General features: G+C 42.6%; 52 protein-coding genes, 2 riboswitches and 5 other annotated features (1 of these 59 cut by a window edge). Of the genes, 28 read left to right on the top strand and 24 right to left on the bottom strand.

Going from position 1 to position 57,671, the window contains the following annotated elements; genetic code table 11:
* Window positions 1–5 precede the first annotated feature (5 nt).
* Together AAGU76_RS12920 and iadA are read left to right on the top strand one after the other, a co-directional pair.
* Complete coding sequence (locus AAGU76_RS12920) at window positions 6–830, top strand: carbon-nitrogen hydrolase family protein (protein WP_342485922.1); 825 nt, start codon at window positions 6–8, stop codon at window positions 828–830.
* Window positions 831–854: 24 nt separating this feature from the next.
* On the top strand, window positions 855–2,039 hold the full coding sequence (gene iadA, locus AAGU76_RS12925; RefSeq protein WP_342486305.1) for a beta-aspartyl-peptidase: 1,185 nt from the start codon (window positions 855–857) through the stop codon (window positions 2,037–2,039).
* A 151-nt stretch (window positions 2,040–2,190) separates the two neighbouring features.
* On the opposite strand, the gene AAGU76_RS12930 is transcribed toward iadA, so the two are convergent.
* Window positions 2,191–4,155: an amidohydrolase family protein gene (locus AAGU76_RS12930; RefSeq protein ID WP_342485923.1), complete on the bottom strand. Its 1,965-nt coding sequence runs from the start codon at window positions 4,153–4,155 to the stop codon at window positions 2,191–2,193.
* 194 nt (window positions 4,156–4,349) lie between these two features.
* Between AAGU76_RS12930 and AAGU76_RS12935 the strand changes: the two genes are divergently transcribed.
* The 6 genes from AAGU76_RS12935 to AAGU76_RS12960 all read left to right on the top strand — a co-directional run bounded on the left by AAGU76_RS12935 (window position 4,350) and on the right by AAGU76_RS12960 (window position 10,484).
* Window positions 4,350–4,811 (top strand): DUF188 domain-containing protein, encoded by a 462-nt coding sequence (locus AAGU76_RS12935; RefSeq protein ID WP_342485924.1) that lies wholly within the window; start codon window positions 4,350–4,352, stop codon window positions 4,809–4,811.
* Between the two features lie 101 nt (window positions 4,812–4,912).
* Window positions 4,913–5,677 carry an IclR family transcriptional regulator gene (locus tag AAGU76_RS12940; RefSeq protein WP_342485925.1) on the top strand — a complete coding sequence of 255 codons (765 nt, stop codon included), beginning with the start codon at window positions 4,913–4,915 and terminating at the stop codon, window positions 5,675–5,677.
* Window positions 5,678–5,793: 116 nt separating this feature from the next.
* On the top strand, window positions 5,794–6,669 hold the full coding sequence (locus AAGU76_RS12945) for an acetaldehyde dehydrogenase (acetylating) (protein WP_342485926.1): 876 nt from the start codon (window positions 5,794–5,796) through the stop codon (window positions 6,667–6,669).
* Window positions 6,669–7,682 (top strand): 4-hydroxy-2-oxovalerate aldolase, encoded by a 1,014-nt coding sequence (dmpG, locus tag AAGU76_RS12950; RefSeq protein WP_342485927.1) that lies wholly within the window; start codon window positions 6,669–6,671, stop codon window positions 7,680–7,682. Before AAGU76_RS12945 ends, dmpG begins: the two co-directional genes overlap by 1 nt.
* Before the next feature lie 90 nt (window positions 7,683–7,772).
* Complete coding sequence (locus AAGU76_RS12955; RefSeq protein WP_342485928.1) at window positions 7,773–8,981, top strand: PLP-dependent aminotransferase family protein; 1,209 nt, start codon at window positions 7,773–7,775, stop codon at window positions 8,979–8,981.
* 117 nt (window positions 8,982–9,098) lie between these two features.
* A complete protein-coding gene (locus AAGU76_RS12960) occupies window positions 9,099–10,484 on the top strand; it encodes a sodium:solute symporter family protein (RefSeq protein ID WP_342485929.1) in 1,386 nt (461 codons plus the stop codon).
* A gap of 63 nt (window positions 10,485–10,547) precedes the next feature.
* Here AAGU76_RS12960 and AAGU76_RS12965 read toward each other — a convergent pair whose 3' ends face one another.
* The 3 genes from AAGU76_RS12965 to AAGU76_RS12975 are packed head-to-tail and all read right to left on the bottom strand — an operon-like array spanning window position 10,548 to window position 15,874.
* The gene (locus AAGU76_RS12965) at window positions 10,548–13,577 is read right to left on the bottom strand and encodes an efflux RND transporter permease subunit (protein ID WP_342485930.1); all 3,030 of its coding nucleotides are present in this window, start codon (window positions 13,575–13,577) and stop codon (window positions 10,548–10,550) included.
* 5 nt (window positions 13,578–13,582) lie between these two features.
* Entirely contained in the window at window positions 13,583–14,770 is a 1,188-nt protein-coding gene (locus tag AAGU76_RS12970) for an HlyD family efflux transporter periplasmic adaptor subunit (RefSeq protein WP_342485931.1), read from the bottom strand.
* Window positions 14,771–14,779: 9 nt separating this feature from the next.
* Window positions 14,780–15,874, bottom strand: coding sequence for a glycosyltransferase (locus tag AAGU76_RS12975; RefSeq protein WP_342485932.1), 1,095 nt, complete (start codon window positions 15,872–15,874; stop codon window positions 14,780–14,782).
* A 112-nt stretch (window positions 15,875–15,986) separates the two neighbouring features.
* Between AAGU76_RS12975 and AAGU76_RS12980 the strand changes: the two genes are divergently transcribed.
* On the top strand, window positions 15,987–16,535 hold the full coding sequence (locus AAGU76_RS12980) for a TMEM165/GDT1 family protein (RefSeq protein ID WP_342485933.1): 549 nt from the start codon (window positions 15,987–15,989) through the stop codon (window positions 16,533–16,535).
* Window positions 16,535–17,161 carry a CoA pyrophosphatase gene (locus AAGU76_RS12985; protein ID WP_342485934.1) on the top strand — a complete coding sequence of 209 codons (627 nt, stop codon included), beginning with the start codon at window positions 16,535–16,537 and terminating at the stop codon, window positions 17,159–17,161. Before AAGU76_RS12980 ends, AAGU76_RS12985 begins: the two co-directional genes overlap by 1 nt.
* 49 nt (window positions 17,162–17,210) lie before the next feature.
* Here AAGU76_RS12985 and AAGU76_RS12990 read toward each other — a convergent pair whose 3' ends face one another.
* Window positions 17,211–18,767, bottom strand: a complete 1,557-nt coding sequence (locus AAGU76_RS12990; RefSeq protein WP_342485935.1) for a sensor domain-containing diguanylate cyclase — start codon at window positions 18,765–18,767, stop codon at window positions 17,211–17,213.
* A gap of 361 nt (window positions 18,768–19,128) precedes the next feature.
* Window positions 19,129–19,365: a binding site (T-box leader), on the top strand.
* A gap of 128 nt (window positions 19,366–19,493) precedes the next feature.
* Between AAGU76_RS12990 and cysK the strand changes: the two genes are divergently transcribed.
* Entirely contained in the window at window positions 19,494–20,387 is an 894-nt protein-coding gene (gene cysK, locus AAGU76_RS12995; protein ID WP_342485936.1) for a cysteine synthase A, read from the top strand.
* A gap of 13 nt (window positions 20,388–20,400) precedes the next feature.
* Window positions 20,401–20,958, top strand: coding sequence for a serine O-acetyltransferase EpsC (epsC, locus tag AAGU76_RS13000; protein ID WP_342485937.1), 558 nt, complete (start codon window positions 20,401–20,403; stop codon window positions 20,956–20,958).
* 67 nt (window positions 20,959–21,025) lie between these two features.
* Here the strand turns inward: epsC and AAGU76_RS13005 are convergent, their stop codons facing one another.
* Genes AAGU76_RS13005 through AAGU76_RS13015 form a run of 3 tightly spaced genes read right to left on the bottom strand, consistent with a single transcriptional unit; the run spans window position 21,026 to window position 22,857 of the window.
* Complete coding sequence (locus tag AAGU76_RS13005) at window positions 21,026–21,271, bottom strand: hypothetical protein (RefSeq protein ID WP_342485938.1); 246 nt, start codon at window positions 21,269–21,271, stop codon at window positions 21,026–21,028.
* A 27-nt stretch (window positions 21,272–21,298) separates the two neighbouring features.
* Entirely contained in the window at window positions 21,299–22,450 is a 1,152-nt protein-coding gene (locus tag AAGU76_RS13010) for a M56 family metallopeptidase (RefSeq protein WP_342485939.1), read from the bottom strand.
* Window positions 22,447–22,857 carry a BlaI/MecI/CopY family transcriptional regulator gene (locus AAGU76_RS13015; RefSeq protein WP_342485940.1) on the bottom strand — a complete coding sequence of 137 codons (411 nt, stop codon included), beginning with the start codon at window positions 22,855–22,857 and terminating at the stop codon, window positions 22,447–22,449. The genes AAGU76_RS13010 and AAGU76_RS13015 overlap by 4 nt, the downstream gene beginning before the upstream one ends.
* 557 nt (window positions 22,858–23,414) lie before the next feature.
* On the opposite strand from AAGU76_RS13015, the gene AAGU76_RS13020 reads away from it, so the two are divergent.
* Window positions 23,415–23,861: a hypothetical protein gene (locus tag AAGU76_RS13020; RefSeq protein WP_342485941.1), complete on the top strand. Its 447-nt coding sequence runs from the start codon at window positions 23,415–23,417 to the stop codon at window positions 23,859–23,861.
* A 33-nt stretch (window positions 23,862–23,894) separates the two neighbouring features.
* On the opposite strand, the gene AAGU76_RS13025 is transcribed toward AAGU76_RS13020, so the two are convergent.
* Window positions 23,895–24,929, bottom strand: coding sequence for a GerMN domain-containing protein (locus tag AAGU76_RS13025; RefSeq protein WP_342485942.1), 1,035 nt, complete (start codon window positions 24,927–24,929; stop codon window positions 23,895–23,897).
* A 128-nt stretch (window positions 24,930–25,057) separates the two neighbouring features.
* Window positions 25,058–25,260, top strand: a binding site (T-box leader).
* Between the two features lie 42 nt (window positions 25,261–25,302).
* Window positions 25,303–25,499: a binding site (T-box leader), on the top strand.
* 36 nt (window positions 25,500–25,535) lie between these two features.
* On the opposite strand from AAGU76_RS13025, the gene AAGU76_RS13030 reads away from it, so the two are divergent.
* Window positions 25,536–26,372 carry an NAD(P)-binding domain-containing protein gene (locus tag AAGU76_RS13030; RefSeq protein WP_342485943.1) on the top strand — a complete coding sequence of 279 codons (837 nt, stop codon included), beginning with the start codon at window positions 25,536–25,538 and terminating at the stop codon, window positions 26,370–26,372.
* Window positions 26,373–26,431: 59 nt separating this feature from the next.
* Here the strand turns inward: AAGU76_RS13030 and AAGU76_RS13035 are convergent, their stop codons facing one another.
* The 3 genes from AAGU76_RS13035 to AAGU76_RS13045 are packed head-to-tail and all read right to left on the bottom strand — an operon-like array spanning window position 26,432 to window position 29,226.
* Window positions 26,432–27,235: an ABC transporter ATP-binding protein gene (locus AAGU76_RS13035; protein WP_342485944.1), complete on the bottom strand. Its 804-nt coding sequence runs from the start codon at window positions 27,233–27,235 to the stop codon at window positions 26,432–26,434.
* A complete protein-coding gene (locus AAGU76_RS13040) occupies window positions 27,236–28,258 on the bottom strand; it encodes an iron ABC transporter permease (RefSeq protein ID WP_342485945.1) in 1,023 nt (340 codons plus the stop codon).
* Complete coding sequence (locus AAGU76_RS13045) at window positions 28,255–29,226, bottom strand: ABC transporter substrate-binding protein (protein WP_342485946.1); 972 nt, start codon at window positions 29,224–29,226, stop codon at window positions 28,255–28,257. The genes AAGU76_RS13040 and AAGU76_RS13045 overlap by 4 nt, the downstream gene beginning before the upstream one ends.
* 172 nt (window positions 29,227–29,398) lie before the next feature.
* Window positions 29,399–29,584: riboswitch (cobalamin riboswitch) on the bottom strand.
* A gap of 121 nt (window positions 29,585–29,705) precedes the next feature.
* Window positions 29,706–29,910 (top strand) — a binding site (T-box leader).
* Between the two features lie 167 nt (window positions 29,911–30,077).
* On the opposite strand from AAGU76_RS13045, the gene AAGU76_RS13050 reads away from it, so the two are divergent.
* From AAGU76_RS13050 to AAGU76_RS13070, 5 genes are all read left to right on the top strand, one after another.
* Complete coding sequence (locus tag AAGU76_RS13050; protein WP_342485947.1) at window positions 30,078–32,732, top strand: valine--tRNA ligase; 2,655 nt, start codon at window positions 30,078–30,080, stop codon at window positions 32,730–32,732.
* A 70-nt stretch (window positions 32,733–32,802) separates the two neighbouring features.
* A complete protein-coding gene (locus AAGU76_RS13055; protein ID WP_342485948.1) occupies window positions 32,803–33,819 on the top strand; it encodes an alpha-hydroxy-acid oxidizing protein in 1,017 nt (338 codons plus the stop codon).
* 127 nt (window positions 33,820–33,946) lie between these two features.
* The gene (locus AAGU76_RS13060; RefSeq protein WP_342485949.1) at window positions 33,947–34,498 is read left to right on the top strand and encodes a sigma-70 family RNA polymerase sigma factor; all 552 of its coding nucleotides are present in this window, start codon (window positions 33,947–33,949) and stop codon (window positions 34,496–34,498) included.
* 13 nt (window positions 34,499–34,511) lie between these two features.
* Window positions 34,512–35,945, top strand: a complete 1,434-nt coding sequence (locus AAGU76_RS13065; protein ID WP_342485950.1) for a DUF4179 domain-containing protein — start codon at window positions 34,512–34,514, stop codon at window positions 35,943–35,945.
* A 133-nt stretch (window positions 35,946–36,078) separates the two neighbouring features.
* On the top strand, window positions 36,079–37,725 hold the full coding sequence (locus AAGU76_RS13070) for a SulP family inorganic anion transporter (RefSeq protein ID WP_342485951.1): 1,647 nt from the start codon (window positions 36,079–36,081) through the stop codon (window positions 37,723–37,725).
* A 147-nt stretch (window positions 37,726–37,872) separates the two neighbouring features.
* Here AAGU76_RS13070 and AAGU76_RS13075 read toward each other — a convergent pair whose 3' ends face one another.
* Both AAGU76_RS13075 and AAGU76_RS13080 read right to left on the bottom strand, forming a co-directional pair.
* Window positions 37,873–38,025: a hypothetical protein gene (locus AAGU76_RS13075; protein ID WP_342485952.1), complete on the bottom strand. Its 153-nt coding sequence runs from the start codon at window positions 38,023–38,025 to the stop codon at window positions 37,873–37,875.
* A 416-nt stretch (window positions 38,026–38,441) separates the two neighbouring features.
* Window positions 38,442–39,902: an NCS2 family permease gene (locus tag AAGU76_RS13080; protein WP_342485953.1), complete on the bottom strand. Its 1,461-nt coding sequence runs from the start codon at window positions 39,900–39,902 to the stop codon at window positions 38,442–38,444.
* Between the two features lie 119 nt (window positions 39,903–40,021).
* Window positions 40,022–40,123: riboswitch (purine riboswitch) on the bottom strand.
* A gap of 145 nt (window positions 40,124–40,268) precedes the next feature.
* Window positions 40,269–40,487, top strand: a binding site (T-box leader).
* Window positions 40,488–40,627: 140 nt separating this feature from the next.
* Between AAGU76_RS13080 and ilvD the strand changes: the two genes are divergently transcribed.
* The 5 genes from ilvD to AAGU76_RS13105 all read left to right on the top strand — a co-directional run bounded on the left by ilvD (window position 40,628) and on the right by AAGU76_RS13105 (window position 47,117).
* Window positions 40,628–42,301 (top strand): dihydroxy-acid dehydratase, encoded by a 1,674-nt coding sequence (gene ilvD, locus AAGU76_RS13085; protein ID WP_342485954.1) that lies wholly within the window; start codon window positions 40,628–40,630, stop codon window positions 42,299–42,301.
* Between the two features lie 268 nt (window positions 42,302–42,569).
* The gene (locus tag AAGU76_RS13090; protein ID WP_342485955.1) at window positions 42,570–43,241 is read left to right on the top strand and encodes a response regulator transcription factor; all 672 of its coding nucleotides are present in this window, start codon (window positions 42,570–42,572) and stop codon (window positions 43,239–43,241) included.
* Window positions 43,238–44,251: a sensor histidine kinase gene (locus tag AAGU76_RS13095; RefSeq protein WP_342485956.1), complete on the top strand. Its 1,014-nt coding sequence runs from the start codon at window positions 43,238–43,240 to the stop codon at window positions 44,249–44,251. Before AAGU76_RS13090 ends, AAGU76_RS13095 begins: the two co-directional genes overlap by 4 nt.
* Window positions 44,252–44,371: 120 nt before the next feature.
* Window positions 44,372–45,139 (top strand): ABC transporter ATP-binding protein, encoded by a 768-nt coding sequence (locus AAGU76_RS13100; protein ID WP_342485957.1) that lies wholly within the window; start codon window positions 44,372–44,374, stop codon window positions 45,137–45,139.
* Entirely contained in the window at window positions 45,132–47,117 is a 1,986-nt protein-coding gene (locus AAGU76_RS13105) for an ABC transporter permease (RefSeq protein WP_342485958.1), read from the top strand. Before AAGU76_RS13100 ends, AAGU76_RS13105 begins: the two co-directional genes overlap by 8 nt.
* A gap of 74 nt (window positions 47,118–47,191) precedes the next feature.
* Here AAGU76_RS13105 and AAGU76_RS13110 read toward each other — a convergent pair whose 3' ends face one another.
* Complete coding sequence (locus AAGU76_RS13110; RefSeq protein WP_342485959.1) at window positions 47,192–48,106, bottom strand: CAP domain-containing protein; 915 nt, start codon at window positions 48,104–48,106, stop codon at window positions 47,192–47,194.
* A 624-nt stretch (window positions 48,107–48,730) separates the two neighbouring features.
* Between AAGU76_RS13110 and tyrS the strand changes: the two genes are divergently transcribed.
* From tyrS to AAGU76_RS13125, 3 genes are all read left to right on the top strand, one after another.
* Window positions 48,731–49,963, top strand: coding sequence for a tyrosine--tRNA ligase (gene tyrS, locus AAGU76_RS13115; RefSeq protein ID WP_342485960.1), 1,233 nt, complete (start codon window positions 48,731–48,733; stop codon window positions 49,961–49,963).
* A gap of 267 nt (window positions 49,964–50,230) precedes the next feature.
* Complete coding sequence (locus AAGU76_RS13120) at window positions 50,231–51,622, top strand: TldD/PmbA family protein (RefSeq protein ID WP_342485961.1); 1,392 nt, start codon at window positions 50,231–50,233, stop codon at window positions 51,620–51,622.
* Window positions 51,622–52,974 carry a TldD/PmbA family protein gene (locus AAGU76_RS13125; RefSeq protein WP_342485962.1) on the top strand — a complete coding sequence of 451 codons (1,353 nt, stop codon included), beginning with the start codon at window positions 51,622–51,624 and terminating at the stop codon, window positions 52,972–52,974. Before AAGU76_RS13120 ends, AAGU76_RS13125 begins: the two co-directional genes overlap by 1 nt.
* A gap of 74 nt (window positions 52,975–53,048) precedes the next feature.
* Here AAGU76_RS13125 and AAGU76_RS13130 read toward each other — a convergent pair whose 3' ends face one another.
* The gene (locus AAGU76_RS13130) at window positions 53,049–53,246 is read right to left on the bottom strand and encodes a DUF378 domain-containing protein (protein WP_342485963.1); all 198 of its coding nucleotides are present in this window, start codon (window positions 53,244–53,246) and stop codon (window positions 53,049–53,051) included.
* Between the two features lie 152 nt (window positions 53,247–53,398).
* Here AAGU76_RS13130 and AAGU76_RS13135 point away from each other — a divergent pair, with 152 nt between their 5' ends.
* Window positions 53,399–53,656: a hypothetical protein gene (locus AAGU76_RS13135; protein WP_342485964.1), complete on the top strand. Its 258-nt coding sequence runs from the start codon at window positions 53,399–53,401 to the stop codon at window positions 53,654–53,656.
* A gap of 62 nt (window positions 53,657–53,718) precedes the next feature.
* On the opposite strand, the gene AAGU76_RS13140 is transcribed toward AAGU76_RS13135, so the two are convergent.
* The 8 genes from AAGU76_RS13140 to AAGU76_RS13175 form a co-directional block, all read right to left on the bottom strand.
* A complete protein-coding gene (locus AAGU76_RS13140; protein WP_342485965.1) occupies window positions 53,719–54,000 on the bottom strand; it encodes a hypothetical protein in 282 nt (93 codons plus the stop codon).
* A 22-nt stretch (window positions 54,001–54,022) separates the two neighbouring features.
* Window positions 54,023–54,172, bottom strand: coding sequence for a hypothetical protein (locus AAGU76_RS13145; RefSeq protein ID WP_342485966.1), 150 nt, complete (start codon window positions 54,170–54,172; stop codon window positions 54,023–54,025).
* Window positions 54,173–54,304: 132 nt separating this feature from the next.
* On the bottom strand, window positions 54,305–54,427 hold the full coding sequence (locus tag AAGU76_RS13150; RefSeq protein ID WP_342485967.1) for a hypothetical protein: 123 nt from the start codon (window positions 54,425–54,427) through the stop codon (window positions 54,305–54,307).
* A 328-nt stretch (window positions 54,428–54,755) separates the two neighbouring features.
* Window positions 54,756–55,433, bottom strand: coding sequence for an ABC transporter ATP-binding protein (locus AAGU76_RS13155; protein WP_342485968.1), 678 nt, complete (start codon window positions 55,431–55,433; stop codon window positions 54,756–54,758).
* On the bottom strand, window positions 55,423–56,175 hold the full coding sequence (locus AAGU76_RS13160; protein ID WP_342485969.1) for an ABC transporter permease subunit: 753 nt from the start codon (window positions 56,173–56,175) through the stop codon (window positions 55,423–55,425). Before AAGU76_RS13160 ends, AAGU76_RS13155 begins: the two co-directional genes overlap by 11 nt.
* Window positions 56,150–57,181 carry an MqnA/MqnD/SBP family protein gene (locus AAGU76_RS13165; protein WP_342485970.1) on the bottom strand — a complete coding sequence of 344 codons (1,032 nt, stop codon included), beginning with the start codon at window positions 57,179–57,181 and terminating at the stop codon, window positions 56,150–56,152. Before AAGU76_RS13165 ends, AAGU76_RS13160 begins: the two co-directional genes overlap by 26 nt.
* A 12-nt stretch (window positions 57,182–57,193) precedes the next feature.
* A complete protein-coding gene (locus AAGU76_RS13170) occupies window positions 57,194–57,439 on the bottom strand; it encodes a TM1266 family iron-only hydrogenase system putative regulator (protein ID WP_342485971.1) in 246 nt (81 codons plus the stop codon).
* Between the two features lie 160 nt (window positions 57,440–57,599).
* Window positions 57,600–57,671: the 3' end of a helix-turn-helix transcriptional regulator gene (locus AAGU76_RS13175; RefSeq protein WP_342485972.1), read on the bottom strand. Its footprint extends 135 nt past the window's final position; only the last 72 of its 207 coding nucleotides appear in the window; the start codon falls outside the window, past its right edge — the gene reads right to left on this strand; the stop codon is at window positions 57,600–57,602.

Below are 57,671 nucleotides of genomic sequence, written 5' to 3' on the forward strand. Positions count from 1 at the left end.
TTATTATGGCAAAATTTATGGCAGCTTTGCTGCAGACTTCGGTTTATGACAACAAGGAAAAGAATGTGAAAAACGCTGTTGGCCTGATAGAAAAGGTTGCAGCGGAAGGAGCCGACATAGCGGTGTTTCCCGAAATGTTCTGCTGCCCTTACGACAACTCCTTCTTCAGAAAATTCGCTGAAGAGGAAGGTGGCTTCATTTACACAGAGATGAAGAACGCAGCCAAAAAATTCGGCATCTACGTGGTTGCAGGCACAATGCCGGAGCTTTTTGAAGGAAGGGTTTACAACACAGCCTATGTTTTCGACCGGGAAGGCAGACAAAATGCCAGGCACAGAAAGATGCACCTGTTTGACATAGATGTAAAGGGAGGGCAGTACTTCAAGGAGTCAGACACCTTCACACCAGGTAAGGACGTCACTGTTTTTGATACACAGTTTTGCAGAATGGGTATTGCCGTGTGCTATGACATAAGGTTTCCTGAACTTTCAAGGCTAATGGCCAAGGATGGAGCGGAAGTCATAATCGTTCCGGGAGCCTTCAACATGACTACTGGCCCGGCTCACTGGGAGCTGCACTTCAGGGCAAGGGCTCTGGACAATCAGGTTTATGCCATTGGAGTTGCACCGGCCAGGGACATGGAAGCATCATATCACTCCTATGGAAATTCAATTGTCGCTTCACCATGGGGCAGCGTTGCATGCCGGCTCGATGAAAAAGAAGGATACATACTGCAGGAAATAGACCTTGATTATGTGAAGAAGATAAGAACAGAGCTTCCGCTTCTGCAGCATGTGAGGGATGATGTGTACCAACTGAAAAAAATTTAATGAAATTTAAAGGAGGAACATATGATAACACTGATTAAAAATGCTGAAGTATACAAGCCGGAATATGCAGGCACAAAGGATGTGCTGATTCTGGGAGGCAAAATAGCGGCGGTTGATGACAACATACATGTTGAGATGAACGGATTCACTGATGTTATGGAAATTGACGGCAGAGGCAAAAAGCTGGTACCGGGCTTCATTGATTCCCATGTACATATTCTCGGCGGAGGCGGAGAAGGGGGATTTTCCACCAGAACTCCCGAAGCAACACTTACAGGACTTACCACGGCAGGCGTGACCACTGTGGTTGGCTGCCTGGGTACGGACGGTGTTGCCAGGGACATGGTGTCTTTGCTGGCAAAGGCAAGGGGACTTGAAGAAGAAGGAATCACATCGTTCATATATACAGGCTCCTACAGGCTGCCGGCCAGAACCATAACAGGCGAAATCATGAAGGACATAATGGTGGTGGATAAGATAATCGGAATCGGAGAGATAGCAGTTTCTGATCACAGGTCTTCCCAGCCAACCTTTGAAGAATTTGTAAGGGCTGTGTCGGATGCCAGAGTGGGAGGAATGCTTTCAGGAAAATCTGGAATAATCAATATCCATCTGGGCGATGGGAAAAGGAAAATAGACCTGATTAAAAGGGCATTGGCGGAAACGGAAATTCCCGTTCAGCAGTTCCTGCCGACCCATGTGAACCGCAATCCGGAGCTTTTTGAGGAATGCGTGAGCTATGCCAAAACAGGCGGCTTCATAGATTTTACGGGCAGCGACGATCCGGATTTCTGGGAAGAGACTGAAGGAGAAGTAAGGTTCAGCAAGGGATTAAAGAGGCTGCTGCAGGAAGGAGTCAATCAGGACAACTTCACACTGTCATCGGACGGACAGGGAAGCATGCCTATATTCAACAAGCAGAAGGAGTATGTTGGAATCGGAATAGGAAAATCCTCCTGCCTCATAAAAGCATTAAAGGAATGCGTGTTCAATGAAGACATTCCTCTTGAAACCGCTCTGAGGGCAGTTACATCGAATCCTGCCAAAATACTGAAGCTCAGGACAAAAGGTAAAATAGAAAAAGGCATGGATGCTGACATTTGTCTGCTTGATGAAAATCTTGACGTACATACGGTCATAGCAAGGGGAAGAGTGATGGTTGAAGGCAAGAAGCCTTTGGTTTACGGAATGTTTGAAAACAAAAACTAAGTTAAAGAAAGAAGGAGGGGCTGTTGCATTAAATATATCCCTGTCATCCTGAGCGTTAGCGAAGGATCTCATATGTTGAAATGATGAGATTCTTCGGGCTAAAGCCCTCAGAATGACGATAGCAATAACTAATGCAATATCCCCTCAGCTTTTATTTTCCTACTGATACGGACATGCTGTCCTGATACCAGCTTACAGTAAGACCTAAAGACTGCGCAACAGCCCGAAGCGGTATGTACGAACCGTTGAAATCCTTTGTCATGAACTCTGTATTGCGTCCGTTTATGTCAACCAGAACTTTTCCGTCTTCATCAATGGCATATTTAAGCTCCATCTGGTCAAGAAGGTTTTTAGCCGGAACATACGTTGTTCCGTTTTCAATCACAGGCGCACTGTCAAATGTTAGAGGCATTCCCTGCCACATTACTGTCACAGCTGAGTTGTCTCTTTCATACACTGTCTGGCCACCTACTATTGTAGCCAGCGGCAATATGTCCTTTATGTCGGATGCAGGGCACTTCATGTAATCTCTGTCGAGAATCACAAAGTCGGCAAGCTTTCCATTTTCCAGGGAGCCCTTTATTTCTTCCTCAAACTGTCCGTAAGCCGCCCAGATCGTAAAGGAACGGAGTGCTTCCTCCCGGGTCATGTTTTCTTCAGGATACCATCCGCCAACCGGTTCGCCGTCCCTTCCTGATCTGGTAACTGCAGCATACAATCCGTGGTACGGATTGACAAGTTCAACAGATGCATCAGAACCGTTGACAATGATGTTTCCTGTGTTAAGAACCTTTCGCCATGCGTAGGCTCCCTTGATTCTTTCCGAACCTACACGGTCTTCCGCCATGTTCTTGTCGGATGTTGCATGTACGGACTGCATAGCAGGAATTATTCCTATATCGGCTATGCGTTGAATGTCTTCAAGAGCTGCAACCTGAAAATGCTCAATTCTGTAGCGGTGATCTGAAAGAGGCATCTCATTCAGAACTTTCTCATAGGTGTTTATGACCTGTCTTACTGCAGCATCGCCTATTGCGTGAGTAGCAACCTGGAACCCGTTTTCCCGTGCTCCTTTGACAAGTCCGTAAAACTCTTCATCAGTATTTCTTCCGTTTCCCAGATGGCCAGGACGATCTGAATATTCTTCAAGCATCCATGCACTTCTGGCTCCCAGCGATCCGTCAGCGTAGAATTTTATGCAGTTCATGGTCAGCCTGTTATCGTACAATCCTATTTCAGGTCCTATCTTGTAATATTCCTCGGCACTGGCGCCTGAATCAACCATCACATAGAGTCTTATTTTAAGCTGACCTGTTTCATACAGGTCCTTCATGTACCTTATATCTTCAAGACCTGAACCGGCGTCCATGGAAGATGTGAGACCGTATGAGAACAATTCATCCTGAGCCAGCAACAGGGCTTCTTTTTGTCTTTTTTCATTCAAAGCCGGAATTTTGCTTCTTACTAGGGTTGCCGCAGTATCCGTAAGGATTCCCGTAGGTTCCTTGTTCTCGTCTTTGTATATTTCTCCGCCCTGCGGATCCGGTGTATCCTTTGTCACCCCGGCTAAGTCAAGAGCCATTGAATTTACCCATGTGGCATGTCCGCACGTCCTTACCAGGGCTACCGGATTGTTTGGAGCAACCTTATCAAGATCCTCTTTTGTGGGAAACTCTGCCACATCCCAAACTTCCTGGTTCCAGCCTCTGCCTGTTATCCACTCGCCGTCAGGCAGCCTGTCTGCTTCGGACTTAACAGCAGCCAAAATTACATCTTTCGGTTTCCAAAACACGTCAAGCTGAATTAACTTCTGTCCTTCTCCGGGGTAATGCATGTGGCCTTCTATGAGACCGGGGATGACGGTTTTGCCTTCAAGGTCGATTACCTGGGTAGATGTTCCTATGAAGCTTTTCATTTCTTCATTTGTACCGACGCCGATGATATACTGGCCCTTTACAGCCAGAGCGTCTGCCGTTGAAAACCTGCTGTCAACGGTATAGATGTTCCCATTAAGATATACTGAGTCAGCTGACTGTGCTTCAGCAAAAACGTTTACGGGAAACAATGCGGTAATCATTGCCACCAGTAATATGAATACTATTTTTCTTCTACGCATAAAATCCTCCCATAAGATATTTTGGTTAACTTATTTTATCATAATGAAACAAGCTATTTTGTTGTATATTGTAAAAGGGAATTTATGGTAATAATTTAATGAACTGTCCTTCAGAAATATTTGCGTACAATTATTTTTATGTTTAACAAAAGCAGTAAATCTGGCATAATTATAAATAAAAAAGGAGTTATCTTATGAGGATCATAATTGACGGAGATGCATGTCCTCAGCGTGTAAGAGAAATCTGCGAGCAGGCTGCCAGGGAATATGGCATTGAATTGATAACAGTTGTAGACATTGATCATTATATATCCAGTGACTTTCAGATTATTGTGGTTGAGCAGGGAAGGGATTCCGTAGACTACAAGATAGTTCAGATTTTCAGGGATGAAGATATACTTGTAACACAGGATTACGGTCTGGCCAGCCTGGTTCTGGGAAAATCATCCGCAGTAATCCATACAGCAGGCTTTTTTATCAATAAAAACAACATAGACAGCCTCCTTCAGTCAAGATATATAAGTGAAAGAATCAGAAAGCAGGGCGGAAAGACAAAGGGACCTTCAAAGAGAACAAAGGAGCAGGACGAAAATTTCAGGAAGTGTCTTTACAAGGTGCTCAATGAAAAATTGGGAAGAAGGAAAGGGAAAAGTTGATATGTTTGGCATTAATATATTTAGTTTGACAATACAAAAACGTCTTGACATTATTTCAGCGGTATGATATGTTCTAAAAAAACGATATCAGAGGAAACGGTATGGACATTCTTGGAAAAGTTCAGTCTGTGGATAAGGCTTTATTGATTTTGAAGCTTCTGGCAGACAGAAGACGGGAAATGAAACTGACGGAAATTGCAGAAGAAATGGATATTAACAAGAGCACTCTCCATGGTATAATAAGCACTTTAAAATATCATGGTTTTGTGGATCAGGACGGCAAGACCCAGAAATACCGCCTGGGACTGTACCTGATTGAGCTGGGCGAAATATCATCAAGCTCATTGGACATAATTAAAATAACTTCGCCTATCATCGAACAGGTTAGCAGCAAACTTCAGGAAACGGTGCACATCGCATCGCTGGATAATTTCGAAGTTGTGTATGTCAATAAGAAAGAATCAAACCAGTCCATGAGGATATACACGAGCATAGGCAGCAGAAACCCTGCATACTGCACCGGTGTGGGGAAGGCCATGCTTGCCTATCTTGAAAAGGACTACATGGAGGAAATGATTCCGCAGAAGCTTGAAAAACTGACTCCGAATACATTAACCGACAGGCAGGAGTTTATAGATGCTCTTGACAGAATCAGGGAAGAGGGCATTGCATTTGACAGGGAGGAATTCAGCGTGGGACTTACATGCATTGCTGCTCCCATATTCGACAGCACCGGTAAAGCTAAGTATGCCATAAGCGTATCGGGACCGACCGTAAGAATGTCAGAGGATAAAATACAGAAATCAATTGCATCAATCAAATCAGCAGCAAAAGAAATTTCTATCAAAATAGGGTATAAGGAATAATACCCTAATATTTTGAGAAAATTCAAAAACACAGTTTTGCAATATCAAACTATATTTAAAAACGATTTTAATCATTTTGTGAAGCAATATCGTATTATGCATTACAGGAGGTAAAAATGGAAAAGGTAAAAGTGGGAATCATAGGACCCGGAAACATAGGGATTGACCTGATGATGAAAATCAAGAGGAGCCCTTATCTGGAAACTGCCTGTGTAGTAAACATCAAGGAATCTGAAGGACTTGACATCGCCAGAAGCTTTGGAGCAGATGCATCTGCAGGCGGTGTTGACTACATGATAAAAAATCACCCGGAGCTTGACATAGTGTTCGACTCTACCAGTGCGGCTGCTCATGAAGCAGCAGCTTTAAAACTTAAGGAAGCAGGCTATTTCACCATAGATATGACCCCTGCGGCTGTGGGACCGTACTGCGTGCCAACGGTGAATCTTACGGATGAAATGCTTAACAAAAGCAACGTGAACATGGTAACATGTGCAGGACAGGCAACAGTACCTGTGGTATCGGCCATAAACAAGGTTGCTGACGTTGAATATGCGGAAGTTGTTTCATCCATAAGCAGCAAGAGCGCAGGACCGGGAACAAGAGCAAACATAGACGAATTTACTGTGACAACCAGAAAGGCTCTTGAACAGGTAGGCGGAGCAGACAGGGCTAAGGTAATAATTGTTCTTAATCCTGCAGAGCCCCCCATATTCATGAGAAACACCATCTACACAAAGGTTAGGAATCCTGACATGGATGTCATAAGAAAAGCAGTCGATGATTGCGTCAAGGAACTGAACGCGTTTGTACCAGGCTACAAAATACTGCTTGAGCCGATTATTCAGGACAACACAGTGACGACCATGATCCAGGTTGAAGGGCTGGGAGACTATCTTCCAGTGTATTCCGGAAACCTTGACATAATTACCTCGGCAGCGGTTAACATAGCTGAGAGGAAAGCTCAGCAGCTAGCAGGAGGTACAAAGTAATGGCAAAGATATTTATTACTGACACAACGCTTAGAGACGGAAGCCACACTGTTTCTCACAAATTCAGCACGCAGGACGTGAAGAAAATCGTATCGGCGCTGGACGAAGCAGGCATTGACATAATAGAGGTGGGACATGGAGACGGACTGACAGGTTCAACCATAAACTACGGTTTTTCAGATTACGATGACTTTGAAATAATCAAGTCAGCAGCATCAGCAATAACAAGGTCCAGGCTGGCGGTGCTTTTGATACCGGGAATAGGAACGGTTGAGGACCTGAAAAGGGCAAAGGAATGCGGAGCAACGGCAGTTAGGGTTGCCACCCATGTGACGGAAGCAGACGTGTCAGCGCAGCATATAAAGGCAGCTAAGCAAATGGGAATGTTCACGGTTGGATTTCTGATGATGGCTCACATGGCAAGCGTTGAAAAGCTTGTAGAGGAAGCAAAGAAAATGGAATCATACGGAGCAGACGTTGTTTACTGCACAGATTCCGCCGGAGCCATGCTTCCTGTAAATGTAAAAGAAAAAATATCTGCGCTGGTGAAAAATCTCAGCATTCCAGTAGGACACCATTCGCACAACAACCTTGGTCTTGCCATAGGAAACTCACTGGCTGCAATCGAAGCAGGAGCCACTTACATAGACGGCTCCCTGTCAGGTCTGGGGGCAGGAGCAGGAAACACTGCAACCGATGTATTGGTAGCCGTGATGAACAAGATGAACATTGAACACAATGCGGATTTGTTCAAGACCATGGATGCCAGCACCAACGCCCTTGCTCCGGTTCTTGAATCAAAGGGAGTGAAGGCCAACATAAACCTCGACACAATGATTTTAGGATATGCGGGATGCTATTCAAGCTTTTTGCTGCATGCAAGAAGAGCAGCTGAAAGATTCCATGTGGATGTGAGGGAAATACTTATAGAATGCGGAAACAGGAAGGCTGTGGGAGGACAGGAAGACTGGATAATTGAAATTGCCAGAGACCTTTCCCGGCTGAAGAAATAACAGACCTGAGCCTGCAAGTTTTTTTAAAAATATCGACTACGATGTCGTGTTTGTGATAGAATATTATAAAAGAATTTTGAAGAGGTTTACATGGATAAATTTGCAAAAAGAATGAACAGCATGGAAAAGACGGCAGGCATTGTGAAAAAGCTGTTTGGGGCTATGAATGACCCGGATCTCATATCATTCGGCGGAGGGGCTCCTGCCAGGGAAGCACTGCCCGTTGACATTGTGCGTGAAATTTCAAATGAAGTGATTAGAACAGATAAAAGAGGCATAGAAGCGCTTCAGTATGGACCCGTTGTGGGCATAAAGGATTTGCGTGAGGTTGTAGTAAAGGATCTTCTTGAGCCCAAGGGTGTGAAGGCAAAAGCTGAAAACATTGTGATAACGGGCGGAGGAATGGAGGCAATTAATTTGCTCTGCCAGCTCTTCATAGACCCGGATGACATAATACTTGTGGAATCCCCAAGCTTTGTTCATTCAGTGGAAGTGTTCGAAATGTTCCAGGCAAGATGCATTCCCGTGGATATGGACGAAGACGGAATGGTTACGGAAGACCTGGAGGAAAAAATCAAGAAATACAAACCGAAGATGGTTTACGTTATTCCGACGTTCCAAAATCCTACAGGCATAACTCTGTCGCAGGAAAGAAGGAAAAAAATCGCCGAGCTGGGCAGCAGGTATGACACCATCATACTTGAGGACGATCCCTACAGAGACATACGATACAGCGGAAACGATCTTCTTCCCATAAAGGCGTTTGACGAAACGGGACACACAATACTGGCAAACAGCTTCTCCAAGATTTTTTCAGCAGGCAGCAGGCTGGGATACATTTATGCAAATGATGAGATAACCGACAAGCTGTTTGATGCCAAGTCTGCAACTAACTCCCATACTGCAATGCTTCCTCAGATACTGTGCGCCGAGTTCTTCAAGAGAGGATATTACCCGGCTCACCATGAGATGATCTGCAGCCTTTACAGGGAAAGAAGAGATGTCATGCTCGAGTGCATAGACAAGTACTTCCCTGAAGGAACCAAGAGAACAACTCCGGACGGAGGTCTGTTTGTATGGGTTGAGCTTCCGGGCATCATAGACACCACAGAGCTTCTGGCTGAGTCCGTTTCCAATCCGGATGTCAAGGTCGCATTTGTTGCCGGCGAAGGATTTTACGCCGAAGGCGGAGGAAAGGGAAGAAACTGCATGCGAATAAGCTTTGGAGGAGTTGAACCTGATAAAATCCGCACAGGAGCAAAAAGGCTCGGAGAACTTATTTGTTCAAAATTGAAATAATCTGCGAGTTTTCCTATGAGGTATTCTCATAGGAAGACTCTTTTTATATTTATATTGAAGTTTATATAAAAAGTAGTAAAATTATTTATGTTGGTCAAAAAACAAATGGGGGATAAAATGGCACAGATTTCTTCACTGCATGTGGCAGGTATGGCGGCTACGCTGCTGCTGATTATGGTAATAGGCGTAAACTCGGGGAAAAAGGTGAAAAATTCATCGGATTTTTCCACAGGGGGAAAAAGTGCAAGCTTTTCTCTGGTTGCAGGGGCTCTTATCAGCACCCTGATCGGAGGCTCATCTACAATAGGAACAGCTCAGCTTGCTTTCAGCTATGGATTGACTGCCTGGTGGTTTACGCTGGGAACAGGGCTGGGATGTCTTCTGTTTGGTTTTTTTCTCGTGAAGCCCTTCAGAAAAAGCGGCTTTGATACCATTCAGCAGGTTATATCGCACGAGTACGGAAGCACTGCCGGTGTTGTAGCATCCGTTCTGAGCTCAATCGGAATTGTGCTGAACATAGTGGCTCAGATATTGTCAGCCAACGCATTGCTGACAACTGTGTTCGGAATAAGCACTGCCATGAGCGCAGCCATAACTGTCTCAATCATGATTTGCTACGTTGTGTTCGGCGGTGTGCTTGGTACCGGTATTCTTGGCAATGTTAAGCTTGTCCTCACCTATGTGGCTGTTGGTTTCGGAACCTACAAAATACTGAGCCTAAGCGGAGGAATGACGCCAATCTACAACGCCCTACCGGCAGAAAAATACTTCAGCATGTTTGCAAGGGGCTTCGGCATTGACTTTGGATCCCTGGTATCAGTGGTTCTTGGAGTGTTTTGCGGGCAGACCTACGTGCAGACCATACTTTCCGGGAGAACCGACAGCGATGCGCAAAAGGCAACCGTTGCGGCTGCTCTTCTGCTTCCGCCGGTTGGTCTTGGTTCCGTGCTAATCGGAATGTACATGAGGATTCAGCATCCCCTCATGGATTCAAGCCAGGCATTCCCGTTGTTTGTGCTGGAAAACATGCATCCGCTTCTGGGAGGGGCAGTCCTTGCCACACTTCTTCTGGCTCTGGTGGGAACTGGCTCCGGTATGGCTCTTGGCTTCGGCACCATTGTATCCAAGGATTTGTATAAAAAATTCATATGCAGGACTGCTGACGGCAAAAGGGAACTGCTGGTGAGCAGGACGTTCATTGTGTTGTCGTTTCTGGTTTCTTCATTTATTGTGAGCATGAATCCCGATTCTCCCATTTTGTCATGGGGATTCCTGGCCACCGGTCTTAGAGGCACGGTTCTTTTGTTCCCCATGCTCGGGGCGCTTTTTTTCAAAAACAAGGTCCACATAGGATTCGCCGTTGCGTCAAGCATAGCCGGAGTGGGAACACATCTTGCATGCGGTATTCTGCTGGATTTAAACTTTGATCCTATCTTTCCGGGCATTGCAGCAGGATTTCTGGTTTTTTCGGCAGGTGCCTTCGCAAAAAGGAATAAGGCATAACTCAAATAAATGAAATGAAGATGCAAAAAGCCGGACAAATTGCCCGGCTTAATTTATATGAATTCAAGCTGATGATTCAAAGATGCAGTAAATTGTAGGAACAACTATCAGCGTTAAAAACGTGGAAATTGCAAGTCCGGACATGAGAGCCACAGCCATGGGTGTAAAAAATGAGCTTGATGACAGGGCAAGTGGAACAAGACCGGCAACCGTAGTGACGGTTGTAAGCATAATGGGGCGGAACCTTCTTTTCACGGAGCTTTTGCATGCATCCAAAGTCGAAAGGCCGTCATTCCTCGCCCTGTTTATGTATTCAATCAGCAGTATGGCATTGTTGACAACTATTCCTATGAGCGACAACAGCCCCAGACCTGCGGTGAATGAAAACGGCTGATTGAGTATCCAAAGACCCAGTATGGAACCTATTACCGACAGGGGAACGGATATCATTATAATGAGAGGCTGCTTCACGGAGTTGAACTGCACCATGAGTATTACGAATATTGCAGCCAGGGATATGGCGGCTGCTATTCCAAGACCTTTAAGGTACTTTGCCAGAGTCTGCTTCTCTCCGCCGAACCGGTAATCCGAATTTTCGTCATCGTATTTTTCCCTGATGGTATCCTCGATTTTTCCCTGTATTGTCTGGCTGCTGTATCCCTTTGAAACCTCAGCCGTAACCTTGATGACAGCTCCCTTGTTGTACCTGATGGCAGTGGGTTCAAAGGCTTTTATGCCTATGTCTGCAGCCTGCTTGAGCATTATTTTGTTTCCTGTTGCAGAGGATTTTATCCTGAAGTTCTCAAGCTGGCGCAGGTTTGAAATGTCAGATTTCAGAAAAATGCCGTATTCATTTCCGTTTACCCGAAGTACCGATGCTTCAGTTCCGCTCAGCGCTATGTTGATCTGGCGCTGTATGTCATACTTAGTGAGACCCAGCATAAGAGCCGCCGCATCATCCACTTCAACCACATATTCCTGTCTGCTTTGGAAGCCGGTGCTTCTTATGTTGTATAATCCTTCTGTTTTCATGAGCTCATCCTTTATAAAATCAGCCTTTTCTGCCAGAATTTTTCTGTCCTTGCCTGTAACAAGAATTTCAATATCAGAGCCTGGGGCCGTCATGGCCAGAAGCTTGGCGGTAATGTCGGCACCTGCTATATTTTCATTTAGTTTTCCCTGCACGTGCATCATGAAATCTTCTTTGCTATTTTTGAAGCTTCTGTCTTTCTTAAGATTAAATCTCACTATGAGCTGAGAGAAATCCACTGAATCCGACCCGATGGCGGAGGTCAGATAAAACTTTGGGAAATACCCGCCTGCGGATGAAGAGACACTTTCAACGGCAGGCTCGTCCAGAAGAAGTTCTTCAATCTTTTTTGTTAGCTCAAGGGTGCTTTCAGGGTCCCCCTTCTTTAAGTTGACCATATCCACATAAATGTAGTCCTTGTCCGTGTAGGGGAATATCTCCAGCGGCAGGACGAACACTGCAATCATGACGCTGACTGCAAAAAACAAGAATACGCACACCAAGGTGAGTTTTTTCCTTCTGAGTGTGGCATTCAAAAGATTTGAAAAAAATATCCTTGTCCTGCTTTCGTAGTTGTCAAGCCTTGTGTTTGTCCTGAAGAACACAGAAGCGAACACAGGCACTACAAGTATGGAAACTGCATATGAAAACAAGAGCGCAGCAATAATTACCACCGGCATGGTCTTTATGAATTCGCCGGCTTCTCCTGGCAGCACAAACAATGTTGCCAATGCTGCAACCGTCGTGAGAGTTGACGTGAAGACGGGAACGGCGGATTCCGCTACTCCCATGAGGGCGGCTTCATCCCTGGAACAGCCTTGGTTCAGTCGTACCTGGACAGCATCGGTTACGACAATGGAGTTGTCCACAACCATTCCCACTGCCATTATCAGACCTGATATTGATATCTGCTGCAGGTCTATTTTAAAGACGTACATGAATGCAAATGTTGCAAAGATCGTGAGAGGGAGAGAAACAGATACTATGACAGCGTTTCGAATTCCCATTCCCAGAAGAACTATCAATATTACGAATATCACACCTTCAAACAGGTTCAGGATGAAGTCGTTCAGCGCCAGCTTTACATCATCCGGCTGAAAGGTTATCTTGTCTATGTTTATGTCTGCGGCGGCATTGTTTTTCGTCTTAAGGATTGCTTCATCAATTTCACCGCCTGTGAGTACGATGTTGTTTCCTGTCTTGAAATAGGCTGCCAGTACAACCGCTTCCGAGCCATTATGGTACATTTTTTTTGCATCTTTCTCCTGGCCGAAATAGACACTGGCAACATCCTTGAGCCGTACGGAGCTTCCGTCCTGTGAAGCTGTTATTATCAGGTTCTTAATGTCTTCGATGCTTTCAAAGCTCTCAGGTACATTTACGTTAATCCTGCCGCCGGGTGTTTCAAGGTAGCCTGCGGGAATTCTCAGATTCTGAGACTGGAGGAGGTAGTAGATGTCCTCCATGGACACTGAATAGTTGTTAAGCTTCATGGAATCAACTTCCACGAAGACTTTTCTGTTTATGGTGCCTTCTATGGAAATCTTGTTTATTTCGTCTAGGGATGAAAGGTTTTCCTTCAGATCTTTTGCATAATGCTCAAGTTGGTCGTGGGTAAGGCCTTTTCCGGTTATGCTTAAGAGCATCCCTGCCGTTTTAACCATGGACTCCGTATCTATGCTCGGTGCATAGCAGCCTGAAGGAAGGTCGTCCTGCATTCCTTCTATGTTATCCTTCAGATCATCCCACTGTTTGTCCTTGTCAACAGCATAGCTGATGGTAACTATTACGGCACTGAAGTTGTCGTTGGATATGGAATCAATTTTTTCCACTCCATCTATCTTGTAGGCTTCTTCTTCAATTTTTTTTGTTACAAGCTCTTCAATGTCACTGGCGGAGGCACCTGGATATATGGTCGTAATAAGTGCCGAAGGGCTTGTGATGTCAGGATTCTCCTGGCGTGGCATGTAGTAGAAGGAATAAATGCCAAACAATATTGTAATGGCAGAAATTGCAGCAGCGATGTATTTTTCCTTCAGGAGGAATGATATTATTCTTTTCATAGTTCCTACCTTAACTGAACAGGTGAGCCGTTCCTGATTTTTTCAGTACCCACTGTGATAACCATGTCGCCGTCCGACAGTCCCGTCACCAGCGCCCGCTCATTATCCACGGCTGTAATCTCTATGTTTGTCCTGACAGCGGTATTGTTTTTTACGGTGTACACATAATCGGTGCCGTCATTTAAAATGAGAGGTATTTCCAGCCATATACCGTGTCTTTGTCCTATTACGAGATCCACCTGACCCATGGAGCCTATGTAAAATTTTCTGTCGGTTTTTATGAGTATGTCTGTTGAAAAGGTTCTTGATTGTTCATCGGGTGTCTGGCTTATGGCTGCAACCTCGCCCTGGTAGGGGGTTTTGTTGATTGTGACAACGGCTTTTGTCCCTTCAGTAATTTTTTCTGCATCCTCCTGGGTCACACCGACGGTAATGACCTGATTTTGGCTTTGCACAAGCACTGCAGGATAACCCTGGGGAACAAGTTCTCCCTCCCTGTACAGTATTTCCGCCACGTAGCCTTTAACGCTGCATACCAGCGTCGCCTCCTCGAATAGCTTTGCTGCAGCTTCGTAGTTTGCCCTGGCGGCCTGGTATTGTGAAAAGGCAGAGGAGATGTCTTCTTTGCGTGTCCCGGCCTGGGCCTTGCTTAAAACTTCCTTGGACTGTTCCAGCTCTTTTTCTGAAATGCTTAAGTTCAGTTCGGCTTCCTTGAAGCTTGTTTCTGATACAGCTCCTTCTTCGAAGAGAAGCTTGACATCATTGAAGGATTTTAGTGCAAAGTCATATGCTGCCTGGGATTTTTCCACATCGAGCCTTGCAGAGTTGATGTCTTCGTTTGAAGCACCTGCCACAGATTTCTCATACTGGGCGAAGGCAGCGTCCGCCTGGCTTTTTGCAGCATCAGCCTGAAGCTTAAGATCAGACTTGTCAAGCTCCAGCAACTCGTCGCCCTCATCAACGGACTGTCCTTCAGTAACAAAGACGGATTTAAGGGTGCCTCCGGTCTTGAAGGAATATTTCTTCAGGGAGTCGCTGTTTACGATTCCCATGTAGTTTATTGTATCATCGGTTGTTTCTTCGTGAACTGTCATGGTTTCAACTGCGGCAGCAGACTCTGAAACAGTTTCTCTTTCCTTGCTGCAGCCTGAAAACGTCAAAATCAAAAATAATAACAGCAGGGTTCTTTTCATGGGACTCCTCTATCTTTCTATGCTCTCTACCACATCGTCCACTATTTTTTCCGAAGAGGATTTGTTGTACATTTTTTTCATGTTTTTGCGCATGGCGTTGAGCAGACTGGGGTTGTTTATGAGTTCTATGGTGCTGTTTACAATCTGATACGCATTGTCGGCAATTATGGCAGCACCTTTTTTCTCGAAGTAAAGGGCGTTTTCCTTTTCCTGGCCCGGCACAGGCTTTATTATGATCAGCGGTATCTGCACTGCCAGTGCCTCGCTCAGCGTTATGCCGCCGGATTTTGTAATCATGCAGCTGGATATCTTGTAAAGCTCATCGATGTTTTCAATGAAACCAAAGATTTTCAGATTTCTCAGGCCCAGCTCTTCAAGCTTCATCTTCTGAATGTGGTTGTTGCCGCAGACCACGGCGACCTGTATGGATTTGTTCTTGCATAGCTCCACGCACACCTTCTTTGTGTCCCTGAAAACTCCGAAAGCTCCGGAATTAATGAGAACAATCTTCTTTCCTCTCTTGAAATTGAATTTTCTGTAAAGATTGGATAAGCTCTCGGCTTCTTCAAAGGCTTCCCTTATAGGAATTCCGGACACAACGGTCTTTTCAACCGGTATGTTCATTTTTTTCAGTTCTTCCTGCAGCTCGTTTGTAGCTATGTAAAACTTGTCTATTTCCTCGCTTATCCAGAGCTTGTGTACGTAAAAGTCAGTCACGATATTGAAGACCGGAATGTTTTTGTTCAGTTTGTTTTTTATTTTCAGCGAGGACAGTATGGGAAACGTGTTTATTATAAGGTCAGGACTGAAATCCCGCGATATCTGTTCAAGCTTCTTGTAGCCGAAATTTCTGTATATTTCTATGACTCTCATGTCCGTAAGCTTTTCGGATCCGTAATACAGCATGGAATATGCTTCTCCGAAATCGTAGCTTTTTATGTATGCCTTCTTTATGGTTTCGGTTATTTTTGGATGGGCCTCCGTAAACAAATCCACAATAAAGACGTTGTTGTATCCTTTGTTTATAAATGCATTCTTTAAGGCCGTGGCAACCATCTTGTGACCGTTGCCGAAGGGAGCTGTTGTAATCAATATATTTAACATATTTCCTCCACTGATTGGGGTTAATTTAGGTTCTGTTTGTACTTTGCTTCTAATATTATAATATATATGTACAATTAGTTAAAGAATTTTTAATATTATTATTGGAGGACGTATGTGGGGAGACTTTCTGGAAGCCTTTGCTATGGTATTTGTTGCAGAGGTTGGAGATAAGACACAGCTGATGCTCATGACACTGGCTGCAAAATACACCATGATGCAGATGGTTTTGGGAATACTGCTTGGAGTTACCATCAATCATGGTGCTGCTGTCTGCTTGGGTTGTTTTTTGTCCGGTATGATTGACCAAGGACTGCTGCAGATATTTGCGGGAATGGTTTTTATAATATTTGGAATTATAACCATAGTGTTTGACGAAGACAGCGACAGCAGCAGCAATTTCCGTTTTGGACCGGTACTTACAACTGCCCTTACGTTTTTGCTGGGAGAAATAGGGGACAAAACGCAGTTGACTGCAATGACGTTGGCTATGGAAGCCGCTCATCCGGTCCTGGTGCTGGCAGGGTCCGTATCAGGCATGCTGGTCATTGGCATTCTGGGAATATTTATCGGATCTTCATTGACTAGAAACATTCCTTCCTATATAATTAAGACAATATCAGGGCTGGTATTTATACTATTTGGATTGATGAGGCTTGTTTAATGAATATTGAAGATATAAGGCGCATGGCAAAAAGCATTGAGCCTAAACCCATAGATGAGGATTTCAGATTTTCCGTACTTGTTCCTTTGATTGAGAAAGAGAGAGAGCTGAATCTAATATATGAAGTTCGTTCCAAGACAATAAGGCAGCCGGGCGAAATTTCGTTTCCCGGAGGAAAAATCGAGGAATTTGAAAGTCCTGCGGACGCTGCCATGAGGGAAACATGGGAAGAGCTGGGCGTGCACAGGGACAACATAGAAATAATTTCCGAGCTTGATTACGCCACAAGCAAAAGCGGGTCCTTTGTCTATTCCTTTCTGGGATACATCAACAACACAGAACCGTCTAAAATTAAATACAACAGGGACGAGGTTGAAGATCTGTTCTGCGTGCCCCTGTCTTTTTTTCTTGAAAACGAGCCTGAAAAGTACTTCATGAACTACTATCCCCAGGCTGACAAAGATTTTCCGTACCACATGGTCAACGACGGCATCAACTACAACTGGGGCAACATCAGGTATCCTGTTTATTTTTACAAGTACGATGATAAAATAATATGGGGGCTTACGGCAAAAATAACCTACAGTCTCATAAAAAAGATGAAAGGTTACAATCACGGAAAATAAGAACCTGTCAGATATTCATCTGACAGGACATTGCAGGTTGGTTGCTTTATCAGCAACATTTTTTTGAACTCTTCTCTTCATACATTCTGCTATCTGCAACTCTTATGAGTTCATCTGCTGTTATGCCGTCTTCCGGACATTGGCTTATTCCAATGGAAAGACCAACATGGCAAATGCAACCGTTGATGATAAATGGATTGTGGAAGAGTTCTCTAATTCTTTGAATAAATGCAATCAGATCATATTCCTGCTGCAAATCAGAAATCAATACGACAAATTCATCTCCGCCCACACGTGTTACTATATCTTTTTTTCTCATTGATGCTGCTAACATTTTTGAAATCTCCACGAGGAGCAAATCGCCTATATTATGACCGTAAGAATCATTTACAGCTTTAAATCCATCAAGGTCAATAAATCCTATTGCAAATTTTGCACCTGATTCCTGGTAACTTGATATAAATAATTCAAGTTCTCTAAATAGCAATCTTCTATTTGGAAGATCTGTCAACTTATCAAAATTAGCCATCCGCTCAAGCTCATTTGAAAGTGAAATATATTTTGTGATATCATGAATGTTTAATACTATTCCTACTATACCATCCAGTTCGCTTTCAGCCACAGAAACAGAAGCAAGTGCATTTATAATGTTACCGGAAGAATCAACCATGTTAATCTGAACATTTCTGGTTATTTTTACATTAAACAGAGTTTCAAGTTCGTTCTCATTATATTTCTTTGATTCGCAAAATTCAGAAAATGGTCTGCCGATTATTTGTTCATTGCTGCATTTTAATAAATCCTCAGTTGCTTGATTACATTTTTGAATTAATCCTTTGCTGTCAAGTAATATTATTGGATCCATAACTGTTTTCATAATCAAATCAGGAGATGCCGCATCATATACGCTCATAAGCTTGAAGGCTTTAACGATATAATAAAATCCAACCCCCCATAATATGGAAAACAAACTATACATAGGCGGCATAAATGAAGTGATGGCAGGTAAAATCAAATCAGTAAAAAATCCTATCGTAAGCATTACAATATCAAGAAATATTATACTTTTTGCTTGTTTCAAATATCTAATTCTATTATCTTTCCTTGCCCATGCATATGTAAAGTATAAAGAGAAACAAAAATATATAATTATGTATAAAACATACAACCAAAACCATGCGGAACGAACATTTGATATGTATGTCCAGCCCCACCCTATTTTGCTTTGAATCATGTTTTTGGCAACAGGTGTCTCTGATGTAAACAATGATTTCATCAAAAGAATTAATGGAAGTGTATACATTAAAAGATATAACTTAACACTATGATTTTTTTTCAATTTTTCTGACAGTATGAGAAAAAAATGAGTCGCAAATACGCAAAACAAAATCCAACCAAAAGAACCAGCTCTATGATAAAACATGGCACTTTCGGCAGTAGGAGCATTATAAAAAAAGACAAAAGTAAACGACCAAATAGCAAAGCAAATATTAACAAGTGCTGCTAATCTATTTAATATTTCTTTGTTATTCAATTTTAAAATCAAAATCGCCAGTATAACAAAACTATATGCATTGAAAAATGATATTAGAGACAATAAATTCATGTACTCTCCCAATTAATTTATCTATATTCTTATAAAAGTGAGAGTGATACTTAACTTATATCATTCTCATGAAATTTATGCTTAATATTCTTTAGTCAAATGGTATTGTATCATTTCTTATTATCAATTACTACAAATTTTATATTTACTAATAAATATTTCGTATTATTTAAAATTTAATTTACGAAATTTAATAAAAATTTTTCGCTTTATTAAAATATGTCTATACAATATAATTCCACGAGAGTATTTTACCAGATGTTTGTAAAAATAATATTTTTTAAAATACATATAAAAAAGTATTGCTTTTTTGTATGGTGTATAATATAATAAGTAAAAAATATACCCAACTAAATTAGTAGGAAATACAGTGAAGAAGGAAAGTAACGTATATTGAATTTTCAGAGAGAGCATCTCCAGGCTGAAAGGATGCTTATTGGATGTATATGTGAAGTGCCCTTCGGAGTACGGCACCGAAACATAAGTAGGCTGCTGCGGATCCAATCCGTTAATATGGGATAGCATGATGGTGCTAGATAAAGGTGGGCAAGTTATTTGCCAATAAGAGTGGGACCGCGGATTATAATCCGTCTCTGTAACAGAGGCGGATTTTTTGTATGCCCTGACTGTGGTATGCCCTGCATGACAAACAGCCCCCTAACCTTACAAAATCAATTAGCTATTCATTATTTTCCGATTTAGTGGAAATCAAAAAGGATGGTAGATATGGAAAATTACACAACATTGAAATTAATAGGCAACACTCCAATAGTACAGCTGCCGGGGGAAAATATATTTATAAAAATGGAGAAATTCAATCCCGGAGGAAGCATCAAGGACAGAGCTGCCCTTGGAATGATAATGGACGCCGAGGAAAAAGGAATACTGAAAAAGAACAGCATCATAGTTGAACCCACCAGCGGGAATACAGGAATAGGACTTGCACTTATAGGAAGGCTGAAAGGCTACAAGGTTGTAATAACAATGCCTGAAACAATGAGCGTAGAAAGAAGAAACATCATTGCAGCATACGGAGCAACATTGATTCTGACTGAAGGTTCAAAGGGAATGTCCGGTGCCATAGCCAGGGCAAACGAGCTATTGAAGGAAGACAAAAATTACTTCATGCCTGACCAGTTCAACAATCCTGCAAATCCTGTTATCCACTACAACACTACCGGCGTCGAAATAATGAGTCAGGTTAACGACCTGGACATCTTTGTGGCAGGCGTAGGTTCGGGAGGAACAATATCGGGAGTTTCAAAAAGACTGAAGGAATACAACAAGAATATAGTGACAGCCGGAGCCGAACCGGCGAAATCACCGGTGCTGTCCGGAGGAAGTCCGTCACCTCACAAGATTCAGGGAATAGGAGCAGGCTTTGTGCCGGGAGCATACAGCGGAGACTTTGTCGACGAAATATTGACTGTATCCGATGAAGAGGCTATCGACACAGCAGTGGAGGTTTCAGCCAAGACGGGAATACTTGTGGGAATATCCACGGGTGCAAACGTGGCAGCAGCCAGGAAGCTTGCCGACAAATACGGAAAGAACAAAAAAATAGTTACTGTTTCTCCCGACGGAGGAGAAAAGTACCTGTCAATGGTTAAGTATTACTAGAAGGGAGTATCCTATGATAAGATTTGTAAGATCAATAGTTGAAGATATAGATTCGGTTTTTGACAGAGACCCTGCAGCAAGAAACAGAATAGAAGTATTGCTTTTGTATCCTCACATGAAGGCTCTAATAACCTATAGAATCGCTCACAGCCTTTACAGAAGGAAAAGATTCTTCCTTGCCAGGTGGGTGTCGAACATGGGTAGAAAATGGAGCGGAATTGAAATCCATCCTGGAGCAACAATCGGCAAGGGACTGTTCATCGACCACGGCATGGGAGTGGTTATAGGGGAAACGGCAGTTATAGGAAACAATGTTACAATGTTTCACGGTGCTACCCTGGGCGGAACAGGCAACGAAAAAGGAAAGAGACATCCAACCGTAGGCGATAATGTTACAATAGGAAGTTCGGCAAAGATTCTCGGAAACATCTATATAGCCTCCGGAACAAGAGTAGGAGCCAATGCGGTAGTGCTTTACGACACGTCTCCCAATTCCACCGTTGTAGGAATACCTGCAAGAGAAGTAAAAAAAGGAAGCAAGATCATCAGCCTAAACGAATACGCCATATAAAAAACAGCCTTCGGATTTCCGGAGGCTGTTTTTGCGTGCGCCCAGCATGGATTGAAGCTAAGTGAGGTTATACCCATTCCCAATCAGTAAGCCATATCCCATAGGTAAGTGACCATAATCGTTTTTGCAGTTTTCCGTCCACAACCCTGTATTTCCATACTGTTTGTTCTGCATTTATCACTGCACCGCCATTTACTTCAGAACTTGCTTTTTCTGCTGCGTATACAGCATGTTTTGGAATAAAAGCTGTGCTTAGGCACATCAGAAGCAAGACAAAAATGGAACAACGAATTAAAAAATTTCTTATTTTCAATTTATTCACCTCCTTCACATTCATTTGCTATTTAACAGGTAATAATGAAAATGGTTCTATATCGATGTCAGTTATATCACATCTGTATTTGCCGTCAGAGTATAAGGAATAAGTGCCGTTTTCATTAAGTATCAAATATGAATTTTCAGGGTTAATGTCAAAAATTTCTTCCTGAGATTGTTCTGGTACAGTGTAAACCGGCTGTATGACAAGCTTGTACGATGCCAGGAAGGACAATAAGATAATGGTACACATCAAAATAATATGAAATTTGTGCTGCTTTTTTATGCTGGAATTATAATTAAGAACAAGATTAAATCTTTGTTCGATTTTCTTCGTATTATTTGTGCTGACTAGTGCAGCACAGTTCATAGGAGTAGTATGCAGCACAGTAATGTTTCTTGCCTCACGGATGACTCTTAGGATGCTCTCCAGGTAGCTGATGCGTCTTTGTTCATCCATTTGAGACGTAATGCTTAGGTCGCATTGAATTTCCAAAATATGATCCAATTCTTTCCTTAATAAATGAACAAAAGGATTCCACCAAAACACCGAGCACAGAAAGTACATGGAAAATTTAGCCCATGCATCCCTATTCAAATAGTGAGTCCATTCATGAATAAGTATATTTTTCAGTTCATCATCTGAAAATGCAAAATCAGGAAGACAAATAACAGGTTTAAAATATCCTGCTATCATAGGAACGGTGATTTCCCTGGATTGTATTATCTTTACTTTTGTATTTTTATAGCTTTTTGCTATAATCTCATCCATGCATGAAACAATCCTTGTGTCATGAGTTCCGGAAACAGCATTGACAGAATGATAGAGACTTATTGATTGACTTACGTATTTCAATATGTAAAATATACTTCCAATGAACCAGACAGCAATCAATAAATCATGAATATGTATTGAAATATTATTATAAACGGTAAATAATTGCTTGTTAAAAAAATCCATAACGGCAGGAAAAACTTTATGTGATTCGATGACTATTGCATTTGGAAATTCTACAAAATAAATCAAACGAAAAATTCCGGAAACAATCAACAATATTAAAGGAATGAGGCTGAAATTGATTATAAAGCTATTACGCTTACGCAATAAGGCAATGACAATAAAAAATACATTGCACAGCAGTATAGAAGTAATAACCGAGAAAAGAGTTACAGTCATTTTTTATCGCTCTTTCGTTCCTTCAGAATAGCCTCAAGCTTATCAAGCGTTTCACCATCAATATCGTCATCCTGAACGAGTGCCGATACAAGGCCGGTAATGGCTGAGGATTTGGATTTAAGATAGTTTGCTCCCTGCTTAAACTGCATAATCTGGTAATCCTCCGGAGTAAATGCTGCAGAATATGTCCTTCCATAATTTTTGCCTGTTTTTACGAAGCCTTCCACCTTTATTGCACCTTTTTCCAATAAGCTGTTCAGTAAAATGTGAATTGAGCTTTTTTTCCAGGAACGTTCCGTAGAAAGTTCAATAATTTCAGAGCGTGACAGAGCCTTATCCTGCGACCACAATAGCTCCATAATTTCCTGTTCATTTTTTGTTAACGAAAATGAATTCTTCTTATCCATAAAAAACACCTCTGTATATTTAAATTATTTAATTATATTGAATATCATTATATTATAAATAATATTATAGGCTATTCTTATTATTGTGTCAATTAAATGATATTTTAAAAGCTTTTTTAAAAACAATTAATTGATATATAATTAAAATGAGTTTAATATTGACAAATTAAATTACAAAATATATAATACAGTAATATAAAACATAAATATAAAATCGATTAAGCTGAGGGGAACTTATGAGATTTTATTGGCGTAAGATTTTGGTAAAGATGTTTTATATCCGGTTGGTTGTAAAAGCATGGGGGAATATATCAACATAATTTTATAAGTTATAAAATTATGTTGATATACGGGACTCTTAAAAATTATTAAAAGGCTCACTTAAGAAACATTTATGTCGTTACAGCTTTTAAGCAATAGAATATATATTGTTTTGAATTATATATAAAAATGCATTTGCAAACGCTTACGTGCAATTATATGGGTAGCCGGTGAAAGTTATATTCCATGATAAAATCAGAATGGAATTTATTTGCCGGTTTTATGTGGGGAATCCGATGAATAATATGTCTAAGGAAATATTTCTTAAAAAAGCATATGCTTTTGCTTTTCGATTAACAGGATCTGAGAATTCAGCATGTATTTTAGCGGAGACGGCAATTAATAGGATGGTTCAGGCATCAGATTTGAGCAATAACATGTCTGAAGATTTTTTTATGTGTATTGCAAGAGATATTTGTAATATTTACATTAGCAATCCCAAGTCCTTTACAGACGAGGACTGTGTAGAACATGATAAAAAAGCTGATGCAAATTTGCTGCAAAAGATCATACTATCCCTTGAACCATTGAACAGGATTACAATAATTTGGAAAGATGTTTATGGATTTAGTTTAGATGAAATAATTCCTGCGGTTAACCAACCATACAATATACTTCAGCAGGTGCTGGCTTCTGCAAGACGGCAGATAATAGCACAATCCCAAAGGGAAGGAAATTTATAGGGCTATTGGCATCACAGCCAAAAGCCCTAAATTTCATTCTGCAGTTTTCACATTGGTGAAGTCAACCTTGGATGGTTCATTTTTCTCAATTATGATGTGGCCTGACTCGTAGCGTTCGTTGTCTATTGTGATATAAACATCATTCACCTGGTAGTATGTCCCCAGGGTATTGGTGAGGCACTGCAGAATCATTGCTTCAAAGCCGCTTCCGGCGTTCATTTCAGTGACGAATTCCTTTGACAGGTCAATGTGCACGCTGTTTTCCTGCTCATCAAAGTAAAGTTCGTTGATTTTGGCGTTGGGGCTTAAAATCTCATAAACAGACAGGTCCTTAATGTTCTTCTCGATGATGTCTTTGGGGTTGTCGTTTGTATTGAAGGATATCTGGACCGCGGCAGTGTTTATGGCTGTTCCGTCAGCATCGGGATAGAAAAGGGTTATGGTCTGTATGAAGGGCTGATCCTTTTCTACTGAAGAAAGTGTTGAGGATACCTGGTATCCTTCGCCTTCACTGACTGTCTTTACAAGGCCTATGTCCTTGGCATAGAAATCCGTGGTCTTTCCCTGAGGGCCTTCGGTTGTAACCTCGATTGTCTGATAGTTTCCTATCTTTGTTACGACTTCTCTGTCAATGGAGGTGATTGTTGAAGTTGTTTCATCGTCGTTTGTCCAGCTGTCCCCTTCCTCCAGAGGCTCCTTCAGGAGGATTCTGCCGCCTTGGAGCTGGTTATCCGTGAAATTTTCCCTGAAGTATGTTTCTCCTCTGTTTAAGAGCTGTGTAAGCTGTCCGTTGTTAAGTTCCATAACCTTTACTGTTTCTGTACCGCCGTTGTCAGATCGAAGCTGTATTCTGCTTTCGTCTGTATAATCAACGTATGTTGTGAAAAAGGCAAATTCGTTACCTTCTCCCTCATAGGTGTACTTGGTGTTTTCGGTAAAAGGATAGTAATCTTCTATTTTTAACGGCAATGGTTTATCCTCATCCTTGCCAGGCACAGGTGTGCTTTCTCTAGTGCAGCCTGTAAAAATCATCGTCAATGCCAATAATATGGGCAGCAAATTGTTCATATGTACCTCCTTATTGTGATGCAGCTATTATACCCATATTTGCGGGTATTAACAATTTGGACTAAATTTTACATTTTCTAAAATTTGTTATTGACAAAAAGCATCAGGTGGTATATTATTCTTTTTAATATTAAGCTATGAAGAGAAGCAGTAGATATGCATGGTCCATAGAGAGGAAACGACCGGTGTAAGGTTTCCGTCCCGCTGCATGTTAAACCCGTCTCGGAGCATTTGGGAGTAACAACCCAAACGGCTAAAACCGTTATTTAAATGAGTGCTGCATTTATTTCTGCAGCAATTAGAGTGGTACCGTGGATATTCCGCCTCTTAGTCAGAGGCGGTTTTTTTTATTAAAGTCCTCGGCAAAAATTAAATACTTGCATAGATGAGAAACATTATGCGTGCATGGTCCAAAGAGAGGAAGCGTCCGGTGAAAGCTTCCGTCCCGCTGAACGCAAAACCCGTCTCGGAGCATTTGGGTGTAGCAACCCAAACGGTTAAACCGTTATTGAAATGAGATGCTGCTGAAAGGCAGTAATTAGAGTGGTACCGCGGAAATCCGCCTCTTTGTAAAGAGGCGGATTATTTTATTATCAGGAGGATATTATGAAAAGAGAACTAGGAATTATAGGAATAGGAAATGTAGGGTCAATGCTTTTGCACAAGTTTACGGAACTTGACCTGATTAAAGAGGAAGACATAACCGTTGCAAACCGTTCGCCGGAAAAACTTGACAGCCTTGAAAAGAAATATCCTGCACTCAATGTATTCAGGAACAATATAGAGCTTGCAAAGAAGTGCGACAACATAATGATATGTGTTGAACCGTTGAACCTTCCGAAGGTGCTGAAGGAAATACAACCGCACCTGAACGAAAATAAGCACATTATGATTTCAACGTCCATGGTTGCCATGAAGGACATTGAAAGATTCCATTCAGGCAGTGTTACAATCTTCATGCCGACGCTGATTTCAATGGTGGACGGCGGCATTACCATCGCTTGTCACAATGGTCGTGTTAATGAAGCCGAAAAGGAATTTTTTGAAAGCCTTATGGGAAACTTCAGCGAGGTGAAGGTAATGGGCGAGGAAGACATTAATCTGAGCCAGAACATGACTGCCAGCTTCCCCGGATTCTTTGCAGAGATAATGCTTGAATTTGTGAAGGCTGCTTCAAAGAGAAGCAAAAGCGTCACAGACGAGGAACTTGAGCACATGCTTCTTGTTTCGCTGCTGGGTGCTTCAAGGCTTCTTTTGGAAAAGAACATGAGCTTTGAGGAAACCATCAGCAGGGTTTCAACAAAGGGAGGAATCACATATGAGGGAGTGAAGGTTTTCGAAAAAATGCTGCCTGAAGTGTTTGATGCGGCGCTGGAAGCTTCAACAGGGAGATACAAGGTAATAACAGAGCTTGCTTCAAAGGAAGCTGCGGAGCTGATGTAATAAATTGATCCCTTAGAAACTTGAATATAAAAAAGGGCAGTGTACTGCCCTTTATGTTTCTATTTGATTTTGCGAAGTCGTGTCCTGTAGGGTCCGTTATCAACTGCTTCCCACTGCTTCAGGGATTCTATCATGTAGCCTGCTACGTCCATTTCGTACACGTCGCTTAACAGTCTGGATGAAATCACATCCTTTGTTTTGCCGTAGGCTGCAATTTTTCCTTTATCCATCAGCAGCACATTGTCAGCCATTTTCATGGCGAGGTTAAGGTCGTGGAACACCCCTATAACCGTGTGGTTCTTCTCCCTGGACCAGTCCTTCAAAAAATCCACCAGCTCCGCCTGATGTTTCAGGTCAAGGTGGTTTGTGGGCTCGTCAAGAAGGATTATCTGAGGGTCCTGAGCCAGCGTTCTTGCCAGGTAAACTCTCTGCAGCTGGCCGCCTGACAGGGTGTTTATCTGCTTGTTCTTCAGGTTGTAGAGTCCAACAGCTTTCAGGCAGGAGTCTGCGTACTCCCTGTCCCTGGCTGTGGGTTCCTTGAACGTCCTTCCTTTCATGTGAAGATACCTTCCAAGCAGAACCGTCTCGTACACGGTGTAGGAAAAATATATGGTTGAAATCTGGCTCATTACCGCAATCTTTTCGGCAACTTCCGTCCTTTTCATGTCTGAGATGTTCACGCCGTCTATTTCGATCGTTCCCATGTGAGGTATCAGTCCGGATATGGTCTTTATGAGCGTTGTCTTTCCGCAGCCGTTAGGTCCCAGTATGCAGAGGTTTTCACCCTCCATGACGTCGATGGATATGTCTGATATGACATCTGCTCCGTTGTATCCGGCGGAAACATTTTTTAAGGTAAGCATTTAAGGCTCCTTTCTCTTGGAAAAATACACATATGCAAAGAACGGCGCTCCAACAATAGCCGTTATGGCACCAACCGGAAGCTCTGAAGGTGATATGATTGTCCTGGCTGCCAGATCGCACAGAACCATGAAGGCACCGCCGAACAGCATGGACATGGGTATCACTATCCTGTGGGAAGAACCGAAAACCTTCCTGACCACGTGGGGAGCTATGAGGTCTATGAAGCCTATCACTCCTACAAAGGAAATGGCGCTTCCTGTCAGGGCTGCCGACAGCCCCAGCAGAAGCCATTTTACCTTCTGGACATCCACACCCATGGTGAAGGCCTGCTCCTCGCCGAATGTCATTATGTCCAGTTCCTTTGCGTAGCTGCCTATGACCAGCACGCCGGCAACCACGATTGGAAACAGCACTGCAGCGTTGGACCAGTCCTTCAGGGCGAAGCTACCCATCTGCCAGAACGTAAGCTGCTCAAGATGCTCCTTCGCCATGGAAGTCAGCAAGGTGAGAATGGCATTCACAAACAGGGAGAACACCATTCCTACAAGTATGATCGTGTTGTTTTCAAGATTTCTGTCCATTTTGGACGCAAACTTCACAGCAGAGAAAACAGTCAGAAGACCAAAAGTGAGGCCTACCAAAGGAAGCGTGAAAGGTCCAATCAGCGGTATTGAAAATCCCGTGACTATGACAAAGGCAGCTCCCAATGACGCTCCGGAAGAAACTCCCAGTGTATAGGACGATGCCAGAGGGTTTTTAAGAACCGACTGCATTACAGTGCCGCTTACAGCCAAGGCCCCTCCCACAAGAAATGCCAGAATTGTTCTGGGCAGCCTCAGGTTCCACACAATTGAAACCGAAACTGATTTAACATCCGAGCTAAGGGGATATGAGAAGAGCTTGTTGGCCGCTATATTTATTATATGGCTTCCGGGAACATAAATGCTTCCCAGTCCTATGCCCATCATCACTACTATTATGCAGATTACGACGGATATGATAACCTTTATTCTTGTGCTCATTTCACATAAACTTCAGGATATACGGCTTCAGCAATCTCTTGCAGTGCCTTAACCACATTGTGGTTTGAAAGTGAACTTGATGTGTTGTCAATATAAAATACCTGGTTGTTCTTGACAGCTTCCATGCTGTCCCAGCCGGCTCTTGACTTTATTTCTTCCGTGGGGTTTTCCACATAACTTACATTTGTCAGTATCACGTCCGGATTTGCTGCTAAAACGGATTCGTCCGATACTGAAATCCATTTTTCCTGGTCCTTAAAAACATTTTCTGCACCGATTATTTCAATCATCTCATTGAGGAACACACCGCTGCCGAAGCTGTAAAGGTTGGGCATTGCGGCTATTTCAAAGTATATGGTCTTCTTTTCCTTCACATTGGCCGAAAGTTTTTTGATTTCATCAATCTTCACCTTCATTCCTTCGACAAGCTCCTGCCCTTTTTCCTTTGCATGAAGGGAATTTGCCAGGAACATTATGTCTTCATATATGCCATCCATGCTGCTGCTTGAAGGAATGTAAGCCATGCATATGCCAAGATCCTTAACCGGCTTGAAGGGGTCGTTTCCGTCTTTCTTGCTCATGCCTGAAGCAATTATCAGGTCAGGTTCAAGAGCAACAAGCTGCTCCACGTCCGGAGTCATCATGTCAAAGTAGGGTATGCCTTCCGGGAGACCTTCAATATCTCTTGAATATTTGTCGGTTGCTATAATCTTGTCTCCAAGACCCAGGGCAACGATTATCTCGGTGTTTGATGGAGACATGGAAATTATCTTTTCCACATTTTCAGGTATTTCTATCTTGTTTCCGGCTCTGTCTTCTGTGGGAAGCTCCGCCTTCTGCTGTGTTTCCTGCGCTGGTTCCTTTGAAGCGCTCTGAACCGGTTTTTCCTGCGGCATGTACTTGGAACATGCGGTTGCTGATGCCATGATAACCAACATTACCACGGCTGCTGCTAATTTCTTTTTCATATATTACCTCCGATGTATTTTAAACATCCCTGCAAATACGAATCGATTAGTCTGACTGTCTGAACAATAAAAAAACGTTTCGGATTGCCGAAACGTAATTACCACAGACTTATGAGTCCAACTGTTACTGTAAGCTATCGCCCTTCTTCCTGGAATGCATAGCATTTGCGGTATTTACGCAAATAATACTGGCAGGTTTTCCGACTCAGAGGTCATAGCTGTTTTTTACCTTCCCGGAAAATCCAGTGGTTGCTAAAAGCATAAAAAACCGCTCTCTCATTACGGCAGCAGGACTGTTTGGGATTCAAACCCAATTCCCTATTATTGCCAAAGGCGCACCAATATCGAAAGATGTTTAATTGCCTCAAGTATATTATAAAATATTATGATTGTCAATTGATTATGTAAATCCGCGTACAAATTGCTCAAATAGTTATTGACAAATAAACATTATTTTAATATTATGGTAAGTAATTAAATATGATGCTGTGATGAAGAGGAGTAGGCTCATAAACTTTCCAGAGAGTGAAACCCGCCGGTTGAAAGGTTTCATAAGTACATGTGTGCCGAAGGTAGCTTTGGAGCATTTAATCCGAACTAAAGTAGGATTAAACGGTTATTCCGTTATACAATTAAGAGCCGTAATGGAAATTAGGTGGTACCGCGGGTTTTCTCGTCCTTTTGTGAGGAGAACACCCGCTTTTTGTATGCCCGACAGCGGCAGGTCAACCGCAATGAGTTCCCGGCTTATGCGAGCGCAGCGAGCTGATAAATTGGTGAACGAAACTGCGAAGCTATGCAATACTGAAACAAAAATTTGAATCTATATTATGATGAAAGGAATATATATTATGACAACAAACATACCCAGCAAGTACAATCCAAAAGAATTTGAAGACAAGATTTATGATATTTGGATGGAAGAAAACTGCTTTAAGGCAGAAGTGAACAAGGACAAAAAACCCTTCACCATAGTGATGCCTCCTCCGAACATAACAGGACAGCTTCACATGGGGCATGCTCTTGACATGACTCTGCAGGATGTACTCACAAGATGGAAAAGGATGCAGGGCTATGAAGCCTTGTGGCTTCCGGGCTCCGACCACGCCAGCATAGCTACGGAGGTTAAGGTAGTTGAAAGGCTCAAGAAGGAAGAAGGAAAATCCAAGGAAGATATCGGCAGGGAAGAATTCTTAAAACGTGCATGGCAGTGGAAGGAAGAATACGGCGGAAGAATCGTAAAGCAGGTTAAGAAGCTGGGCAATTCATGCGACTGGTCAAGAGAAAGATTCACCATGGATGAAGGCTGCAACGAAGCCGTAGTTGAATTTTTCATAAAGCTTTATGAAAAGGGACTGATTTACAGAGGAAACAGGATAATTAACTGGTGCCCCGACTGCCAGACTACACTGTCAGACGCAGAGGTTGAGCACGAGGACATACCGGGCAAGTACTACTATGTAAAATACCCATACGTTGAAAATCCTGATGAGTACTTCGTTGTCGCAACCACAAGGCCTGAGACAATATTCGGAGACGTGGCCATAGCCGCCCATCCGGAAGATGAAAGATACAAGCACCTCATAGGAAAGAAAGTAATTGTTCCTCTGGTTGGAAGAGAAATTCCCATAATCGGAGATGAGTACCCAGACATGGAAAAAGGAACAGGTGCATTGAAAATAACTCCATGCCACGACCCCAATGACTTTGAGATAGGACTTCGCCACAACCTGGAACAGATAAACTGCATGAACGAAGACGGAACAATGAACGAGCAGGCCGGCAAGTACAACGGCATGGACCGTTTCTCGTGTAGGAAGGCTTTTGTAAAGGAACTTGAAGACAACGGCTTCATGGTTAAAACAGAAAACACAGATCACAACGTAGGAACATGCTATAGATGCCACAACATAGTTGAACCAAGGGTTTCTGACCAGTGGTTCGTTAAGATGAAGCCTCTGGCTGAACCGGCTCTCAAGGCAGGGGAGGATAAGGAAGTTCAATTTGTTCCAGAGCGCTTCACCAAGATATACACACACTGGCTGGAAAACATCAGAGACTGGTGCATTTCAAGACAGCTGTGGTGGGGACACAGAATTCCCGCATACTACTGCCAGGAATGCGGCGAGATAATGGTTCAAAAGGATGCTCCTCACAAATGTTCTAAATGCTGCAGCTCAAACATAAAGCAGGATGAGGATGTTCTTGACACATGGTTCTCATCGGGATTGTGGCCTTTCTCCACCTTGGGATGGCCTAATCAGACTGAAGACTTCAAGTACTTCTATCCTACAGACGTATTGGTAACAGGCTACGACATAATATTCTTCTGGGTTGTTCGCATGGTTTTCTCCGCACTTGAGATGACTGACAAATCTCCTTTCAAGCACGTGTTCATTCACGGTCTTGTTAGGGATGCCGAGGGAAGAAAGATGAGCAAGTCCCTGGGAAACGGCATAGATCCCCTTGAGGTTGTAGACCAGTTCGGGGCAGACGCACTGAGATTCATGCTCATGACAGGCATATCACCGGGAAATGATACGAGATTTAACAACGACAGGCTGGAGTCAAGCCGTAACTTTGCCAACAAGCTTTGGAACGCATCAAGGTTCGTTCTCATGAACATTGAAGGCGAACTGATGGATGCAGAAACAGCTTCCGCCAACTACAAGACGGAAGACAAGTGGATAATCTCTAGAATGAACAAGGCAGCAAAGGAAGTTACCGACAATCTTGACAAGTTCGAGCTTGGTCTTGCGGCGCAAAGGGTTTATGACTTCATCTGGAACGAATACTGCGACTGGTACATTGAAATAGTTAAACCGAGATTGTACGGAGAAGAAGGAACAGACAAGGATACTGCAAGATTTGTTCTCATTAAGGTTTTAAAAGACATGCTGAAGCTGCTGCATCCGTTCATGCCGTTCATAACTGAAGAAATATGGTCGTTCCTGCCGGGCACGGATTCAAGGCTTGTGAAAGCCGACTGGCCTAAATACTCTGATTCCGAAAACTTCGAGAAGGATGAATCAAACATGGAATTCTTGATGGAAGCCGTAAGAAGCATCCGTAACACGAGGGCTGAGATGAACGTTGCTCCTTCCAGGAAGGCGAGAGCAATATTTGTTCCTTCAAAGGATGAAGCAAGGGAGTTCATAGAAGCAGGCAGCAAGTACTTTGCCACACTGGCCAACATTACGGAAGTTAAGATTGTTCATGACAAGACGCAGATAGGCGAGGACACTGCTTCCTCGGTTATAGAAGGTACAGAAATATATCTGCCGCTGGCTGACCTCATAGATTTCGAGAAGGAAATAGATAGGCTTGAAAAAGAGAAGTCAAGGCTGCAAGGGGAGCTAGACAGAGTTAACAACAAGCTTGGAAACGAAAAATTCATGAGCAAGGCTCCCGAGAACGTTGTTGCCGAGGAAAGGGAAAAGCTTGAGAAATATCGTGACATGATGGATAAGGTTGTTGAAAGGCTAGAGCATCTGAAGTCAAGATAACGGTTGAAAAATTTCAGCTTAGCTAATAAAATATTATTATAAAAGCAAATTATAGTAAAGGGAGAACAACATGACTTATCAGGAATTACTGGAAAACGCAAGAAGAAAAATGGCTCCTAACTGCAGGGTATGCAAGGAGTGCAACGGGATTGTATGCAAGGGTGAAATACCGGGCACCGGCGGAAAGGGGAACGGAAGAGCGTTCATAGATTCAGTGGAATATCTGTCTAAAATAAAGATCAAGCTGGATGTAATCTACAAGAATGAAGGCCAGGACACTTCTCTTAGCATATTTGGCAAGACATTCAAGTATCCGTTTTTTGCGGCTCCCATCGGAGGTATGAATTTAAACTACAACGGCGCCATAACAGAATCCGAGTATGTGGATGCGGTTGTGAACGGAACTCTGGAAGCAGGAAGCGCAGCCTTCACGGGAGACGGCGCCAATGACAGTATTTTTCTGGATACCATTCCTTACATCAGGGGAGCAGAAGGTGCTGCGGTTCCTACAATCAAGCCCTGGAAAAACGACAAGGTAATTGAAAAGATCAGGCTGCTTGAAGAAGCAGGCGCCATGGCATTCGCCATGGACATAGATTCTGCAGGGCTCATTAACCTGGCCCTGGCAGGCAAGCCTGTATCGGCAAAAAGCGTTGAAGAACTTTCGGAGCTGGCATCATCAACAAAGGTACCGTTTATCGTAAAAGGCGTCATGACTGCTGAAGGTGCAAAAAAGGCGCTGGAAGCAGGAGCGTACGGAATAGTTGTTTCTTCCCATGGAGGAAGAGTTCTGCAGGATGCTGCAGCCCCATGTTCAATGCTTCCGGAAATAAGGGAAGCTGTGGGAGATAAACTGAAAATTTTTGTTGACGGAGGCATACGCTCGGGAGCAGACGTGTTCAAGGCTATAGCACTTGGTGCTGATGCCGTTCTCATAGGAAGACCGTACGTCATAGCAGCTTTCGGAGGCGGAAGTGAAGGGGTAGCCCTTTACACGGAAAAAATCGGTGCAGAGCTTCGAGACGTAATGATAATGTCAGGCTGCAAGGATTTAAAGGACATAACAATTGACAAAATAATAATGTAAGCTGAGACGGCTGTTTAACCACAGCCGTTTTTATTTTTGAGTTTTTTTATGTTTTTATAGTATAATGTGAGTGAAATCCGTTTAAATTGTGAATATGCATATGAAGGAGCTAATGAGGGAGGGCATCATGAATGATGAAAATTTAATAAATCTTTTAAAGAAAAATCCTTCCAAGGGACTTTCCTGTGCCATAGATGAATATGGGGGCCTTGTAAAGACCGTGGTAGTGAGAATCATCGGATACGAGAACCGCCAGGATGCAGAGGAATGCATATCGGATGTATTTGTGGAGCTATGGAAGTCCATCGATAATTATGACAGCAGCAAGGGCGTGCTTAAAAACTACATCATATCCATAGCCAGGTTTGTAAGCATAAACAAGCTCAACAGAAAAATGAACAAGAGAGAACTCATTCCTCTGGAGGAAAATGATATTCAGCTGGAATTTGACATGGATGACCATGTTGCAGGTACCATTAACAGAAAAATAATCAAGGATACAATTTACAGTCTGCCGCAGCCGGACAAGGACATATTCATCAGGCGGTACTACCTTTATGAGGCGGTGAAGGACATCGCCCTATCTATGGGGGTCAGTGCCAAGGCGGTGGAAAACAAGCTTTACAGGGGAAAGGAAAGGCTTAAGGCAGCCCTTGTTGAAAACGGCATAAACATATAGAAAGGATGACGCCATGAAAAAAATAGATGAATTGCTGGACAGCTTCAGCCTGGAAAATGAAGACATGGTTTTTCAGGAGGAGGAAATGTCCCGGGAAGAAGCAAAAAGGATTAAAAAGATGACCCTGCAGAAGCTGAACAGGAAAAAACCTGCAAGCAGAAGGTTCATACTGCCGCTTGCTGCAGCAATGGTAATGCTGTTATCCTTTGCAGCCGTTTTTGCGCAGGGAGGACTTTCAGCCGCATACCACAGACTGTTCGGTGAAAATATCAGGTATGTCAATGATATGGGAACCGAAATTCAGGAGAGTTCAACCTCGAACGGCATTACGCTTAACGTGGCAAACATGGTTGGTGACGAAAATTCATTTTACATCATATTTGAGCTTATAAAGGAAGACGGCACCAGCTTCAAAAAGGCTGATTACATTGATTTTGAACATCTTAATCTGGACTTTGGCGGTTCCGGCGGCTATACCTGGTATAAGATTGAGGATTCCGATCCCGATGACAACAAGGCAACTTTTGTGCTGATCGGCAACACCGAAAAAAAGGCAGCCGGAAAAAAACTTGCGCTCACAGCAGAAAATTTTACTGAATATTCTATTGAAGAACCTGAAAATAAATTTGACCTGTACGGCTTTCTGGCTGAAAACACGGACTATCAGGACCAGGAACTCATAATAAATGAAAACAAGCCGTACATTCCCGTGGATGAAAACATGCCGGAGGATGAAAAGCAAAAGGCACAGCACATAAATGACATTACGCCTGAAAAGGTTCTGCCCTTTATCGGTCTTAACATCCCAGCCGCAGAAGGGACAGGCGGCGTATCAATAGACAATGCCGGATTTGCAGAAAAAAATCTGTGCCTTAGAATTGTAAGGCAGGAATATGGTGATTCAAGTCTTGGGAACATATACTTCGAAAGCAAATCAAACGCTGATGAAAAACTGTACTCTTCGCTGGTACTGACAGAGCGTCGCGGCGGGACTGATTACGACTACTACATTTTTGAAATAAAGGATATGGAAGAACTTAAAAACTATGAATTCAAATATGATATGGTCAACAAAACCAACACAGTAAATGGTCATTGGGAAGTTCAATTCAGAGCAAACTATAAAAATACCACCGTTACTGTTCCTGTAAACAGGAGTGTTATTTTGGACGGCAGAAAGTACACGGTGGATAACATCAAGATATCGCCCCTGTCTCTGACGGTAAAAATGTACAACAGCATCCTTTCCGGCAACGAAAGAGGCGGCAGGCTGAACGACTCTGTTGAGGTGATAATGGAAGACGGATCAAAAGCTGAAATCTCAAGCATGGGAACAAGCACAAATCCTCTGACTTCAACAATAAACATGATATTTTTAAAGCCACTGGATACCACAAAAATCCAGAAGGTCAAAATAGGGGAAATGGAAATAAAAATGCAACAATAATTAATATAAATGAAAAACCGCGGAAACGTTTTCGCAAAACGTTGGAAATTCAGCGGTTTTTTTGTTGCGTTTATTGGAAGAAAGTGATAATATTCATCTGGTATTATATAATTACAATTATATGGAGAGAGAAATGTTAAAACAATATTTTCAGGATCTTAGGCTGGAGTTTGCGGGTTACAACGGCAAAAAACTGTCACAGGACGTAATGGCAGGGCTTACGGTAACTGCAGTTGCTCTTCCGCTGGCACTGGCATTCGGTGTAAGCTCAGGCGCAGGAGCCGCATCGGGAATAATGTCTGCAATACTTGCAGGGATTGTGATGGGTGGATTTGCCGGAGCATCATACCAGGTATCAGGTCCAACAGGCACAATGATTGCCATACTGGCAACCGTCTTTGCAGGCTACGGACCTCAGGGCCTGTTTGTGACTGGTTTTCTGTCAGGAGTGCTTCTGATCATGGCTGCTGTTTTTCACTTCGGAAAGCTTGTGACATTCATACCCGGACCGGTCATCACAGGTTTTACGTCAGGAATAGCAGCAATAATCGCACTGGGACAGCTGGACAACTTCTTTGGTACAACTTCAGCCGGAGCAGACATCATAGAAAAGATCATGTCTTACGGAGAACTGGGATTTTCACCTAACTTCTACGCGGTTTTCATAGGGCTTATGGTAATTGCCATTATGGTTTTCTGGCCCAAGAAATGGAATGCTAGGTTTCCGTCATCGCTGGCGGGACTTATCATAGCACTGGCTGTAAACTGGGTTTTGAATTTTCCTGTTAAGCTTGTGGGTGAAATTCCAAACACCATATTTCTGGAGCAAAGGCTCAGTCTCGGGACTGTGCCCCTTGGTACGGCATTTAAGCTGTTGAGTCCGGCTATGAGCGTAGCCATACTGTGCATGATTGAGAGCCTTCTTTGCGGTGCGTCAGCAGGCAAGGTGAAGAACGAGCCCTTGAATGCAGACAGAGAATTGATGGCTCAGGGGCTTGGGAACATCATAATTCCGTTTTTCGGCGGTATACCTGCCTCTGCAGTGCTTGCGAGAACCAGCGTAGGCCTTAAGTCCGGAGGACAGACACGAATGGTTTCTCTTGTACAGTCTTTGGGGCTGATGCTGTCCATGCTGTTTCTGGGCAGGTTCATTTCGAGAATCCCAATGGCTGCACTGGCGGGAGTGCTCATGGTAACGGCCTGGAGAATGAATGAGTGGAATGAGATAAAGTACATATTTGAAAAGAAATTCGGGACTGCCATTTTGGAGTTCACAATAACCATGGCTGCAACCGTCATGTTCGATCTGACAATTGCAATCCTTATAGGAGTGTTCCTGGGCATCATGATATTTGTGCTGAAGAACAGCGAATTGAAGATTGACGTGAGTCCGGTGGATTTGAAGAGAATCAAAGGCCATGAGGTTTCATCGGATTATGTGAACACGAAAATAGTATATCTTACCGGGCCCTTGTTCTTTATAACCAGAGATAAGCTTGAGCAGCTCACTGTTCACGGAATAGATACGGAAAACATGATAATATCCATGAGGGCCGCCACCAGCATTGACGAGTCTGCAGTGGGAGTGTTCAAGGAAGTTGTTGGGAAGCTGAAAAGCAGCGGCACGCTTGTCATATTCTGCGGGGTTCAGGACAATGTGAAGGAAATGTTCGACCGTTCGGGACTCACAGAAATAATAGGCGAAGAGTGCTTCTTCTGGGACGCCATCGAGTCTTTGAGATACCTTAACATAATTCAAACTGAAGAGATAGCCATATAGTGAAATTCCGGGAAACCGGAATTTTTATTTCGCGTTTTGGTAAAGACATTGACATTTGGCGAAGCTGCGGACAATTTTTTGCATAATAAAAGCGGCCATCATCTCAGCTGCCGCTTTTATCTATAGTTTTCAATTGTAAGAATCATATTAATCTTCTTCCTGCTTCAATCCTCTTTCATGTAGTTCGCATTCTTTTTGTGTGCACTTGCTGTCTACGTTGTAGATGCATGTAATGGTTCCGCATTTATTAAAATTGATTTTTGCAACGACGTCTCTTATATCTTTCACTTGTATACCCATATTAAAACCTCCTAGATTTGATTTGATAACTCATTATAACATCTAAAATGCAACTTGTAAATATAAAAATGCAAAAAAATATAAAAAAGTTTGAAAAAAAGCAGTTAGCCTGCGTTAAAATGCAATTTAAAAACCACATCGTTCAGAAAATGCAGGCTGCTTTGCAAAAATCACCGGAAGGGCATTCTTAAAAATGCAAGACCGACGCAATTAATGTCAAATTTGCTGAAATAAAAAAGCCTCCCGAGGGAGGCAGCAGACTATTGACAAACTACGAATTTGTCATTCTGAGCGGCAGCGAAGAATCTCCTAATGTTTAAGTGTTGAGATTCTTCAGGCTTCGCCTTCAGAATGACGCGTTTGAAAGGTGCTTTGTTATAAAACTGAAGCTTCAGTAACGAGGCGATATGAGTCAATTAACTGATTATTGCAAGAACCACAAAGTTTGCTATGAACAACAATGTGGATACTATTAAAATTGGGTGAACTTCTTTTATTTGACCCTTGAACAGTTTAATTAGGCAGTAGAAAATGAAACCTGCCGCTATTCCGTAGGAAATGCTGTATGAAAAGCCCATGAACACTGAGGCGAAGAATGCAGGAATCGCCTCTTCAAGGTCTTCCCAATTTATTTTGGTGAATGACGACATCATCATGACACCAACTATTATAAGGACGGGCGAAGTTGCAGCTGAAGGCACAACTCCAGCTATTGGAGCAATCAGGATGCATGAAAGGAATAATATAGCCGTAACTACGCTTGTGAGTCCGGTTCTGCCGCCTGCTCCTATTCCTGCAGCGCTTTCAACGTATGTTGTTGTGTTAGAGGTTCCGAATATTGCTCCGATTGATGTTGCTATGGCATCTGCAAAAAGCGCTTTATCCATTTTGGATTTGAAGCCTGTGCTTGTTTCAAGTGATTTCTGGTCTTCCTCGCTGAATATTCCGCTTCTTCTTCCTGTTCCGATGAATGTTCCTATGGTATCAAACGTATCAGACAAGCTGAATGCAAATACAGTCATCAATACCAACGGTATTTTTGAAGGATCCGAAAACAAGGACTGCATGCCTTTAGGACCGAATGCGGCGCCGAATGTTGTTCCAAGGTCTGCAAATGAAGAGCTCAGGCTGCCTGAAGACAAGGATAATGCAGATACATCAACAACTCCGAAAGGAATTCCTATGAGTGTTGTTGCTATGATGCTTATGAGTATTGCTCCTTTTGCTTTTATCACAAGAAGAAAAACCAATATTACAAGACCTATGAGTGCCAGCTGAGTGGCAGGATTTGTAAAGTCAACAAGTGCAGGAATAATTCCACCGTTTGAAACAACCGAGAAAATGCTGCTGTATGTCCCGTCTGCAGCAAAGGCCTGGCCGTTCACTGAAATTATGCTTGCAGATTCTGAAGTGAACTGCACCATTTCTGCTCCCTTGATTCCAATGTATGCTATGAAAATTCCAATTCCGCCGCTTATGGCGTTTTGAAGACTTTCAGGTATTGATTTTATTATACTTTTCCTTATTCTTGTAACAGTGATGAAAATGTTTAAGAGTCCGCATATGAACACAAGAGCCAATGCCTGTTCCCATGTGAATCCAAGGGCAAACACAACAGTATATGTGAAAAATGCATTAAGTCCCATGCCTGGTGCCTGAGCATACGGTACGTTGGCGAACAATCCCATGACGAGTGTTCCTATAACTGAAGCTATGATGGTTGCCAGGAACACTGCCTGTGAAGGCATTCCCGTTGCAGATAATATTGCCGGATTCACAAAGATGACATATGACATTGCAAAAAATGTTGTTAAGCCGGCAACAATTTCAGTTGAGACATTTGTGCCGTTTTCCTGAAGTTTAAAATACTTTTCCATAATTCCTCCTAAGTAGTTTGTAAATTAATATTAACCACTAATGTTCACTATTTCCAAATATCTCACATAAATACGTATGAAATTAAAAAGCGAATAGACATATCTATTCGCATCATATACAGGATAGTGAACCAATCAATAGTCAAACAATTTACGGCTGTTTGGTAGAAACTCTGGAACCATATTTTCCATATTATATTGATGCTAATATTTAATTTCAACTTAAATATTATATATTTAAGTAACAAAATAATCAATATGTTTTTAAACTGAGAGCATTATAACTGCTTGGAAAAAACTGAATGGAATTTACAGTAAAAATTTGTTGACAACGGTTGGACAGGTAGGTATAATTAAAAAAATTATGAAAAAGCTGTGACGGAGACAAAAATACTGACAGATAACTTCAGAGAGCCGGTGGATGGTGAAAATCGGTGTTACCTGGTATAATGATCACTCCGGAGCTTCCGACTGATATGTAGGCCGGGACGTATTCCTGCGTTATTGGGATAAAGTTATATGACTTGATTGAGGCGATAATATCGCGAACCAGGGTGGTACCACGAAAGACCTTTCGTCCCTGAACACATGAGATGTGTTCAGAGACGAAAGGTTTTTGTTTACCTGACGCATTTTTCAGAGTGATTTCTGAGAAATAATGAGGTTACCGATATCGATAAATCAGTTGATTGAAATAAAAATATAGATTAAATCAGGAGGAAATTATGAGAAGTGATCAAGTAACAAAAGGAGTTCAACAGGCGCCTCATCGCTCTCTTTTTAATGCCTTGGGGCATACAAAGGAAGAAATGAACAAGCCGTTGATAGGAATTGTAAGTTCATACAATGAAATAGTACCGGGACACATGAACCTGGACAAGATTGTTGATGCGGTCAAATTGGGAGTTGCAATGGCAGGAGGAACACCTGTAGTGTTTCCTGCAATAGCAGTGTGTGACGGAATTGCCATGGGACATGAAGGAATGAAGTATTCTCTAGTTACAAGAGACTTGATTGCTGATTCAACAGAAGCAATGGCAATGGCTCATTGTTTTGACGGACTTGTAATGGTTCCTAACTGCGATAAAAACGTTCCGGGACTGTTAATGGCAGCGGCGAGAGTTAATATTCCAACAATTTTTGTGAGCGGCGGCGCCATGCTTGCAGGAAGGGTAAAAAACTGTAAAACCAGTCTATCCAGTTTGTTTGAAGCCGTGGGAGCTTACAACGCAGGAAAAATCTCCATGGAGGAAGTTGAAGAGTACGAGCAGAAGGCATGCCCAACATGCGGGTCGTGTTCAGGCATGTACACGGCAAACAGCATGAACTGTCTTACTGAAGCTCTGGGAATGGGACTAAAAGGAAACGGAACAATTCCTGCAGTATATTCTGAAAGAATAAGACTTGCAAAACATGCAGGTATGAAAATAATGGAGCTTGTTGAAAAGGATATCAGACCAAAGGACATCATGACAAAAGATGCATTCATGAACGCTCTGGCAATCGACATGGCTTTGGGCTGCAGCACAAACAGCATGCTTCACCTTCCGGCCATAGCTCATGAGGCAGGAGTGGAATTAAACCCTGAAATTGCAAATGAAGTAAGCGCCAAGACTCCTAACCTGTGCCACCTGGCACCTGCAGGCCACACATACATTGAAGACCTGAACGAAGCAGGGGGAGTTTATGCGGTAATGAATGAGCTTGATAAGAAAGGTCTTCTTAAAACGGACCTAATTACCTGCACAGGAAAGACTATTGCAGAAAACATAGAAGGATGTGTAAACCTGGATCCTGAAGTAATCAGGCCAATAGATAATCCATTCAGCCAGACAGGCGGAATAGCAGTTCTTAAAGGAAACCTTGCCCCTGACACATGTGTGGTAAAGCGTTCTGCCGTTGCTCCTGAAATGCTGGTTCACGAAGGGCCTGCAAGAGTTTTTGATTGCGAGGAAGATGCAATAAATGCCATAAACGCAGGAAAAATAGTTGAAGGAGACGTTGTGGTAATCCGCTACGAGGGTCCGAAGGGAGGACCGGGAATGAGAGAAATGCTCAATCCAACATCAGCAATCGTCGGAAGAGGATTGGGAAGCAGCGTTGCACTCATAACAGACGGTCGTTTCTCAGGTGCTACAAGAGGAGCATCCATCGGACACGTTTCGCCTGAAGCTGCAGTGGGAGGAAACATTGCACTGGTTGAAGAAGATGACATCATCAAAATAGACATGCTGAAGAATACAATTGACTTCGTGGTGTCTGATGAGGAACTGGAAAGAAGAAGAGCAAATTGGCAGCCGAGAGAACCGAGAATTACTACGGGATATCTATCAAGATACAGAGCCCTGGTTACATCAGGAAACAGAGGTGCGGTTCTGGAAGTTCCGAAAATAAAATAATTTAATCAAGCATACATTGCTATGTTCATACTATTGAAACACTCCGGTGCTGTCATCCTGAGCATTGCGAAGGATCTCATCTTTGTTTGAAAAATGAGATTCTTCGAGCAAGCTCTCAGAATGACAACATCCAATATATACTTTATCAAACTGAGCATCGGGGTTCCGATGCTTTTTTATTGCAGTTTTGCCATAAAAATTCTGCATTATCTTTTATTGTTTCTATTTATATGTTATATTGTTATCAATAAATGTTTTAGGAGTCTATATGCATAAAATATTGATTGTCGAGGATGATGCAGTTATTGCTTCATCTGTTAAAAATCATATAAAGTCCTGGGGATGCGAGGTAATGTGCGTGGATGATTTTGAAAATGTATTTTCTATTTTTGCATCATACTCGCCGCATCTTGTTCTTATGGACATATCACTTCCTTTTTATAACGGATATCACTGGTGCAGCGAAATCCGAAAGGTTTCAAAGGTTCCCGTCATTTTTATATCATCGGCATCAGACAACATGAACATCGTCATGGCTATGAATCTTGGAGGGGATGATTTCATAGCGAAGCCTTTCGACCTGAATGTGCTTGCGGCTAAGGTCCAGGCCATGCTGAGGAGAACTTATGATTTCGGAGGACAGACAAATCTGATGGAGCATAAGGGTGCGGTATTGAACGTAGGAGATGCCACACTGACATACAGAAGCCAGAAGGTCGATCTGACCAGGAACGACTTTAAGATACTGCTGATCCTTATGGAAAACAAAGGAAGGACCATAAGCCGTGACATGCTTATGGCGAAACTGTGGGAAACGGACAGCTACGTTGATGAAAACACCCTGACGGTAAACATTGCCAGGCTCAGAAAGAAGCTTGAGACCGCCGGACTATGTGATTTCATCATTACAAAGAAAGGATTGGGATACCTGGTGGAATGAAATCAAAGGACATTTTTGAACTTATCCGGTCATATGTTTGGGAACGTAAAAAACATTTAATGTTTTTTGCTTTGTCTTCTGCTGTTTTTGCAGCCGTGTTTTACATTTACTCAATTCCTGCCGAAGCTGTGCTGTATGCCTTTTGGCTATGCTTTTTCATAGGTATTGCTGCAGCATCCTGGGATTTCTATTCCTATTTGAAGAAGATAGAAAGCCTCAGGATACAGAGAAATAAAATAACCCTGTCAATCGACAGCCTGCCGGAGCCTGTCAACCAGACAGAAGAGGAGTATCAAAATATCATAAGGATAATACATGAAGATAAGATAAATCAAATCAACGCATCGAACAGTCTGAGGAGCAGTCTGGCTGACTATTACACCACATGGGCGCACCAGATAAAGACGCCCATTGCCGCCATGAGGCTGCTTTTGCAGTCCGACGAATCAGAGCTTAACAAGGATATTTCCATGGAACTTTTCAAAATAGAGGAATATGTGGAGATGGTGCTTCAATATGTGAGGCTTGACAGCAGTTCAACGGATTTTCTCATCAGGGAATACAATCTGGGGGAAATTGTGAAGCAGGCAGTGAGAAAGTATGCCAAGGTGTTCATAAGGAAAAAGATTGTCCTTGATTTTCCCTTTTTCGATTGCGCTGTACTGACGGATGAAAAGTGGGCTGTCTTTGTAATTGAACAGATTCTGTCAAATGCCCTCAAGTATACCAACAAAGGGAAGATATCAATTTACCTGGGGGACAGAAAAAGGAAGATTCTCGTCATTGAAGATACAGGAATAGGCATAAAAGAGGAGGACCTGCCCAGGGTTTTTGAGAACGGTTTTACAGGATACAACGGAAGGATGTTCAAGAAATCCACCGGCATAGGGCTGTACCTTTCAAAGCGCATTCTGGAAAAGCTGTCCCATGCTGTAATCATTGAGTCAGAGGCTGGAAAAGGAACAAGGGTTAAAATATTTTTTGAAAATATTGATCTGGAGACTGAATGAATCTTACAAAATTGTAAGTTACGGCCCTGAAATGTAAGGCAGAGTTATGGCAGGCAATCGTCCCTCTTGTTATACTTTCCTTGATGAAATGAACTACGTTTCAATTACAGGAGGATTACTATGGCAATATTGGAGGTTAACAACCTAAAAAAAGTATACACAACCAGGTTCGGAGGCAGTCATGTGCAGGCACTGTCGAATGTGACATTTTCCGTTGAGCAGGGAGAATATGTGGCGATCATGGGCGAATCAGGTTCAGGTAAGACGACTCTTTTAAACATTCTGGCTGCCCTTGACAAGCCAACAGGCGGAGATGTGGTCTTGAAGGGCAAGAATCTTGCAGATGTTAAGGAAAAAGAAATTTCCGCATTCCGAAGAGATAACCTGGGCTTCGTTTTTCAGGACTTCAATCTTTTGGACACTTTTTCACTGCAGGACAACATACTTCTTCCGCTGGTTCTTGCCGGCAAGGGGTATGATGAAATGAACCAAAAACTCGCACAGATTTCCGAAATACTTGGGATTTCAGACATACTTACAAAATACCCCTACGAGGTTTCAGGCGGACAAAAGCAAAGAGCGGCGGTCGCCAGGGCACTGATTACAAATCCTAAGCTTGTTCTGGCTGATGAACCTACAGGGTCTTTGGACTCCCACGCAACAGACGGGCTTTTAAAGCTCTTTGACAAAATCAATGAAAACGGGCAGACCATACTCATGGTCACACACAGCACCAAGGCTGCAAGCCATGCCAATAGAGTGCTGTTCATCAAGGACGGTGAAGTATTTCATCAGATTTACAAAGCGGGGAAGACTACAGAGGAAATGTACAAAAAAATTTCGGATACGCTGACAATGATTGCTACAGGCGGTGGAAGAAATGAATAATTTGTTTTTTCCAAGGCTTGCTCTCATAAATATTAGAAAAAACGGGAAGTTCTATGTGCCGTACATGATAACATGCATCAGCTCCGTAGCCATGTTTTACATCATGCGCATGATTTCCCTGAATGAAGGAATCAAAGAAATGCCGGGATCATATTCGGTCACGACGATACTCATGCTGGGAACAATAGTGATAGGAATTTTCTCCGCCATATTTCTTTTTTACACCAACAGCTTTCTCATGAAGAGGCGCAAAAAGGAAATCGGGCTCTACAACATTCTTGGAATGGAAAAAAAGCATATTGCAAGGATACTTTTTTTTGAGACTTCAATTACCGGTGCAGCCACCATATGCCTTGGCCTTTTGTGGGGCATCCTTTTCAGCAAGCTAATTTTCATGTTCATGTTCAGGCTTTTGCATTTCACGGTTCCACTGGGGTTTTTCGTCAGCAGGGTATCCATTGTCACAACCATTGTCTTATTTTGCGGAATATTTTTATTAAACCTTTTCTACAACCTCATGCAGATTCATTTGTCAAATCCCATTGATTTGCTCAAGGGAAGCAGCACAGGCGAAAGGGAGCCCAAATCGAAAAAAGTTCTTGCGCTGGTTGGAATTGCATCAACAGGAACAGGCTATTACATAGCACTGGTAACTAAATCGCCGCTAAGTGCCATGTACTTGTTTTTTATAGCCGTCATACTGGTAATAGTCGGTACGTACTGCCTATTCACCGCAGGAAGCATAGTGGTTCTGAAGCGTTTAAAACAAAACAGGAACTACTATTACAGGACCAAGCACTTCACATCCATATCCGGAATGATTTACAGAATGAAACAAAATGCCGTGGGACTGGCCAACATATGCATACTTTCCACCGCGGTCCTGGTTATGATTTCTACGACGGTGGCCCTTTACATGGGTGTGGATGAACAGCTTGAAAACCGTTGTCCCAACGATGTAACCATTGCGTTGGAAAACCCCAAGGACAGCGATCCGGCGGCAATTAAGGACATAGTTCAAAATAATGCTGATAAACTGGGCAGGAACATAAGCAGCATGTTTGATTACCAATACCTTGAATTCTATGCAGAAAGAGAAGGTGACAAGTTTGTCACTGACGGGATGAACAGCGTTACAAGCACAAACATTTCAGATTTGTACTTCATAACAACCGGGCAGTATGAGAAAATAACCGGAGAACATTTGGAACTGAAAGACAGGGAGGTTCTTTTCTACAGCTGCAGCAAAAATAAAACCGATTCCTTCACGCTTTTTGATAACAGCTACACAGTAAAGGCCAACCTCGAAGAATTTCCCATCAGGGAGGACTATACGGCAGTCTTTGTTGACGTCTACTACATTGTTGCAAATGAAAAGGACATGGAAGAAATATATGAAAATCAGCTGAGCGAGTTTAAGGACGATGCTGCCAGGTATTCATATTACGCAGCCTTTGACTCAGACGGTACAAAGGAGGAAAAGTCAGCTCTTGCCGATTCCATATACAGTGACATCGTCAGTTCAAAGAAAGGAACCATAGAGCTTAGCTTCCAGAGCAAGCAGCAGCTGGAGGAAGAATTTTACGCCATGATAGGAGGATTTTTGTTCCTGGGAATATTCCTCGGGCTTCTGTTCCTCTCTGCAACTGTTCTGATCATATACTACAAACAAATTTCCGAGGGCTATGATGACAGGGAAAGGTTTGAAATCATGCAGAAGGTAGGCATGAGCAGAAGCGAAGTCAGGACTTCCATCAAAAGCCAGATAATAAAGGTGTTTTTTCTTCCCCTGGCTGCATCGATCATACACATAGCAGCGGCCTTCAAGATGATAACCAGGCTACTTCTGTTGTTCAATCTTACAAATGTATGGCTTTTCGCTGTCTGCACCGTCGTAACCATAGCCGTTTTTGCAGCTATTTACTTCATTGTCTATGCCATGACAGCCAGGGTATATTACAGGATAGTGCAGCAATAGGCTGCTGCCGAAAACTCTTTTGTATCCGCAAAAAAACAAAAATGCCGCTTATGCGGCATTTTGAATTAAAGTTTTTAGTTTGTGAATATCTGTGTCCAGTACGGCGTACCGTTTGCATTTACTGCATAACCAACTCCTATTTTTGAGAAGCTGGTTGACATGATGTTTGCTCTGTGGCCTGAAGAATTCATCCATGCTGTTACCACAGCTTCAGGAGTTCTTTGTCCTGATGCGATGTTTTCACCCCAGGCAGACCATCTGATTCCAAATCTGGTCAACATGTCGCCTGCACTTCCGTAAGTCGGAGACTGATGCGCAAAATAATTGTTAGCTGCCATGTCCTTGGATTTTGTTCTAGCAACATTTGATATTGCTGAATCCATTGTAAGTGCCGGCAATCCGGCTTTCTGTCTTTCCACGTTTACAAGTTCTACAACTTTTTGCTCATATGTTAAATTTGACGAAGATACTGTTGTGTTTGTTGCAGGTGTTGATGTTGATGGCTGTGCTGTTGCCGGCTGAGTTGCAGCAGGCTTAGCGGCGGTTGTTGGTGCTGTTGTTGCAGGCTTTGCTGCGGTTGTTGGTGCTGTTGTTGCAGGCTTTGCTGCAGCCGGAGCTGAAGCTTGAGTCTGAGTTGCTGCAGGTTTAGTTGTTGTTGCAGCAGGTTTGGCAGCACTTGTTGCTGTCGTAGTTTTTGCAGGCTGTGCTGCAGTAGTTGTCCCAGTTGCAGCCGGCTTTTGCGCAACTGTCTGAGTTGTTGTATTTTTGTTTAGAACTGTATTCCAGTCTACAGAATTCAAATCCACTTCCTGTCCGTTTACAGTCAGCTTGTACTCCTTTACGCTTGAGTTGCTTGTTATTCCTTTCAGCAAGCTGCTAAGATCATAGTTAAACGTATTTTCGCAGTCTGTAGTTGTTGCAGCGAATGCTGATGTTGATGACAAAGCCAAAGCTGCTGTCAATGTTAATGCTATAACTTTCTTTTTCATAATTTACTCCTATTTAGTCTTTAGATTTTTTGGGAAGCAGGTAAGCCCTGCTTCTTTGGAAATTTTAGAACTTGTTAATGAGCTTTTCGTCATAAGGAATTATAGCATGTACATTTTTTCAAATAAACCCGCAATAACTTCAATAAATGTCAATTGTGACAATTATATTACACATTTTTGAAGTTCGAAAAATTTATAACAATTTAGCTTGAAAAATATTCAATATATTAGGAAATTGTGTAAGAAAAGAGCTCATATCTGCCATAAAACACATATAAGTGCAGCTTTTGGAAAGATTCTTTTTAACCTGTCAATAAAATCTTGACAAAAACTCGATTTTATAATATTATTCCTTTTATAAATACATAATATCACAACTGTGAAGGGAACAGAGTAACAATTTGGTTACAAATAAGAGAGCGGGTCGGCAGGTGAAAGATTCGCAGCACAAATTGCGAAATACAGTCCCGGAGTTTCTGCATAGCAGCGGGTAATCTGTCCGATAAAGCAGAAGAGGCAATGCTTTGCGAATTAAGGTGGTACCACGGGTTATCTCGTCCTTTTGGAAGAGATGACCCTTTTTATTTTATCGAAGCGAGACATTTGAGATCAAGGAGGAGTTGTATGGAAAAGAGAAATGTTTTCGATGTTTTGAAAGAAAGAGGATATATTGAGCAATGCACTCACGAAGAAGAAATAAAGGAGCTGCTTGGAAAAGAATCGGTGACGTTTTATATAGGATTTGACCCCACTGCAGACAGCCTGCACATAGGACACTACATTCAGATAATGGTTATGTCCATCATGCAGCAGCACGGGCACAGACCCATCGCCCTGCTCGGGGGCGGAACAACAATGATAGGAGACCCCAGCGACAGAACCGGCATGCGCTCCATCATGACACAGGAAATAATTGCAAGAAACGCTGAAAATTTTAAGAAGGTTTTTGAAAAGTTCCTGGACTTCTCTGAAGGAAAGGCAATAATGGACAACAATGCAGAATGGCTGCTGCCTCTTAACTTCCTGGAATTCATGAGGGAAGTGGGAGTCCATTTCCCCGTAAACAGGATGCTGGCTGCAGATTGCTACAAAAACAGAATGGAACAGGGACTCACATTCTTTGAGTTCGGCTACATGCTCATGCAGTCCTACGACTTCTACGTTCTGAACCAGAAGTACAACTGCAAGATGCAGTTCGGCGGAAACGACCAGTGGTCAAACATCATCGGAGGAGTTGAACTCACCAGAAAGAAAGCCGGCGAGCAGGTATACGGTATGACATTTTCACTTCTCACAAACAGCGAAGGCAAGAAGATGGGCAAGACAGAAAAGGGAGCTTTGTGGCTGGACAGAAACAAGACAACGCCATACGAGTTCTACCAGTACTGGAGAAACATCGACGATGCCGATGTTGAAAAGTGCCTGGCGTTATTGACCTTCCTGCCTATGGACGAAGTAAGGCGTCTTGGAGCACTGGAAGGATCCGACATAAACAAGGCTAAGGAAGTTCTTGCATATGAGGTTACTAAGCTCATTCATTCTGAAGATGATGCAATGAATGCCCAGGAAGCAGCAAGAGCTCTGTTCGGCAAGGGAGCAGAATCAGAAAACATGCCTACAACAGAACTTTCCAAAGCAGAACTGGGTGAAGGAATGACTGTAATTGACCTGATGGCCAAGGCAGCACTCATCAAGACCAAGAGCGAAGGAAGAAGGCTCATAGAGCAGGCCGGGGTAACGGTAAACGACAAGGTTGTGGAGGATGTCAACGCAGTTGTTGCTGAGGCTGACTTTGAAGACGGCAAACTCATCATCAAAAAAGGAAAGAAAGTATACCATAGGGTTAAACTTGTTTAATCTTAATAAAAAGGCGATTCCGAAAGGAGTCGCTTTTTATATAATAAGAAAGTTCTCTTTCTTATTATATAAAAAACGAGGAGTGCATGTCGGATGTCCTTGCCGTTAAGAGGGGTGCTCAGCAAAAATGCGAAAGCAGTTTTGCGCCGAAGGGGGACATAGGTCCCCCTAGCGGAGTTGCGGAGCAACTTTTTATGAAAAATTATTAATACTTTAAGGAAATTATGGTAAAATAGTAAGGTATTATACAATGATAGGAGTGATTGTGTGTTAAACAGGCAGGTAATAGAAGATACATTGAATGCCGCACTGGAGACAGGCGGCGATTTTGCTGAAATATATGTTGAAGACAGAACAAACAACGGAATAGTCATGATAGGCGGCAAGGTTGACAGCACCATGACCGGCCGTGATTACGGAGTGGGAATCAGAATTTTCAAAGGCTTTAACAGCGTGTATGCATACACGAACAAGTCAGACAGAGACTCGCTGATTGCAACAGCTAGGAAGGCAGCAGCTGCAATAGAAGGAACAAGGGAACAGACTGCCATGACCCTCAACAAGACAGATGTTGAAAACATAAACCTAATAAACATCGACCCCAACACCATCGAAAAAACAAGAAAGGTTCAGCTCATGCGCCGTGCCTACGAAACAGCCGCAGGGTACAGCGACCTGATAACACAGGTAACCGTAAGCTACATGGACCACAGCCAGGACATAATGGTGGCCAACTCCGAAGGACTGTGGAAGGAAGACAGACGCGTTCGTTCAAGGCTTGCAATTTCATCCGTTGCCAGCAAAGACGGGGAAATGCAGTCAGGATTTTTCGGCCCGGGCGCAAGCAGGGGATACGAATTCTTCGAAGAGCTGGACATTGACAAGTATGCCAAGGAAGCGTCGCGAATTGCCGTTACCATGGTGAATGCAAAGTACAGCCCAAGCGGTAAAATGCCTGTAATCATAGACAACGGATTTGGAGGAGTCATATTCCACGAAGCATGCGGACACGGACTGGAAGCCACTTCTGTAGCCAAGGGTCTGTCGGTTTTTGCAGGAAAAATCGGCCAGCAGATAGCATCACCGCTGGTTACAGCCATAGACGACGGCACAATACAAAACCTGTGGGGTTCCTTCAACATAGACGACGAGGGAACTGCCTCAAAGCGCAACGTGCTCATTGAAAACGGAATTTTGAAGGGTTATATGATAGATAAGCTCAATGCCAGAAGAATGAACATGGACAAAACAGGTTCGGGAAGAAGGCAGTCATACAGGTACGCACCTACATCCAGAATGTCCAACACCTTCATTGACAAGGGCAAGTCCACGCCTGAAGAGATAATTGCAAACACAGAAAAAGGTCTTTACGCAAAATACATGGGCGGCGGTTCTGTAAACCCCAGCACCGGAGAATTCAACTTTGCTGTAATGGAAGGGTATATAGTTGAAAACGGAAAAATCAAGGAACCTGTGAGAGGAGCGACGCTCATAGGCAAAGGAACCGAGATCCTGAACAAAATAGATATGGTAGGCAACAACCTTTCCTACGGTCAGGGAATGTGCGGTTCCGTCAGCGGAAGCATTCCTACAAACGTGGGGCAGCCAATGATCAGGGTTTCTGAAATAACCGTAGGCGGAAGGGAAGGTGAAAAATAATGGATATGAAAAATCTGGTGGAGAAGATATTTGAAGAAGGCAATAAACAAGGCATCGGTGACATGGAGGTTTACTATTCCGCAGGCAGCAGCCTTTCCCTTAAGGTTTTCCAGAAGGAGCTTGACGGCTACAGCCTGTCAGAAAGCGAAGGATTGGGATTAAGGGGAATGTACAACGGCAAAATGGGATATTCCTATTCAGAGAAGGTTGACGAATCATCCATTGATATGCTGGTGAAGAACGTGAAAGAAAATGCAACCGTAATTGATTCGGATGACGAAGAATACATATACGAGGGCTCAAAGGAATACAGGAGAGTAGACACATTCAATCCTGCCCTCGATCAGGTGGAGGAAACCGAAAAAATCAGGTTTGTAAAAAGTCTTGAAGAGGAAGCCTTCAAAATCGACAAGAGGATTGAGTCAGTGGAAACCTGCGTGTACGGTGACGGATACGGGGAAACCATCATGTCAAACACCAAGGGACTGTATCTTCACGACAAAAGCAACATTGCATACACTTATGTGGTGGTGGTCGCCAAGGAAAATGACGACATAAAAACAGGAATGGCATACCGCACGGGAAATGACTTTGCAAAGTTCGATCCCAAGGAAATAGCTGAAGAAGCAGTCAGGGAAGCGTTGAGCCTTTTAGGAGGCAAGACTGTGAAATCAGGAGATTATCCAGTTGTAATCAGAAACAGTGCAGCAGCGGATTTGCTTGAAGCATTCACAGGAATCTTCTCGGCTGAAAGCGTGCAGAAGAACCTGTCGCTTCTGAAAGGAAAGCTGGGTGAAAAAATTGGAAGCGAAAAGTTCACTCTGGTTGACGACCCATACATGGAGGAAGGTCTTGCATCCAAGTCTTTTGACGGCGAAGGCGTTGCCTGCATGTATAAAAAGGTTGTTGACAAAGGAGTTCTCAAGACGTATCTCCACAACCTGAAGACAGCGAAGAAGGATGGAATAGAGACAACAGGAAATGCCAGCAAGGGTTCCTATAAAGCATCCCTGGGCATAGCTCCGTCAAACTTCTATGTGGAAAAGGGAGAAAAGACGCTTGACGAGATGATAGCTTCCATGAACAGAGGAATTCTCATTACAGAGCTTCAGGGACTCCACGCCGGACTGAACTCTGTATCCGGTGATTTCTCGCTGGCTGCTCTCGGTTTTGAAATAAAGGATGGAAAGATTTCGAGACCGGTGGAGCAGATAACAGTTGCGGGAAATTATTTCGAACTGCTGAAAAACATTGAGGAAACAGGTTCGGATCTGAAATTCGGGCTGCCTGGAGAAGCATACATAGGCTCACCGTCCTTGAAAATCAAAAAGCTTGCAATAGCCGGAGAATAAAAGATACAAAAGCCTGCATTTAGCAGGCTTTTAATATGCATAAAAAAGACAACCCTTTCGGATTGTCTTTTTCTTTAATCAGTCTTTTCGCGTTCGTTGAATAATAAAGTTATGCAGTACAGACCTGCTAAACCTACAAGCCCGTAAACCAATCGGCTGAAAATTGCTGTTTGGCCTCCGAATATGGCAGCAACCAAATCAAATTGAAACAGTGCAATAAGACCCCAATTGATGGCTCCTATTATCACTAAGACCAAAGCGAATTTGTCCATAGGTAATCCTCCTTAACTAATATAATGTTATTGTTTCAAAAATTTTCTAAATTATGCATGTATAAGGTGATGATTTTTAAAACTAAAAATTTAACATTAATGTATGTTGTGAATATAATAAATTACAAATGCATTATAATTAGGAGGTTATCATGGATAATTGCAAAACTGAAAATATAGTTGAAGCAAATGAAAATTTAAACGTTCAGTGCGACAGAAGGCCGTTAAGACCGCCTGTACCGCCGGTATCGCCAGTTGCAGGGGCAAGTGGTATAGACACTTCCTTGTTGTTCTTCTTCTTACTCCTTGTAGTAATTGTATGCCAATGCGACGATCTGGGGATAAGCATGGATGAACTTCTTTGGTTCTTCCTGCTGTTGGTTGCAATTTACGGATTGTATGACATATAGTCTGAACAGCGCATCAGAAATCAAAAAACCTGGCACAGCCAGGTTTCTTTCATATAAAGCAGTTATTCAGTTTTATCGGTACCATCATCAATAAGTTCGATTTCGAGCTTGTCGAAATCAATTTCATCCATGAAGTCCTGAGAAGTAAATGATACAGACTTGAACTGTGCAAATTCCATATGGTGTTTTTTGAGCCATACGGGTACGCTTACGTCGAACCTATGGCATATGTCCTTCAGGCATTTGTCTCTCTTCTCATCGAAAGAAATATCTTCACCGTTTTCTGCAACCAGAGAATCCACAATCCTACTTGATTTTATTTTTTTTGCCCACAGTCTGTACATATGTCTCCTTGATTTTAAGAATTTAAGAAAACCTCGGAGTAATGATGTAATCCTTTGAAAAGAATCCTCCGAAATCAATTTTTACGCCTATAAGCGTACGGTCTACCTCTGCCGGCACTATTATGTCAAAACCGTCCACGCAGTACACCTTGTCATCCTTTTTTTGTTTCACCGAAACAATTTTATAATTGTACCGGTTTCACCCAACAGGAATGCCGTAAAGGACAATAGGAAGGTTCTTTTCTCTCAAGATGGAGAGCTTTTCCTTTGCCCTGTCCGTTATTTTGAAGTCCATAAAAACCTCTTATCTGGAGAATTTAGGAGTTACTTCGAATCCTTTTCTGAAGAAGTTTGAAGAGTAGTCAATTTCTGCTCCGCTTATAGCTCCTGTAAGTTCGTCTGATACTATAAGATCAATTCCATCCACATTGATGATCTGGTCATTTTCTGATTGTTTCTCCGAAACAATGCCGAACTCGGCACCACATCAGGAAAAGCCTGTTATTTTTAATTTGATTGGTTCATTACTGCTTTTCATTTCAAGCATTTTTTCTTTTGCTATATCTGTCAATTTGAAATCCATAATTTCCTCCAATTCTTTTTCTTAGTATATCACAATATATAAAAAATTTTCATAAATTTCTGTGACCTGGTCACATACTGTCAATGATTATCTTTTGTTAATATCTTAATATAAATTCAATAAAAGTCAAGGAAAAATTGGATAAGTTAATTCTAATTTCCGAAATTTTACTTTATACTGAAAGCAAAATTTTTTTTATACTTTCCATATCCTCTGTTTTTTCAACATCGACAGTCGAAACAATTTCCACAGGGCGGTTTTTTATTATGTATATGGTATGGGACAGATATACTGCCTCGTCCACATCATGAGTGATGAATATGACAGTTTTTTTGTTTTCATTCCAAAGATTTTTGAACAGTGAAATCATTTCCTGTTTGAGCTTCATATCAAGACCCTTGAACGGTTCGTCCATAATAAGCACGTTGGAGGGATATGCAAAGGCTCTTGCAATTGAAACCCTTTGAGCCATGCCTCCGCTGAGGGCAGCAGGCTTGTAATCCCTGCTGCCTGAAAGTTCAACCATCTCCAGGCAGCTTTCAATCACATGCTTCCTTTTGTGGTCATCGTAAACATCCCTCAGCACGAAATCTATGTTGTCGTAAACGCTGTACCACGGCAGAAGCCTCGGTTCCTGAAACACATAGGAATATACAGCGTTTTCGGTGCCTGTGACAATTCCTTCATCTACGGAAACCAGGCGGGCGGCAATATTGGCTATGGTGGTCTTTCCCACGCCTGACGGGCCGAAAAGGCAGGTTATTTCATCTTCGGTGAATGAAACAGAAAAATTCTTCAGCAAAGTCATGCTGTCAAATTTTTTAGTCACGCCTACCAGTTTAATCATCATCTTCACCTGCTTTAAAAATTATTTTCAACAAAGTTTCGAATGCTGCGCTTAAGAGTATTATTATGATGGTCCATGCAAACAGATCAGGTATTTCCAGATAAACTTTGGAGTCGTACAAAAATCCGCCTATGGAATACTTGGGAAGGCTCAGCACCTCCGCGGCGGAAGTAACCTTCCAGCTTATGCCCAGCGCCGACAGCATGCCAGCCTTTATGTATGGCAGGGCGCTGTAGAAATAAACCGACTTCAGGACATGAATTTTTTTTATGCCGTATATCTTGCACATCTGCAGGAGCTTTTCATCCGCAGAGCCGATTCCGCTGACGGTGTTTGTCCATATAATGGGAAAGCACATGAGAAATGCCACAAATATGGGAACGTTGGAGTCCTTGAACCACATTATTGCGATGATTATTATGGACATGACAGGTACTGTCCTGATGATGCTGACCAGAGGATTAAAAAGGTTGTAAAGGGGCTTGCTCAGCCCGCATAAAAATCCGAATATTATTCCAGAAACAGTTGAAACGACGAATCCGAAGATTGTCCTGTACGTGCTGAACAAAATTGTTATGTAGGTTTCCTTTTCAAACAAAAGGCTGTAAAGAGCCTTGAATGTTGAAACGGGAGAAGGGAGATAAATCTCCTGACCGATGATCAGAGACAATATCTCCCACAGTGTTATCCAAAATGCTGTTATGAAAAGATTCCTGTGCTTACTCTGCAAAATAGAATTCATCATCTGGCATGCTTCCTCCCACCGAAGCAGGGTTAGAATCAAACAGTATCTGATAGAAGCTGTTCAGGCCTTCCTTTACATCCTTGGATGCCTCGTAGGTTATGCCGCAGTAAGGGATCGCTTTTTCAACTATGGCAGCACTGGGCATTATGCCGTTTTTTTCAACAAGAACTGAAACATCCTTGGGATTTTCCAAAACCCAGCTTACAGACTTTTCATACTGCTTTAAAAACTCATCCACAAACTCCTTGTTGTTTTGTGCAAATTCTTTGTTGACAACTATGCATCCTGTATACAGCTCGCTTGCTCCCTTGGTTGCTTCCTTCCATGCCAGGTTCAGGTCGATGAGCATTTTCACATTCTGGTTTTTAATTGAAGTCTGGGTAACGAAGGGCTGAGGAAGAAGCGCCACCTTAGTGTCTTCTGCAATGACTGACTGAGCCAGAGTAGCGTGGTCGGCGCTGTAATCAAGCTCAACCTTGCCTTCCAATCCGTTTTGTTTCAGTATGTAATTCATGGCGTAGTCAGGTGTGGAGCCCTTGGCGCTCATTCCAAGTGTTTTGCCTTCCAGCTCTGCAATGGAGGATGTTCCATCGCTCCCTACAATGTAAAGATTACCGACGGTGTTGACAGCCATGAGCTGGATCTTGCCTCCGGTTTTATTGTACAACACTGCTGCCAGGTTTATGGGAACAGAGGAAATCTGTATGTCTCCGTTTATGATTTTTGCGCTCAGGGAATCAGGAGCGCTTTCTGCTATGTACTCAACGTTGTAGCCTTCGCTGTTCATTGCTTTTTCATCGATCATTTTGATCATTCCTATTGAAGTAGGTCCCATGAGTCCTGCAATAGTCACATTGACAGGGTCTTTGATCTCTGCTTTTTTGTCAGATGGCTGCTGACTTTCTGAAGCCTGCGGCTCCTGAGCAGGTGTATCACTCTTAACGGCACAACCTGTGAATATTGATAATATCAATGCCACAACCAACAATAAACTTAATTTTTTCATTGTATCCTCCGATTATTTTTTGGACAAGGCGCTTTTTACGCTGAGTCCTTTGATTTTTCCAAGCTTTCCGCTAAGAGCGCCTATTTCGTCGTTTGTTCCGTCTACAATGATGGAAATCACGTTCACTCCGCGTTCCTTATAGGGGATGCCCATTCTGCCTATGATGATATTGCCGTACTGGTGAAGAATATCATTGACAATGGCTATCTGTGACAAATCTTCAATTACTATTCCTATGACACCCAATCTTTTATCCATGCTTCCTCCTTACAAAAAATAATTCCCTGCATGCGCAAGGAATGATCATAGAGAACATTTTTATTTGTTTCCTTGCCCTTAGAAAAATCCTTAAGCTTAGATTTGATATTAATTTAACATGAGTTTGAGATTAAATCAACTGCAATAATGTTAAGATTATTTAATTGTTTTGCTCATCTGCCAGCAGTTCATCGACTGAAATGCTGAAGTGTTGAGCAAAGGATGACAAATA

It is taken from the genome of Sedimentibacter sp. (genome assembly GCF_038562225.1).
Lineage (GTDB): Bacteria > Bacillota > Clostridia > Tissierellales > Sedimentibacteraceae > Sedimentibacter.

Coding starts and splice junctions, on each gene's coding strand:
- tyrS (WP_342485960.1), top strand. CDS start 48,731: ATGGAAAAGAGAAATGTTTTCGATGTTTTGAAAGAAAGAGGATATATT.
- AAGU76_RS13010 (WP_342485939.1), bottom strand. CDS start 22,450: ATGACTGTAACTCTTTTCTCGGTTATTACTTCTATACTGCTGTGCAAT.
- AAGU76_RS12935 (WP_342485924.1), top strand. CDS start 4,350: ATGAGGATCATAATTGACGGAGATGCATGTCCTCAGCGTGTAAGAGAA.
- AAGU76_RS13155 (WP_342485968.1), bottom strand. CDS start 55,433: ATGATGATTAAACTGGTAGGCGTGACTAAAAAATTTGACAGCATGACT.
- AAGU76_RS13035 (WP_342485944.1), bottom strand. CDS start 27,235: ATGCTTACCTTAAAAAATGTTTCCGCCGGATACAACGGAGCAGATGTC.
- AAGU76_RS13070 (WP_342485951.1), top strand. CDS start 36,079: ATGTTAAAACAATATTTTCAGGATCTTAGGCTGGAGTTTGCGGGTTAC.
- AAGU76_RS12940 (WP_342485925.1), top strand. CDS start 4,913: ATGGACATTCTTGGAAAAGTTCAGTCTGTGGATAAGGCTTTATTGATT.
- AAGU76_RS13050 (WP_342485947.1), top strand. CDS start 30,078: ATGACAACAAACATACCCAGCAAGTACAATCCAAAAGAATTTGAAGAC.
- cysK (WP_342485936.1), top strand. CDS start 19,494: ATGGAAAATTACACAACATTGAAATTAATAGGCAACACTCCAATAGTA.
- AAGU76_RS13130 (WP_342485963.1), bottom strand. CDS start 53,246: ATGGACAAATTCGCTTTGGTCTTAGTGATAATAGGAGCCATCAATTGG.
- ilvD (WP_342485954.1), top strand. CDS start 40,628: ATGAGAAGTGATCAAGTAACAAAAGGAGTTCAACAGGCGCCTCATCGC.
- AAGU76_RS13090 (WP_342485955.1), top strand. CDS start 42,570: ATGCATAAAATATTGATTGTCGAGGATGATGCAGTTATTGCTTCATCT.
- AAGU76_RS12930 (WP_342485923.1), bottom strand. CDS start 4,155: ATGCGTAGAAGAAAAATAGTATTCATATTACTGGTGGCAATGATTACC.
- AAGU76_RS12990 (WP_342485935.1), bottom strand. CDS start 18,767: ATGAATTTATTGTCTCTAATATCATTTTTCAATGCATATAGTTTTGTT.
- AAGU76_RS13165 (WP_342485970.1), bottom strand. CDS start 57,181: ATGAAAAAATTAAGTTTATTGTTGGTTGTGGCATTGATATTATCAATA.
- AAGU76_RS13125 (WP_342485962.1), top strand. CDS start 51,622: ATGGATATGAAAAATCTGGTGGAGAAGATATTTGAAGAAGGCAATAAA.
- AAGU76_RS13020 (WP_342485941.1), top strand. CDS start 23,415: ATGAATAATATGTCTAAGGAAATATTTCTTAAAAAAGCATATGCTTTT.
- AAGU76_RS13060 (WP_342485949.1), top strand. CDS start 33,947: ATGAATGATGAAAATTTAATAAATCTTTTAAAGAAAAATCCTTCCAAG.
- AAGU76_RS13055 (WP_342485948.1), top strand. CDS start 32,803: ATGACTTATCAGGAATTACTGGAAAACGCAAGAAGAAAAATGGCTCCT.
- AAGU76_RS12960 (WP_342485929.1), top strand. CDS start 9,099: ATGGCACAGATTTCTTCACTGCATGTGGCAGGTATGGCGGCTACGCTG.
- dmpG (WP_342485927.1), top strand. CDS start 6,669: ATGGCAAAGATATTTATTACTGACACAACGCTTAGAGACGGAAGCCAC.
- AAGU76_RS13040 (WP_342485945.1), bottom strand. CDS start 28,258: ATGAGCACAAGAATAAAGGTTATCATATCCGTCGTAATCTGCATAATA.
- AAGU76_RS13160 (WP_342485969.1), bottom strand. CDS start 56,175: ATGATGAATTCTATTTTGCAGAGTAAGCACAGGAATCTTTTCATAACA.
- AAGU76_RS12985 (WP_342485934.1), top strand. CDS start 16,535: ATGAATATTGAAGATATAAGGCGCATGGCAAAAAGCATTGAGCCTAAA.
- AAGU76_RS13140 (WP_342485965.1), bottom strand. CDS start 54,000: ATGTACAGACTGTGGGCAAAAAAAATAAAATCAAGTAGGATTGTGGAT.
- epsC (WP_342485937.1), top strand. CDS start 20,401: ATGATAAGATTTGTAAGATCAATAGTTGAAGATATAGATTCGGTTTTT.
- AAGU76_RS13100 (WP_342485957.1), top strand. CDS start 44,372: ATGGCAATATTGGAGGTTAACAACCTAAAAAAAGTATACACAACCAGG.
- AAGU76_RS12955 (WP_342485928.1), top strand. CDS start 7,773: ATGGATAAATTTGCAAAAAGAATGAACAGCATGGAAAAGACGGCAGGC.
- AAGU76_RS12975 (WP_342485932.1), bottom strand. CDS start 15,874: ATGTTAAATATATTGATTACAACAGCTCCCTTCGGCAACGGTCACAAG.
- AAGU76_RS13030 (WP_342485943.1), top strand. CDS start 25,536: ATGAAAAGAGAACTAGGAATTATAGGAATAGGAAATGTAGGGTCAATG.
- AAGU76_RS13065 (WP_342485950.1), top strand. CDS start 34,512: ATGAAAAAAATAGATGAATTGCTGGACAGCTTCAGCCTGGAAAATGAA.
- AAGU76_RS12920 (WP_342485922.1), top strand. CDS start 6: ATGGCAAAATTTATGGCAGCTTTGCTGCAGACTTCGGTTTATGACAAC.
- AAGU76_RS13025 (WP_342485942.1), bottom strand. CDS start 24,929: ATGAACAATTTGCTGCCCATATTATTGGCATTGACGATGATTTTTACA.
- AAGU76_RS13075 (WP_342485952.1), bottom strand. CDS start 38,025: ATGGGTATACAAGTGAAAGATATAAGAGACGTCGTTGCAAAAATCAAT.
- AAGU76_RS12970 (WP_342485931.1), bottom strand. CDS start 14,770: ATGAAAAGAACCCTGCTGTTATTATTTTTGATTTTGACGTTTTCAGGC.
- AAGU76_RS13080 (WP_342485953.1), bottom strand. CDS start 39,902: ATGGAAAAGTATTTTAAACTTCAGGAAAACGGCACAAATGTCTCAACT.
- AAGU76_RS12980 (WP_342485933.1), top strand. CDS start 15,987: ATGTGGGGAGACTTTCTGGAAGCCTTTGCTATGGTATTTGTTGCAGAG.
- AAGU76_RS13135 (WP_342485964.1), top strand. CDS start 53,399: ATGGATAATTGCAAAACTGAAAATATAGTTGAAGCAAATGAAAATTTA.
- AAGU76_RS13170 (WP_342485971.1), bottom strand. CDS start 57,439: ATGGATAAAAGATTGGGTGTCATAGGAATAGTAATTGAAGATTTGTCA.
- AAGU76_RS13105 (WP_342485958.1), top strand. CDS start 45,132: ATGAATAATTTGTTTTTTCCAAGGCTTGCTCTCATAAATATTAGAAAA.
- AAGU76_RS13095 (WP_342485956.1), top strand. CDS start 43,238: ATGAAATCAAAGGACATTTTTGAACTTATCCGGTCATATGTTTGGGAA.
- AAGU76_RS13045 (WP_342485946.1), bottom strand. CDS start 29,226: ATGAAAAAGAAATTAGCAGCAGCCGTGGTAATGTTGGTTATCATGGCA.
- AAGU76_RS12965 (WP_342485930.1), bottom strand. CDS start 13,577: ATGAAAAGAATAATATCATTCCTCCTGAAGGAAAAATACATCGCTGCT.
- AAGU76_RS12945 (WP_342485926.1), top strand. CDS start 5,794: ATGGAAAAGGTAAAAGTGGGAATCATAGGACCCGGAAACATAGGGATT.
- AAGU76_RS13110 (WP_342485959.1), bottom strand. CDS start 48,106: ATGAAAAAGAAAGTTATAGCATTAACATTGACAGCAGCTTTGGCTTTG.
- AAGU76_RS13015 (WP_342485940.1), bottom strand. CDS start 22,857: ATGGATAAGAAGAATTCATTTTCGTTAACAAAAAATGAACAGGAAATT.